41 protein-coding genes and 2 tRNA genes (1 of these 43 only partly in view) are annotated in these 57671 nt (G+C 60.1%); 6 read left to right on the top strand and 37 right to left on the bottom strand.

Annotated features, from left to right (window positions below):
- Positions 1–78: 78 nt before the first annotated feature.
- The 9 genes from PVT67_RS05050 to PVT67_RS05010 all read right to left on the bottom strand — a co-directional run bounded on the left by PVT67_RS05050 (position 79) and on the right by PVT67_RS05010 (position 15728).
- Positions 79–477: a hypothetical protein gene (locus tag PVT67_RS05050; protein WP_301498503.1), complete on the bottom strand. Its 399-nt coding sequence runs from the start codon at positions 475–477 to the stop codon at positions 79–81.
- Positions 465–3113: an RHS repeat-associated core domain-containing protein gene (locus tag PVT67_RS05045; RefSeq protein WP_301498501.1), complete on the bottom strand. Its 2649-nt coding sequence runs from the start codon at positions 3111–3113 to the stop codon at positions 465–467. The genes PVT67_RS05050 and PVT67_RS05045 overlap by 13 nt, the downstream gene beginning before the upstream one ends.
- Complete coding sequence (locus PVT67_RS05040) at positions 3097–4755, bottom strand: right-handed parallel beta-helix repeat-containing protein (protein ID WP_301498499.1); 1659 nt, start codon at positions 4753–4755, stop codon at positions 3097–3099. Before PVT67_RS05040 ends, PVT67_RS05045 begins: the two co-directional genes overlap by 17 nt.
- Entirely contained in the window at positions 4752–8792 is a 4041-nt protein-coding gene (locus tag PVT67_RS05035) for a DUF6531 domain-containing protein (protein ID WP_301498497.1), read from the bottom strand. Before PVT67_RS05035 ends, PVT67_RS05040 begins: the two co-directional genes overlap by 4 nt.
- Before the next feature lie 41 nt (positions 8793–8833).
- A complete protein-coding gene (locus PVT67_RS05030; RefSeq protein ID WP_301494219.1) occupies positions 8834–9748 on the bottom strand; it encodes an IS5 family transposase in 915 nt (304 codons plus the stop codon).
- 283 nt (positions 9749–10031) lie between these two features.
- Entirely contained in the window at positions 10032–13079 is a 3048-nt protein-coding gene (locus PVT67_RS05025; RefSeq protein ID WP_336407807.1) for an efflux RND transporter permease subunit, read from the bottom strand.
- Entirely contained in the window at positions 13076–14104 is a 1029-nt protein-coding gene (locus tag PVT67_RS05020; protein WP_301498495.1) for an efflux RND transporter periplasmic adaptor subunit, read from the bottom strand. The genes PVT67_RS05025 and PVT67_RS05020 overlap by 4 nt, the downstream gene beginning before the upstream one ends.
- Positions 14104–15459 (bottom strand): TolC family protein, encoded by a 1356-nt coding sequence (locus PVT67_RS05015; protein WP_301498492.1) that lies wholly within the window; start codon positions 15457–15459, stop codon positions 14104–14106. The genes PVT67_RS05020 and PVT67_RS05015 overlap by 1 nt, the downstream gene beginning before the upstream one ends.
- A 146-nt stretch (positions 15460–15605) precedes the next feature.
- A complete protein-coding gene (locus tag PVT67_RS05010) occupies positions 15606–15728 on the bottom strand; it encodes a hypothetical protein (RefSeq protein WP_301498491.1) in 123 nt (40 codons plus the stop codon).
- Positions 15729–15992: 264 nt separating this feature from the next.
- On the opposite strand from PVT67_RS05010, the gene PVT67_RS05005 reads away from it, so the two are divergent.
- The gene (locus PVT67_RS05005) at positions 15993–17246 is read left to right on the top strand and encodes a hypothetical protein (RefSeq protein WP_301498489.1); all 1254 of its coding nucleotides are present in this window, start codon (positions 15993–15995) and stop codon (positions 17244–17246) included.
- A gap of 3 nt (positions 17247–17249) precedes the next feature.
- Entirely contained in the window at positions 17250–18113 is an 864-nt protein-coding gene (locus tag PVT67_RS05000) for a hypothetical protein (RefSeq protein WP_301498487.1), read from the top strand.
- Positions 18114–18138: 25 nt separating this feature from the next.
- Here the strand turns inward: PVT67_RS05000 and PVT67_RS04995 are convergent, their stop codons facing one another.
- Together PVT67_RS04995 and PVT67_RS04990 are read right to left on the bottom strand one after the other, a co-directional pair.
- Positions 18139–18642: a hypothetical protein gene (locus PVT67_RS04995; RefSeq protein WP_301498461.1), complete on the bottom strand. Its 504-nt coding sequence runs from the start codon at positions 18640–18642 to the stop codon at positions 18139–18141.
- 133 nt (positions 18643–18775) lie between these two features.
- On the bottom strand, positions 18776–22027 hold the full coding sequence (locus tag PVT67_RS04990; RefSeq protein WP_301498460.1) for a S41 family peptidase: 3252 nt from the start codon (positions 22025–22027) through the stop codon (positions 18776–18778).
- Positions 22028–22235: 208 nt separating this feature from the next.
- Between PVT67_RS04990 and PVT67_RS04985 the strand changes: the two genes are divergently transcribed.
- The gene (locus PVT67_RS04985; RefSeq protein ID WP_301498459.1) at positions 22236–24224 is read left to right on the top strand and encodes a putative bifunctional diguanylate cyclase/phosphodiesterase; all 1989 of its coding nucleotides are present in this window, start codon (positions 22236–22238) and stop codon (positions 24222–24224) included.
- On the opposite strand, the gene nlpI is transcribed toward PVT67_RS04985, so the two are convergent.
- From nlpI to rlmE, 15 genes are all read right to left on the bottom strand, one after another.
- Positions 24154–25035, bottom strand: a complete 882-nt coding sequence (nlpI, locus tag PVT67_RS04980; RefSeq protein WP_301498458.1) for a lipoprotein NlpI — start codon at positions 25033–25035, stop codon at positions 24154–24156. The genes PVT67_RS04985 and nlpI overlap by 71 nt on opposite strands.
- Before the next feature lie 166 nt (positions 25036–25201).
- Positions 25202–27361, bottom strand: coding sequence for a polyribonucleotide nucleotidyltransferase (gene pnp / locus PVT67_RS04975; RefSeq protein WP_301498456.1), 2160 nt, complete (start codon positions 27359–27361; stop codon positions 25202–25204).
- Between the two features lie 162 nt (positions 27362–27523).
- Positions 27524–27793, bottom strand: coding sequence for a 30S ribosomal protein S15 (gene rpsO / locus PVT67_RS04970; RefSeq protein WP_301498454.1), 270 nt, complete (start codon positions 27791–27793; stop codon positions 27524–27526).
- A 93-nt stretch (positions 27794–27886) separates the two neighbouring features.
- Positions 27887–28816 carry a tRNA pseudouridine(55) synthase TruB gene (truB, locus tag PVT67_RS04965; RefSeq protein ID WP_301498453.1) on the bottom strand — a complete coding sequence of 310 codons (930 nt, stop codon included), beginning with the start codon at positions 28814–28816 and terminating at the stop codon, positions 27887–27889.
- Positions 28813–29214 carry a 30S ribosome-binding factor RbfA gene (rbfA, locus tag PVT67_RS04960; protein WP_301498451.1) on the bottom strand — a complete coding sequence of 134 codons (402 nt, stop codon included), beginning with the start codon at positions 29212–29214 and terminating at the stop codon, positions 28813–28815. Before rbfA ends, truB begins: the two co-directional genes overlap by 4 nt.
- A 64-nt stretch (positions 29215–29278) precedes the next feature.
- Positions 29279–31936 (bottom strand): translation initiation factor IF-2, encoded by a 2658-nt coding sequence (gene infB / locus PVT67_RS04955; protein WP_301498449.1) that lies wholly within the window; start codon positions 31934–31936, stop codon positions 29279–29281.
- 28 nt (positions 31937–31964) lie between these two features.
- A complete protein-coding gene (gene nusA, locus PVT67_RS04950; protein ID WP_301498447.1) occupies positions 31965–33476 on the bottom strand; it encodes a transcription termination factor NusA in 1512 nt (503 codons plus the stop codon).
- 30 nt (positions 33477–33506) lie between these two features.
- On the bottom strand, positions 33507–33962 hold the full coding sequence (gene rimP / locus PVT67_RS04945; protein ID WP_301498445.1) for a ribosome maturation factor RimP: 456 nt from the start codon (positions 33960–33962) through the stop codon (positions 33507–33509).
- Between the two features lie 235 nt (positions 33963–34197).
- Positions 34198–34274: transfer RNA gene (locus tag PVT67_RS04940), tRNA-Met, on the bottom strand.
- A gap of 60 nt (positions 34275–34334) precedes the next feature.
- A tRNA-Leu gene (locus PVT67_RS04935) sits at positions 34335–34421 on the bottom strand.
- Between the two features lie 13 nt (positions 34422–34434).
- Complete coding sequence (secG, locus tag PVT67_RS04930; RefSeq protein ID WP_301498442.1) at positions 34435–34761, bottom strand: preprotein translocase subunit SecG; 327 nt, start codon at positions 34759–34761, stop codon at positions 34435–34437.
- A 195-nt stretch (positions 34762–34956) separates the two neighbouring features.
- Complete coding sequence (gene glmM, locus PVT67_RS04925; protein ID WP_301498440.1) at positions 34957–36297, bottom strand: phosphoglucosamine mutase; 1341 nt, start codon at positions 36295–36297, stop codon at positions 34957–34959.
- Positions 36294–37094 carry a dihydropteroate synthase gene (gene folP / locus PVT67_RS04920; RefSeq protein ID WP_301498438.1) on the bottom strand — a complete coding sequence of 267 codons (801 nt, stop codon included), beginning with the start codon at positions 37092–37094 and terminating at the stop codon, positions 36294–36296. The genes glmM and folP overlap by 4 nt, the downstream gene beginning before the upstream one ends.
- A gap of 49 nt (positions 37095–37143) precedes the next feature.
- The gene (gene ftsH / locus PVT67_RS04915; RefSeq protein WP_301498436.1) at positions 37144–39057 is read right to left on the bottom strand and encodes an ATP-dependent zinc metalloprotease FtsH; all 1914 of its coding nucleotides are present in this window, start codon (positions 39055–39057) and stop codon (positions 37144–37146) included.
- A 45-nt stretch (positions 39058–39102) separates the two neighbouring features.
- Complete coding sequence (gene rlmE / locus PVT67_RS04910) at positions 39103–39732, bottom strand: 23S rRNA (uridine(2552)-2'-O)-methyltransferase RlmE (RefSeq protein WP_301498434.1); 630 nt, start codon at positions 39730–39732, stop codon at positions 39103–39105.
- 75 nt (positions 39733–39807) lie between these two features.
- Here rlmE and yhbY point away from each other — a divergent pair, with 75 nt between their 5' ends.
- Positions 39808–40101, top strand: coding sequence for a ribosome assembly RNA-binding protein YhbY (gene yhbY, locus PVT67_RS04905; RefSeq protein WP_301498431.1), 294 nt, complete (start codon positions 39808–39810; stop codon positions 40099–40101).
- Positions 40102–40146: 45 nt separating this feature from the next.
- On the opposite strand, the gene greA is transcribed toward yhbY, so the two are convergent.
- Complete coding sequence (gene greA / locus PVT67_RS04900) at positions 40147–40623, bottom strand: transcription elongation factor GreA (RefSeq protein ID WP_301498429.1); 477 nt, start codon at positions 40621–40623, stop codon at positions 40147–40149.
- Between the two features lie 248 nt (positions 40624–40871).
- Between greA and PVT67_RS04895 the strand changes: the two genes are divergently transcribed.
- Both PVT67_RS04895 and PVT67_RS04890 read left to right on the top strand, forming a co-directional pair.
- Positions 40872–41051 (top strand): hypothetical protein, encoded by a 180-nt coding sequence (locus tag PVT67_RS04895; RefSeq protein WP_301498427.1) that lies wholly within the window; start codon positions 40872–40874, stop codon positions 41049–41051.
- Positions 41052–41134: 83 nt separating this feature from the next.
- On the top strand, positions 41135–41803 hold the full coding sequence (locus PVT67_RS04890) for a YiaD family glycine zipper/OmpA-like lipoprotein (protein ID WP_301498425.1): 669 nt from the start codon (positions 41135–41137) through the stop codon (positions 41801–41803).
- Between the two features lie 26 nt (positions 41804–41829).
- On the opposite strand, the gene PVT67_RS04885 is transcribed toward PVT67_RS04890, so the two are convergent.
- The 10 genes from PVT67_RS04885 to PVT67_RS04840 all read right to left on the bottom strand — a co-directional run.
- On the bottom strand, positions 41830–43356 hold the full coding sequence (locus PVT67_RS04885) for a PHA/PHB synthase family protein (RefSeq protein ID WP_301498423.1): 1527 nt from the start codon (positions 43354–43356) through the stop codon (positions 41830–41832).
- A 49-nt stretch (positions 43357–43405) separates the two neighbouring features.
- The gene (locus PVT67_RS04880; protein ID WP_301498421.1) at positions 43406–43753 is read right to left on the bottom strand and encodes a phasin family protein; all 348 of its coding nucleotides are present in this window, start codon (positions 43751–43753) and stop codon (positions 43406–43408) included.
- Between the two features lie 14 nt (positions 43754–43767).
- Complete coding sequence (gene phbB / locus PVT67_RS04875) at positions 43768–44508, bottom strand: acetoacetyl-CoA reductase (RefSeq protein WP_301498419.1); 741 nt, start codon at positions 44506–44508, stop codon at positions 43768–43770.
- A 231-nt stretch (positions 44509–44739) separates the two neighbouring features.
- The gene (gene carB / locus PVT67_RS04870) at positions 44740–47955 is read right to left on the bottom strand and encodes a carbamoyl-phosphate synthase large subunit (RefSeq protein WP_301498416.1); all 3216 of its coding nucleotides are present in this window, start codon (positions 47953–47955) and stop codon (positions 44740–44742) included.
- Between the two features lie 3 nt (positions 47956–47958).
- On the bottom strand, positions 47959–49089 hold the full coding sequence (carA, locus tag PVT67_RS04865; protein ID WP_301498414.1) for a glutamine-hydrolyzing carbamoyl-phosphate synthase small subunit: 1131 nt from the start codon (positions 49087–49089) through the stop codon (positions 47959–47961).
- A 308-nt stretch (positions 49090–49397) separates the two neighbouring features.
- Positions 49398–51221: an alpha-amylase family protein gene (locus PVT67_RS04860; protein ID WP_301498413.1), complete on the bottom strand. Its 1824-nt coding sequence runs from the start codon at positions 51219–51221 to the stop codon at positions 49398–49400.
- Positions 51222–51230: 9 nt separating this feature from the next.
- Complete coding sequence (locus PVT67_RS04855) at positions 51231–53609, bottom strand: glycoside hydrolase family 31 protein (protein ID WP_301498410.1); 2379 nt, start codon at positions 53607–53609, stop codon at positions 51231–51233.
- Positions 53609–55447 (bottom strand): glycoside hydrolase family 13 protein, encoded by a 1839-nt coding sequence (locus PVT67_RS04850; protein WP_301498408.1) that lies wholly within the window; start codon positions 55445–55447, stop codon positions 53609–53611. Before PVT67_RS04850 ends, PVT67_RS04855 begins: the two co-directional genes overlap by 1 nt.
- Before the next feature lie 152 nt (positions 55448–55599).
- On the bottom strand, positions 55600–57108 hold the full coding sequence (locus PVT67_RS04845) for a tryptophan halogenase family protein (protein ID WP_301498406.1): 1509 nt from the start codon (positions 57106–57108) through the stop codon (positions 55600–55602).
- 68 nt (positions 57109–57176) lie between these two features.
- A protein-coding gene (locus tag PVT67_RS04840) for a TonB-dependent receptor (protein ID WP_336407806.1) crosses the window boundary here: on the bottom strand, positions 57177–57671 show its final stretch. 2274 nt of this gene lie beyond the right edge of the window; only the last 495 of its 2769 coding nucleotides appear in the window; the start codon falls outside the window, past its right edge — the gene reads right to left on this strand; its stop codon occupies positions 57177–57179.

Raw genomic sequence — 57671 nt, 5'->3', positions numbered from 1 at the left:
AGCCTTGTTTCAGAATGACAATAGCAAGCAACTTCTTTTTGTTAGCAGCCTCTATCCAATTATCAACCATTTTTAGATCTATATTAGCTTACGATCCGACTTACCGGTTTGACTTCTCTTGCCTGAAATCTTCCCATCACAAACAACTCTATGTGCAATGTATCTAATATAAAATAATAAAATCAAAGGTATCAGATCTACAAGCCACAACAATGCTATGTCCGTTTTCCTCCCTGAATTAGGCATGTCCAGCGATACCCAAATAAGAAAGAATACAAAAATCAAAACAATAATAGAAGGCACTCTTATCTTTTTAGTTTTTTTAGATAAAGCCACCCAGAGCAATACTACAAATTGCAAAATAGCTGATAGTGTTACTGAACCCGTAACAACCATATCACCATGCGCACTAGCGACCTCTGTGTGTAGCAATGCAATACCTGCAAGTAAAATTACATCATTTTTCATTGCTGACATCCACAGTCATTAGAAGGAAAAAAACCTCCCCTTGGTAATCCACCATGCTCATACCAATTCCAAGCATCCTTAGTAATTTTATTAAGGGCGTCCATTTGACTAGGAGTATAAAAAGCAGATTCGCGAGCCACATGCCACCATACGGCCAGCCTCCCTGGATTATCAGACCATTCTTGGAACCCTGAGTGTGATGGTGAAGTGCTATCTTGCAACGTGTGCAGCCCTATAGAAAATTCAAACAATGAATCTTTAATTTTACCATCCGTTCTCAACCTCCATGCCTTACGATACTGTTCTTTAATAAATTCATTTGCTGCCGCCATTGCTTCACATTTTGACTGTCCCTTATTTCTCATACCATGTCTATATGAGTTGGCCCCAGTTTGAAATGGATCACTATCAGCATATTCTTGGCCTTTAACCAATACTTCTTGTAATTCTCTAGGTATAGGTATATTTCTGTAGATTGCTCCTTGATGATAAATAAACCATCTCGACGGCCACAATCCTAACGAATCCACATAGCCAATCGGGTTTCCACCAACATACCCATAAGTATTGACCCCACCATTTAGCCCTATCGGGTCACTCTCGATATAACGCCCAAGATCCGGGTCATAGTCCCTAAAGTAGTTGTAATGGAGGCCGGACTCCTGATCGTAGTACTGGCCGGGGAACCTCAGGTTGTTGGTGACGGTTTCAACTGCGATGTTTGCCTCACCAAAGGGGGTGTAGCTCGCCTGCCAGACGACGGCCGCCTTGTCATCTGTCATCACCTGTGGCGTGCCCAGGTGATCGTTGTGATAGTAGTAGGTGCCTGCGGCAGACAGCCTGGCTTTAACAGCCACGACCAGATCCCGTTTAACTGTATAGTGACCGTCGCTGACCGTCAGCGTGAAGCGGTAAACGCTATCCTCGGTTTTCTCTGGCGCTGTGAAAGTTAGTGTATCCGTATCGGTTGAGCCCAGGCTGACCGGCTCACCGCCCGTTTGTTGCCAGGAGTAGGTTAAGGGATCATTATCAGCATCGCTGGCCGGCAATGTTGCCGACACCGCATCATTTGCTGAGACCAGCACCCCCTTGGACTCAGCAACCACAGGCGCCGTGTTGTACTCGGAAAAGGGTTTAACCACCACATTCATCTTGTCCGAGGCGGAGATGCCATTTTCATCGGTAACGGTAAAGATAAAGGAATAAAGCTTTTCGTTTTGAACGTCTGCCGTTGTGAAACTCGCCTGCGCTGTATCTGAGTTGACCAGCGTCAATGGCTCTCCGAGATACTGCTGCCAGTCGTATCCCGTGATGGCAGCATTACTGCTTCCACTACCCGGCAGCAGCGTTTCGACGGTACCAAAGCCAACCTTATCTGGGCCCGCATCAGCGACGACATCGGTTTTCTCGCTTGACCTGGCATGGCCGGAATCAACTATGGGCAAAGAAGAGGAATCGCTATTATCATAGATGGATGTTGCGATTGCGGCGCTATCCGATGTCCCCCAGTAATTACCCTTGGCATTGAATGTACGGCTGCTTCCGCCGCTGAAAGACTGAGTGTAGTAATTGTATTTGTTATTCCCTGCGATCACGTCGTTGGTAACGACTGGAACGGGATGATCATCATAAGCAGCGTTGCCGCCATCGACAAAGACACCATAATTATTGTTTTCAATTTTACTGTTTGTAATTGTTGCCTTTGCCTTCTTACCGACAAGATACACCCCTTTATCGGCATACTCGATGGTGGCATTGCTGATGGTGACAGCCCCATTTTCGGCATTGACCAGGATCCCTTTCCAATCCCCGGCAGTCGGGGTTTGTTGATCGGAGGTCAGCACCACAGGATTGCCTTCTTCACCAACAATGCTCAGTCGTGCATTCTTATCGACAACGAGCTGAGCCCCTTTGGCAAATTTGACTCTGGTACCTGACTCGATGATGAGATGTGCACCACTTAATACTTTAGTAGCTGCCAACACCAATACATCATCTGCCTGCCATCGAGTTTCACTAGCGATATCACCCAGTATCTGAACACCAGGAACAATATCACCATTTTCTGACTGCAGCATTTGCCTGTAGTCCACAAGGGGACTGTTTGCATCATCCACCATGTCATAAATCTTGCCGGTGATAACCGCTAGGTCCGTTGTCCCCCACCAGTTCCCCGTCGCATCCAACACCGTCTTATTGGTGTCACGATAGAAAACCACCCTGTAGTTATAGGCACTGTTGTCATAAATGCTGTTGCCCGTGATAACCGGCTTCGGATGGTCAGCTAGATAATTGTAACCACCATAGATATAGACCCCACTCTGGTTGTTATAGAGCTGAGAACTATGCACCGTGCCACCTGTACGGGCTCCATAGTAATACAAGCCAACATTATTATTTCTAATAACACTGTGGGTAATGTCGGCCTTGGCACCTTGACTAAAATAAACGCCGTAATTTGCATACTCTATGGTGGCATAGGAAATTTGAATATCGCCGCCATCGCTACGCTCGCCATTGACTGTTATCCCTTGCCAACTGCCCGGCGATGCGGTACTCGAAGTGAATAGGACAGGGGCTTGCTCTGTGCCTTGAATAATCAACTTGCCACCCGCTTCGACGCTGAGGTTACTGTTCCCCTGCATTAAATCGGGTCCCTGCGGCTATTGTCAGCGTGGAACCACTCATGACCTTTATCGGCTGAGCAATAATACCGTCCGTAGCAGACCAGATGGTGTCGACAACAATCGCTTTGGTTAGCACAGTACCAGCAACAGGCGCTCCATTTTCTGAAGCTAGCAAACCTGAAAAATCCACTGAGGGGCTGTTTGCGTCATCCACCATGTCATAAATCTTGCCGGTGATAACCGCTAGGTCCGTTGTCCCCCACCAGTTCCCCGTCGCATCCAACACCGTCTTATTGGTGTCACGATAGAAAACCACCCTGTAGTTATAGGCACTGTTGTCATAAATGCTGTTGCCCGTGATAACCGGCTTCGGATGGTCAGCTAGATAATTGTAACCACCATAGATATAGACCCCACTCTGGTTGTTATAGAGCTGAGAACTATGCACCGTGCCACCTGTACGGGCTCCATAGTAATACAAGCCAACATTATTATTTCTAATAACACTGTGGGTAATGTCGGCCTTGGCACCTTGACTAAAATAAACGCCGTAATTTGCATACTCTATGGTGGCATAGGAAATTTGAATATCGCCGCCATCGCTACGCTCGCCATTGACTGTTATCCCTTGCCAACTGCCCGGCGATGCGGTACTCGAAGTGAATAGGACAGGGGCTTGCTCTGTGCCTTGAATAATCAACTTGCCACCCGCTTCGACGCTGAGGTTACTGTTCCCCTCTGCATTAAATCGGGTCCCTGCGGCTATTGTCAGCGTGGAACCACTCATGACCTTTATCGGCTGAGCAATAATACCGTCCGTAGCAGACCAGATGGTGTCGACAACAATCGCTTTGGTTAGCACAGTACCAGCAACAGGCGCTCCATTTTCTGAAGCTAGCAAACCTGAAAAATCCACTGAGGGGCTGTTTGCGTCATCCACCATGTCATAAATCTTGCCGGTGATAACCGCTAGGTCCGTTGTCCCCCACCAGTTCCCCGTCGCATCCAACACCGTCTTATTGGTGTCACGATAGAAAACCACCCTGTAGTTATAGGCACTGTTGTCATAAATGCTGTTGCCCGTGATAACCGGCTTCGGATGGTCAGCTAGATAATTGTAACCACCATAGATATAGACCCCACTCTGGTTGTTATAGAGCTGAGAACTATGCACCGTGCCACCTGTACGGGCTCCATAGTAATACAAGCCAACATTATTATTTCTAATAACACTGTGGGTAATGTCGGCCTTGGCACCTTGACTAAAATAAACGCCGTAATTTGCATACTCTATGGTGGCATAGGAAATTTGAATATCGCCGCCATCGCTACGCTCGCCATTGACTGTTATCCCTTGCCAACTGCCCGGCGATGCGGTACTCGAAGTGAATAGGACAGGGGCTTGCTCTGTGCCTTGAATAATTAGATAACCACCAGCATCAATCTGTAGCTTCCTACCACTGTCAAAGCGGAGGATAGCGCCAGACTCGATAGTCAAGGTAATACCGGATGGAACAATCAGATCATCTGTGTAGCTGTGTTCACCAGCAGCTATCGTCGTATTCGAAGTGAACGTCTCAGCCGATACCTCGATGTTTATCAAGCACAGCAGAAAACCCAGGGTTAAATATCCAATATATTTTTTTACTCGTTCCATCATTGTTCACCCACCAGCATAGCTAACGGCTGCCCTTCAAAATACACGTACTCTTTAACCACTTGACCTTCGCTGTTTGCTTCTGCAATTAGCGATCCCTGTTCGTCATAGATAAAGTAAAGATCGCCAAACAGGTTACTTTTCTTCACCCTTTGGCCCAAACCGTTGTACAAGTAGGTGGTCTTAAGACCATTCTCATCATTGACCACTTCTAATAGCCGGTTATGCGCACCATAGCTATAGCTGCGTTTATTATCCTGTGTCCGATTCCCGTTACTATCGTGTAGATAAGGGCCAGTCAACTGATTGCTTTCAGTCTTGTAGATTAATGACTGGGTCGACTGATTGGCTGTTTTAGAGAGACGGTTGCCCGCACCGTCGTAACTGTAGTCAATGGTGCCATAGTCACCAGTGCCTTGGGTTAACCTGTCCAATTCATCGAAGCTGAAGCTTTGATTGGTTGCCGGCCTTATAGCATCACTTATCGCCGCAATATTGCTGTCGGCGTCGTAGACCAGGCTGCTTTGATATATCCCGGGCACATTGATAGCCGTTACCTGTCCGTTAAGGTCATAAGCCTTGCTTGTTATTTTCCCATCACCTTCGGTAAAGGCTTTGGCCCTACCAAAGGGTACATAGCTGGCACCAGTCAATAAATTCTGGCTGGCACCGTCTTTAGTTTCACTGATGCCAGCGATTTGGCCATGGTTGTCACGGCTAAAGCTGACCATTCGGCCGCTGGGGTAAGTGATGCCAATCAATTGGCCAGCACCATTGTACTGGTAACTTAGCGTGAAGCTTTTACCTGCAATGATCGAGGTCTTACTGCTTACCTGGCCAGTTATGTTATAGCCGTAGGTCGTTGAGCCGCTGCCATCGCTGACACTACTTAAATGCCCCTTCCCGTTGGTACCGGCGTCATAGCTTAAGGTCACATCCAAGCTGTCATCCGGATAGTCGATCTTGCTCAAACGGTTAAGCGCATCATAGCTGTAACCAACGGTGACATTGTTGGCATCGGTTTTACTGACCTGATTACCGGCTTCATCATAGGTGAAAGCGGTTATGCCAGCATCAGGACTGCTCTGGCTCAGCAAATCGCCCAAACCGTCATAGCCGTATTTTGTCGTAGCCCCATTAGGGGCCTTAACCTGGGTCAGGTTGTTCGCGGCATCATAGCCATAGGCCGTTTTGCCTTGTTTGGCATCTGTGGTTTCACTCAGACGATTTAGGGCATCGTAAACCTGCTTGGTCTCTCTAAGCAGGGGGGTCTTGATACTGGTCCTGTTACCCACCGCATCATAACCAAAGGCAGTAGTCTGGTTCAGGCCATCTGTTACAGACACCAAGCGATTCAAGCCGTCGAAGAGTTGCCGCTGTGTGGCATAGAGCATTCCCTCAGGATCTTTTACATCCATCTGGGTCAGATTCCCCATCACATCGTGGCTGTATTCGATGCGATTGCCTTGGCCATCGGCAATGGCCGTCAACAGCCTGGCGCCGTTGTACTCATATCGTGTCACTGCCCCTGAGGGTAAAGTTACCTGTATTAGCTGCCCGATATTGTCGTAAGCAAAGTTGGTAACATAGCCGCCGACAGTCTGACTTGTGATACGGCCCCTGGTATCATAAGTCAGCGTAGTGGTGACATTATTCGCATCAACAATGGTCGTTGGGCGACCATTGTCATCTCTGGCAGTAATTTGGGTGGCATTACCAGCTGCATCGGTAATGGACTTCACGTCATATTTAGCATCATAACTGAACGTCGTGATATCAGTGACATCCGTACGCGGACCATCAATACCGGAAAGCAAACCGGCTTCATTGTAGGAATAGGTAGTCACACGCTTTGGCGTTTCGGGGAAAAGCAGATCAGTCTCGGTGACCGATTCAATGCGTCCCCGAGCACCATAGGCATAATCTATTTGCTTAGTCGGCGTAGTAATTCTTACCGGCAAAGCAAGGTCACTGTGCCACTCGGTCGTGGTTACTCGCGCAAGCGCTGTACCATAAGCTTCAGTGCGCTTGGTCTGTAAGCCTCGGCTGTTGTATTCATAGCGGGTTTCGACGCCGTTAAAATCCGTTTCACTGACTTTTTGGTTCTTGCTGTCATAAGTGAAACTGGCCACATCGCTGCTGCTACACTGGCCACAGTTGCCGCCAGTTATCGAGGATAAACGCCCTTTATCATCAAACGTCAGCGTACGCTGATGTCCGTTTGCTTCAGTAACAACAGCATTACCATTGGCATAGCTTACAGTACCTTCACGATGCCCCCCGAAATTACGGCTCCCCGTTGCACGCCCTGATGCATCAAAGGTCCAAGTAGCATATTCATCACCATTCGCATCCTCCTGCCGCGTCAAAGCATAAGGGTGGTCAGCATCGCTATAGCCATAGGTGGTTTTTGGGTTATCCGTATTGTCCCCAGCCGTATTATCTGGGTAAACAACCCGGGTCAAATTACCATGTTCTCCATATTCATAGGTGATGACCTCTCCACCGGGAGCTGTCACCGTCGATAAACGCGACTCTGTATCATAGGCAAGGACAAGCTGACGGCCGCCAGGGTCGGTTACCGTACTGAGTTGCCCTTCAGCGTTATATGCAAGGGCTTGAGTCAAGCCTTGCTGATTGGTTATCGACATCAAGCGACCGTTTTCATCATAAACTTCGCTGATGCCATTACTGGTCGTATAGGTCCACTGATTATCGTTTTTAACAACCCTGTCACCCGTTAGGTTATCCGGGAGATAGGTCACGCCATCCGCTTGCAGACTAAAATAATGCCTATCGCCGTTGGCACGTGCCAGCATCACCTTGCTGGCATCAGGATAAGCAATCAGCCTGCTCTGGTAATTATTCTGCCACTGCTTATAGCCGAGAGGTGGCACAGTGCCATTCCGTTCCTGTGGCACCCAGTAAGGAATACTGGTGCCCGTGTAACCAGCAGGCTGAACATAACGGACCCGTTTGTCTTCCTCATCAGGAGGTGGCGGATACTGGCTTGGCCTTTTGACGTACGGCAGACGGAAGCTTCGGTAATTGCGGGTAAAAGACAGTGGGAAACTCCCTCCACCAACAAAATCCGGCCGTTGTGGCTGAACACTCTCACCAGTATCCGCATCTATCGGGTCTAACACTTTGGCAGGGCATGCCTTGGGTTGAGCCTCTCCAGGATGTTGCTTACACACCCCTAGCGCCAAGTCCAGTTCTGGAGCATTTGGCGGACAATACGAAACGCAATCGAGAGAGGACTCTTCCCATTCAAAAGGGGATTTGCACTGCTTCACATAGGCTATTTCGTTTCCGCCGACTCGACAGGTGGGAGTACCTGTTTCAGTTGAAGGCGCCTCAAAAAAAATGGCCTCAATCTTAGAGACAGGGCATTTATAAGCTTCGTACCTATGTACATCCCGGCTGATTGTTCGTTGATTCAACTGGCAGTCGTACTGATTAAAACTAAGCGGAATTTCTTTGTAATACTTTTGCACGGCATTATAATTATTAATGGAGTGCTTAGCGTGTTTAGTACCAATATACCAGTCTGCACTTATTGTAACCCAACCGCTAAAACTCCAACCGTCATTTGAAACGGAAGTAACAGTTGCTCCTGGGCAAATCCCGTCGCTTGGAGATGTATTTTTATTTATCCATTCAGCTACGGCGTCTTGTTCAGTAGCACAGGCTCCATTATTTTCACTGCAGGGGGTAAAGACAATAAAAGGCTCATCTTCCTCAACATTATAAAAAGCTTGATATTCGAGTTTAGAGTTAGATGTATCGACTAGCCGTAGTTGTTCAGGTAGTCGGCTACCAAAACCAATACGATTAGCGGTTTCAACTTTTACCGCCTGCTCAAGCTCCCCTAAAGAGTGGTAGCTTTTGTTTTGATAAAGGTAAACTGTCTCATCAGCAAAAAGCTGAAAAGAAAAAAAGGAAAAGAGAAGAAGAATACCAATACGCACTTGCTCTGCCATTTTTTCATCCATGATGAGGCTGCATCCACTTGGGCACAAATGGGCGTTGTTGATCAAATCAGAGCCTGGAAAGCCTGCTCCTAAAGGGCTTGCTGCCCTTAACTGACCTGGCGAACAGGCATGCCGAGGCCCAGCATTTTGTTCATCACCTTCACCCCAGCCAAAGCCTCTGCCACTTGGCCGTTGTAGTCGCGCAGACTCAGCTTCGGGCTGATGAGCTGCTTGTATCGCGACATAGCCGTTTCCGCTTTTGAGCGTTGGTGATAGCCGCTTTCCCTTTTCCACTCGGCCAGTTGCCCGGCTTTCAGCGCCGCCACTGCCTCGTTCCTTGGGTGACCTTGCTCCCAGTACCCCGCTGTCTTGCGAGGCGGGATGCTGGCTTTGGCGCCTTTTCTTTGCAGTAGCCGGTGGCAGGCTCTGCTGTCGTAAGCCCCGTCGGCGCTGACTTGGTCGATACGGCGGCGCAGAGGATTGAGCAGGCCGGGCAGTACCTCGCTATCACCGACGTTTTCCAGGCTGACTTCGGCGGCGATAGCCTCATGGGTCTGCGCATCGACGGCCAGGTGTAGCTTGCGCCAGACACGGCGCTTCTCCTTGCCGTACTTGCGTTGCTTCCACTCGCCTTCGCCATAGACCTTGAGCCCGGTGGCGTCGATAACCAGGTGGGCAACTGGGCCCTTGCTGGGCAGGCGGTAGCGGATGTTGACCGTCTTGGCGCGCTTGCTGATGCAGCTGTAACTGGGCGAGGTCAACGGCAGTTCCATCAACTGGAATAGCGAGTTGATAAAGCCTTCCAAGGCACGCAGCGGCAGGTCGAACAGGCCCTTGAGCATCAGCGCTGTCTCGATGGCGGTGTCGCTGTATTCGAAACCACGACCCCGACCGCCGTGATGCTGTTGGCAATGCCAATGGCGGGTAGCCGCTTCATCCATCCAGAAGGTTAATGAGCCTCGGTTAACCAAGGCGCGGTTGTAGTCTGCCCAATTGGTGATAGTGCGTTTAGCCTGACCCATCTGCTGTTCCCCATCGATACGTCGGGGATCGGATCACAGTCAGGCGGATTGGTTCACCGGATTTGGGAAACAACGCCGCACAAATGTATAACAATATTCAGTTAGGTTCAATTTGAATGCCAGGCGGTCATTTATCCGTCAAGCAAGGTTTAGTGTTGACGCCGCCTGCGGCCCCCTGGTGCGCTCCAGCTACCACGCCGACAAGCAAGCGGCCGGCGAAGAAGTGAAATAAGCTTTTTCTCTGAACATAAAAAAGGCGCCCCAGGGCGCCTTTTTTGTTGCCTCAGAGTGCTTCCCGCTGCCAGGTCAGCAGCCGGTAGAGGACCGGCATCACCAACAGCACCAGCGGCACCTGGGCCAGGAGCCCGGCGATGATGGCGATGGCCAGGGGCTGCTGCATGGCCGAGCCCTGGCCCAGGGCCAGCGCCAGGGGCAGCAAGGCCAGTATGGCGGCGATGGAGGTCATCAGTATGGGGCGCAGCCGGTTGGCCCCGGCCAGGACCAGGGCCGGGGTGCCGGTCATGCCCTGGCTGCGCAGCTCGTGGTACTCGGAGAAGTAGAACACCGAGACCTCGGTGACGATGCCGACGATCATGGTCATGCCCATCATGGCGGTGATGTTGAGCTCGGTATCGGTGAGCCAGAGCCCGATGAAGACGGCGGCCATGGCCAGCAGCGGCGACAGCAAAATGGCGAAGGCGGCGGCGAAGCTCTCGTACAGGTAAAGGAGCAGCAGGAACACCAAGGCCAGGGCGCCGGCGAAGACGGCCAGCAACCCTTGGAAGGCGATCTGCTGCTGCTTGTAGAGGCCGCCCAGCTCCACGTAGACATCCCCAGGGATAAGGCCGGGCTGGCGAAGCACCGCCTTGACGTCGGCTATGGTCGAGCCGAGATCCCGGCCGCTGATCCGCCCTGTCACGGCCACCATGCGCTTGAGATTGTCGCGGGTGATCTGGGGTTGGCCCGTTTCCACCTGGAGGCGGGCGATGCGCCCGAGCGGCACCAAGTGCCCGTCCGGAGCCCGCAGCCGCAAGGTCTTGAGGGCAGCGATGCGGTCCCGGTCGGCTGGCGGGACCCAGAGCCGGACGTCGATCAGCTTGAGGTTGCCCTGCACCTGTGTGGTCACCAGGCCTTCCATCCAGGCCTGGAGCTGCTGGGTGACCTGGTCGGGATCGATACCCTCCAGGGCGGCCTTATCCCTGTCCACCACCACCTTGACGGCGTCGCCGGCCAGCACTATGCCGTCGTTGACGTCCACCACCCCGTCGATGGCGCCGATCCGCTCTGCCACCTTGGGCGCCAGCTGCTGGAGTGTCTCTATGTCGTCGCTGTAGAGCTTGATCTCTATGGGCTGGGGCACGGCGGTGAGATCGCCGATAAGGTCCTCCATCAGCAGCGCCATCTCGATATCCAGGCCAGGCACCTGGCTTTCTATCTGCTGGCGAAGGCGGTCCATCACCTCGTCGATGGGCGCCCTCGGCAGCGGCTTGAGGCGGACGAAGAGATCCCCCTCGTTGGCCTCGGTCAGGCCGCCCCCCAGCTGGGCGCCGGTGCGGCGGGAATAGGTCTGCACTGCCGGATCGGCCTGCAGCAGCGACTCCAACTGGCGCAGCAGGCGGTCGGTCTCGGCCAGGGAGGTCCCGGCCGGGGCCCTGTAGTCGAGGATAAAGCCCCCCTCGTCCATGTGCGGCATGAAGCCGGTGCCCAGCTGCCGGTACGCCAGGGTGCCGGCCAGCAGCAACGGCGCTATCCCCAGCAGCAGCAGCCAGGGCTTGGCGAAGGCCCCTTCCAACGACTTGGTGTAGAAGCCCCGGAAGCGCCCGAAGTAAGGACCTTCGTCCTCCTTTTGCGCGTCCCCGTGGCTCAGCAGGTGCTCCGCCAGCAGCGGTACCGCCAGCCAGGCCATCAGGAAGGAGATGAAGAGGCTACTGGCCATGGTCAGGGACAGGGCCTTGAAGAAGGCCCCGGTGACGCCGCCGAGGAAAGCCAGGGGCGCGAAGATGACGATGGTCGCCATGGACGAGCCCATCAGCGGCGGCGTGAACTCGATGGCCGCCTCGCGGATGGTCAGGGCCAGGTCCTTGGGCCTCTGGCGCAGGCGGCGGATGATGTGCTCTATCATGACGATGGCGTCGTCGACGATAAGGCCGACGGCGGCGGCCATGCCGCCCAGGGTCATGATGTTGAAGCTCATGTGCAGCACCTTGAGCAGCAGCACCGTGCTGGCCAGCACGGCAGGCACTATCAGCACGGCCACCAGGGTGATCTTGAGGCTGCGCAGGAAGGCCAGCAGCACCAGGCCGGCCAGCACCACCCCTATGGCGATGGCGTCCATGACGCTGCCGGCCGAGGCGGTGATCAGCTGGCTTTGATCGTACCAGTTGGCGATCTTCACCCCCGCCGGCAGCTTCTGGCGGTAGGCGGCCAGGCGCTGGGCGACGTCCTTGACGATCTGCACCGTATTGCCGTCCGGCTGCTGGTAGATCTGCACCAGCACGGCGTCGTGGCCGTCGGCGCTGACCTTGAGCCACTGGGGCACCGTCGCCGGCTTGACGGTGGCGATGTCTTCCAGCCTGACGAAGCCGTCCTTGCCGCTGCGCAGCACCGTCTCCCCTATGGCCTTAAGGGACTGGATGCGGGTGTCGGACAAGAGCAGGTAGAGCTTGTAGTGCTGCTGCAGCCGCCCGACCGCCTGCAGCACGTTGCTGGCGGAAAGCGCCGTGGCAACATCGCTGAAACTCAGGCCATAGGCCGCCAGCTTCTGGGGGTCCACTTCCACCCGGTACTCGGACTGCTCGCCGCCCATCACCTTGACGTTGGCCACCCCGTCCACAGAGGACAGCAGCGGCACCAACTGGTACTGGGCCAAGTCGTGGAGGCTGACCAGGGAGCTGCTGTCCGAGGTCAGACTATAGGCGGCCACCGGGAAGACGGTGGGGTCCATGCGCCGCACCGAGAAGCGGGTACCCTGGGGCAGGCCCGGCAGCACCTGGTTGACGGCGGATTCCACCTGCAGCATGGCCGAGATCATGTCGTCGCCCCAGCGGAAGTTGACCGAGAGCTCGGCGCTGCCCCTGCTGGTGGATGAGCGCATGCCGGCAACCCCGGGTACCCCCCTGACGGCCTGCTCTACAGGCCGGGTGACCTCCAGGGCCATCTGGTCGGCCGGCCTGTCGCCGGCGTCCAATGACACCACCACCCGCGGGAAATCCACATGGGGGAAGAGCGCCACCGGCAGCTTCCAGGCCAGGGCCGCCCCGGCCGCGGCCAGCATCAGCACCAGGAAGAGGATGGAGCGGCGGTGGGCCGCCGCCCAATGGGACAACTTCACGGCTTGGCCTCCCTGATGGCCATGCCGTCACTCAGCTCGTAATTGCCGCTGACGACTATGGGCTGTCCCGCCGCCAGGTCGCCGGCCACTTCCACATAGTCGCGGCTCTCAAGGCCGGTGGTCACCGCCACCCGCTTGGCCTTGCCCCCTTCCACCCGGAACAGGTAGCTGCCCTTGTCGTCTTTGAGGACGGCAGAGGGGGGAACCGCCAGGGCATCATGCTCGGCCAGGGTCAGGGTGGCCACCACCCGGGTGCCCAGCGCCAGGGGATGGCGCTCGGGGTCGGGAATGGCCACCAGCACCTCCACCAAGTGGGTGGTGGGGTCGACCATGGCGTGCACGTCCCGCACCTTGGAGCTGATGGCCAACTGCGGCGCGAAGACCGGTTTGACCAGCACCGGCATGCCGGCCTGGATGCTGGCCACGTCCTCCGGCTCTATCCCCAGCCGCGCTATCACCTTGTCCTGGGCGGCCAGCAGCAGGGCGTTGGTCTCGGCCGCCACCCGCTGGCCCTGGGAGACGTTCATCGCCGTCACTATGCCGTCCATGGGGGCGCGCAGTATTTCCCTGGCCAGGCCCTGGCCCCGGTTCTTCATGGCGTCGAAGGATGCCTTGGCGTCGGCCAGGTCGCGCCTGGCCGCGTCCAGCTGCGCCTGGGTGGCCAACTGCTCCGAGAACAGCTGTTGCTGCCGCTTGAACTCCCGGCGGGCGAAATCCACGGCGCTCTTGGCCTGCAGGTACTGCATCCGCGCCTGGGGCGCCGTGGCGATGGACACCAGGGGATCGCCGCTGGCCACCTTCTGGCCGAGGCGCACCTGCACCCGCTCGATAAGGCCGGCATGGGGCAAGGAGAGGCTGATCACCTGGTCAGGATCGGCCTCCAAGACCCCGTAGGCCGTCAGGCTGTGGGCCAGGGAATGGGTCGCCAGGGGCACCGTCTGCACGGCGACGCTCTGCGCTTCTTCGGCCAGGGCGGCAAAGGGCAGCCAGCACAGCAAGACGCCGCCCAGGAGAAACTTGATCATCATCGACTTGCCTTTTGTTGTTCGGTGCTTCGCAGGCCATAGGGCATGGCCAGCAAGGTGCGCAGGGCGAGATCCGCCTGCCAGCGGCTCTGCAGGACCCCCAGGGCCTCCAGCTCCTTGGCGGTGTAGGTCGACTCCATGTTCAGGTAGGAAAGGGCGTCGATGTCGCCGCGCTTGAAGGCCTTGGCCCCCCTGTTGACCAGGGCCGCCAGCTTGGGCAGGTAGCTTTCCAGGGCCTGCTGCTGCTCGCCGAGCAGCCCCTGCTGCGCCTCCAGTTGGCTGATGGCGTTGTCGGTCTGGGTGAGCCTGGCCTGGTATTCGTGCCACAGCTGCTCGCGGCTGGCCCGCTCCACGGCGATGGCGCCGCGGTTGCCGTCAAAGAGCGGCAGGTCCAGGCCGATGGAGAGCCCGGCCGTCGCCAGGCCGCCGGTGTCCCTGGCCCTGTTGATGCCAAGGGAGAGCCCCGGGAATTGGTTGAGTACGGCCGCCCTCACCGCCGCCTCCTGGCTGGCATAGCCGGCCTGCAACGCCTGCAGATCGGGCCTTAGGTGGGTCAGCTCGCCGCGCCTTTTCGCCACCGCTTGGGCACCGAGGGGCGCCAGGGCAGGCAGCGGCGCCAGGGGTATGGCCACAGAGGGGGACAGGCCCAGCAGCAATGCCAGGCGGTGTCGCGATTGGCTGAGCTGCTGTTGCAGTTGGCTGCGCTGGGAGAGCACATCGAGGAGCGCCGTCAGGTCGGTACCGGTCGTGGTCAAGGTGACGTTGCCCAAGGCCAACGCTTTGCTGGAGCCTTGATAACGCTGCCGGTATTGGCCAAGGACCTGCTCCAGGAGATCCAGTTGGCGCTGCTGCAGGGCTATGCCCACGGCCAGGGACTGGACTTCGCTTATCAGCTGCCATTCACGCCAGAGCAGGTCCAAGCGGACGCTGTCCAGATGGCTGCCGGCGGCGTCTTCCCTGGCGCCCCTGGTCAGGAGGGCGGACAGGCTGTAGCCCAGACCCAGGCTGTAGGCCTTGACGACGCCGTCGGCGCCGTGGAGGGGATTGTCGAGGCTGAGGCTCAACTGGGGGTCGGGCAGCAGGCCGGCGGCAAAGGCCTGGGCCTTGGCGACACCCAGGCTGCTGCGGGTGGCCGCCAGGTCCGGGTTGTTCAGTACCGCCAGGGAAGCCAGCTCCCTAAGATCCAGGCCGTCTTTGAGGTCGATGGGGGCCTTGCCGCCCGTCGGGGTGGCGGCGACCACCAGCGCATCCAGGCTGTCGGCCGCAGCCGGCGCCGTGGCGAGTGGCAAGGGTTTGTAGCTGGTGCAGCCGCTGACGAGGGTCACCAGCAGTGCCCCGCCCAAGACAAATTTCAAACCATCTTCCCTGGTTGCATTCTTTGCCATTCACTTTAGACGCAACAGCTTAAATAGGCATTAACTCCTTGCTTTATAAGGCAGGCTCTCTCGGTAAAGGGGCTTTGGGTCCTAGATGCAAAAAGGCGCCTTGCGGCGCCTTTGCTTTACTTGGCAATCACGTCCGTCGCCCTGGCCTTACCCGCCAGGGGTTCGCCCTTGAGGGGTTTGACCGGCGCCTTCTCCATTTCCTGCTTGAGGTAATGGAGAAGGCGGCCACTCAGCGCCAAGCACCGGGAGCCATCTACGACGCAACAGAAGCTTTGCTGATAGAGCAAACCGGACGCAATGCTACGCCAACAGAAGGCAGGTTAAGGTACAGCAAGTGATTAGGTCCCCCATTCAAGTATCCATTCCGGGCCATTCCCGAGCTTGCCTCTCTGCACCCTCCCTCGCGTATCGCTATATGCGTAAGTCCGATATGCCATGGCTCCCTCTAGCCAACTTGACTGAGAATTCGTCGCCACACGGATGAATAGTCTCAAGGAAGAGCCATGTCGCGTCAGATCCTCCCCGCGCAAACGCGCAGTTTAGCTGCCCATACCCTGGTCAGCTGGAGTGAAGCAGCACAATACCCAGAACTGTCGAAGCTGTTCGACAATGACAAGGAAAGGCCCCTTGGCGTCAAGAAGTTGCCGGCCAAGCTGTCCACCTGGCTAGGCGGCAGGCTCAAGCTAAAGCACCAGGCCTTCCAAATGCTGTGCAGCCTCAACGACTTTGACCGCGTCAAGGTGATCGAAGAGATCATCGCCATCTGCAGGAACCCCAGCGCCCCCGACGTGTCCGTCCAGCGTAGGAACGCCTTCCAGCGGCTGCGCCGCTCCAGGTATCCTTTCGGGGGCTACCACTACTTGGTGAAATTCGCGGTCGCCTCGCCTGTGATCATCGTCGACGATATCTATTTCGATGAGCAGTTGCTGGGCGTCAAGGAAGGGGCCAGTCATATGGAGCGCAACGCCCTATACCGGGTCAAGCGCAATGGCCACGCCACTTTCGACAGCAGCAACACCGACAGGGAAATCGTCAACAAGCTGATAGACAACTGGGATAACGCCACCCCCCAGCCGGTGCACAGGGTTGAAACCCGCCACGCCGCCGTCAACGGCATGCTCAACGAGCTGTCCAAGGCCACCTGGCTAATGGGGACCCACCTGGACACCGCCTACAAGGGCCAGTCTTTCGACGACTACACCCTGTTCCACAATCCCAGCGACGGCGCCGGCGAGGATCTGCTCGAGTGCGGCTACGACAAACGCGCCACAGGCCGCATCCATGGCTACAGCCACAATGTGCACCATTTGGCTGCCGTCCTCAACGAAGCCCAGCAACGAGGCCAGCGGACCCATTGGGTGGCCCACAGCCAAGGGGCCATCATCTTCGCCAGGGCGGTCAGGGTCCACCTCAGGGCCATCGGCACCCCCTTGAACCACCACAAGGTCAGTCTGCACGGCGTGGGCTGCAATATGGGGGATGCACGGCTTGTCTGCCAGCAGGCGATGATCCAAGTGGTATCCAGCCGCAACAACCCCTTCGACATGGTGCCCAACTTGGCCGGCGGCAACGATCTCAGCGCCTCTGGGCTGTGGCGCTCCCTCAAATTCATGGGCCTGGTGGCGGGCGACGACAGCCTGGCCAGCCCCCACACCCTTCCCTACCTAGGGATAGACAGCTATCATCGGCAGCTGCTGATGACCGGCAACCACGACAGGGCGAGAACTGTCGCCAGGTACATGGCCAAAGGAGGCTAGGTCTTGCTCGGCGCACTGAAGAACCACCTGATCCGCAGGGGCACCCACGGGGGCCCCGATTTCGAGCATTGCGAGCATTTTCAAACGCGGGCGGGCCCCTATCTCATAGACGTCTTGCAGCCCAGCAGCATCATGGAGGGCACGCCCGGTAAATACCCCGCCCGGGTCGACCTGACGCATTTCGACAACAACGCCCCGGAGACCGCCAGGGAATGGCGCACAGGCCACCGCTTCGTCGACCTGGAGGTGGCGCTCTGGCGATACCGCCAGCCCAGATGGTATCCCTACCAGCTCGAGCCCTTCGCCTTCGTCACCGCCAGTTGGAAGATAGAGGAGCTCAAGGCGCCGCTGGCAGCCCCCGACAGCCGGGCACTGATCGACTACCTGAGGTGGGACTACTTCCGTTATGTGGACGACGTGGGCGGCCACAACTGGCACCGGCGGCAAAAAGCCATCGCCTTCTTCGCCACCCGCGAGCACCTCTCAGCCCAGGACAAGGTGGACGCCTACTACCAAAGCCTCCTCGACGGCACCGTCGACAGTGACCACCTGGCCCTGGTGATGGAGGATTACGGCGACGATATCGAGATAAAGACCAACGCACAAAAGATGCACGTCCCCAAGGACTACGACGTCGTACGCCACAACGGCCTGGACTGGGTGCGCTTCTGGTGGTCCCATCACGGGGTAATTCCTCAGTACATCTATTACTGCACGCCTTTAGGGACGCAATATCAGCTGGTTATCCAATTTAGTCTAAATCGCATGCTGCCCGACTGCGACCAGTATTGGCTGGACAGGGCCAAGTCAGATTTCGAGAAGGTGATCACCGGCACCCGGGTCAAGACCCTGGCCTTACCCCGCTAACAAAAGGCGCCCTAAGGCGCCTTTTTCATACCGTGAAGTGCTGAAAGCTGGGGCTGACCCCCTGTGACGGTACGGCGCCGTGTTCCTGGGTGTAGAAGTCGATGTCCGGATACTGGTCGATGAAGGGTTGGATAGTGTTGTTCAGGCAACTGCCGCAGCAGTCGATCTCGGTGACGATCAGGGCCTTGCGGATATTCTCCAGGTGCCCAGGCCGGCAGAAGACATAGTTCACCAAGCGCGGCTCCGTATGGTATTGGCCCATGCCGCCGCAGGCCCAGAACTTGAGATGGTCGGTGACGTCCGGCACCAGTTCATAGCCCATGGCCACCAACTTCGACTGGCGCAAAGACGAGACCTTGCTCATGTTGGAGAAGGAGTAATAGACAAGCTCGTTGCCGTTTCGCATCTCCAGGTTGATGAAGCAGATGTTGTGGGCGTCGGGGTTGAAGCGCTTGGTCTTGGTGACCACGCCGTTGATGGCCATCCGCATGTTCAGCAGTACCTGCTCGGCTTGCTGCTCCGTCAGCATAAATCCTCCTCAGTGAATTTCAGCCTGTTCAGGATGGGCCGCCGGTAAAGGGAACTACAGGGGCTAGTGTATTCAAGGCGCTCCTTATAAGCCCAAGACGCATATGAAAAAGGCGCCTTGCGGCGCCTTTCCTTTATTTGGCAATCACGTCCGTCGCCCTGGCCTTACCCGCCAGGGACTCGCCCTTGAGGGGTTTGACCGGCGCCTTGTCCATTTCCTCCTTGAGGTAATGAAGGGCGGCGGCCAGCTGGGCGTCTTTGCCTTCAAAGGTGGCGTGAGGCAGGTTTTCCACCTGGATGTCGGGCTCGACACCGTGGCCTTCCACTATCCAGTGGCCGTCGACGGCGAACTGCGGGTATTCGGCCACCCTGGCCATGCCGCCGTCGGAGAGGGCGTTGCGGCCGCTCAGCCAGACGCCGGCACCGGCGGTACGCATGCCGATCAGCGGCGCTATGTGGTTGGCCTTGATGCCGGCGGAGAAGGTCTCGCCGTCGGAATAGGTCATCTCGTCGGTCAACACCACCAGGTGGCCACGGAAGCTCTGCTGCATGTTGGTGTCCATGGCGCCGTGGGTCGGCTGCCAGAACATCCAGGCCCGGCGCAGCAGTTTCTCGATGATCCAGGAGTCGATGTTGCCGCCGCGGTTACGGCGCACGTCTATGATGAGGCCGTCCTTGTCCAGGTTGGCGTAGAAGTCCCGGGCAAAGCTCTCAACGTCGCCGCTGCCCATGGCGTAGAGGTGCAGGTAGCCGACCTTGCCCCCCGAGGCCTTGGCCACCTTCTGGCTGTTGTGGTTGACCCAGTCCTGGTAGCGCAGCTGGCTGTTGGTGCGCAGATCCACAGGGTAGGCGATGGTCTGATGGCTCTTGCCGCCCCGCTTGAGGCTCAGCAGCACCTGCTTGCCGGCCTGGTTGCGCAGCAGTTCGGTGACGTCCGCCAGGCTCGCCACCTGGCGGCCGTTGATGGCCTGGATGAGGTCGCCCTCCTGGGCGTCCACGCCGGGCCTGGCCAGGGGCGCGGCATCGGCTGGCAGTTCAGGATCGGTGTCGTAGATGTGCTCTATGACCACGCCGTCCTTGCCCTGGCGGAGCTTGGCCCCCAGCACGGCAGCGCTGGCCGCCTCTTGGTCTTTCGGCATGTCACCGCCCCTGACCTGGGAGTGAAGGGCATCGAGGCCGCTGATCATCTGGCCCAACATGTCCTCGAGGTCGTGGCGCTCGGCCAGGCGCGGCAGCAGCGGTTCGAAACGCTGCTTCACCGCCTTCCAGTCCAGGCCGTGCATCTTGGGATCGTAGAAGGAGTCGCGGTGCATCAGCCAGGCGTCATGGAACATCTGCTGCCATTCCTGCACCGGGTTGATGGCCAGTTGCCACTGGCCGGCCTGGACCTGCTGGTGGCTGAGATCCTTGGGCATCTCGGCACCGGCCGGCACTATCAGTATCTCCTCTGGCTTGCTGGCCTTGCGGACCAACAGCTTCTGGTTGTCGCCGGACAGGGCGTAGTCGGCCACGTCGCCGGCAAAGGTGGTCACCTTGGGCGAGAGCCGCTCCATCTTCACCGTCTTGAGGCTGCTGTCGCCGTCGTTGTTGCTGTCCAGCAGGTAGAGCCTGTCCTTGGTGACGCTGAGCTGCTGGTAGTTGCCGGCGGGCACCGGCACCTGCCAGAGGCGCCGGCCCAGGCCCTGCCAATCGATCTGCACCTTGGCCGCCTTGTCATCCTTGGCGCTGTCCTTGCTGTCTTTGAGCAGCTCATTGGGGGCCTGGAAGGGGAAACAGGCCTTGCCGTCCAGGCTGAGGGCGAAGATCTGGGTACGCTTGTCGAACATGGGACCCATGTTGCGATCCCCCCAGGGGGCGCCTGGGGTGGCATTGAAGTGGCGGTTGGACAGGAAATAGAGCCAATGGCCATCGGGGCTGAAGGCCGGCGAGAAGGACTCGTACTTGTCGCTGGTCAGCAGCTGGTGCTTGCCGGAGTCGATGTCCAGCAGCTGGATCTGCGGCCTTTGCTTGCCGACGGGGGCGGCGCCTACAGCCAGGAAGCGGCTGTCGGGGGACCAGGCCAGATCGCCGAAGGCGCCGAGGCCGTTGCCGTTGTCCAGCAGCAGGCGGTTCTTGCCTTTTTGCAGGTCCAGCAGCCACAGCTTGCCGTCGTTATCGCTGTGGGCGATGTAGCGGCCGTCAGGGGACAGGCGCAGATCCCAACGCAGAGTATGGCCGTCATGGGTCAGGGCCTTGGCACCGGCGCTGCCGTCGGCGGGGAACTGCCAGATCTCCTGCTCGCCGCTGGCATCGCTGATAGCATAGACGAAGTGGCCGTCCTTGCTGAGGATGGCGTCACGCAGGCGGCTGTGATCGGGGGCCGCCACTTCCACCAGCCGCGAACCGTCGGTGCCGGCCAGGGCAACATGGCCGCGGGCGGTGATCACCGCCTTGTCGCCCTGGGGTGCCAGGTGGGCGGTGCGGGCGTACTTGAGTGGATCTTTCAGCCAGCGTTGCTGGCGATAGGGGAAGTCGGACTGGAGCTGGATATCCAGGGTCTGGGTCTTGCCGCTGTCGAGGCTCAGCATCACCAGGTCGGCCCCCAGCTGGAAGACGATACGGCCTTCGTTGAGCACGGGGGACCGCACCGGCCAGTCGCTGTAATGGGTCAGCTGGCGGCGGTCAGTACCGTCGCCGGCCATGGACCAGAGGTTGGGGCTGCCGTCGGCGTCGGAGACGTAATAGACACGGCCCTGGTAGGCCATGGGCTCGCTGGCCGAACCCGGCTCTGCCAGTTGGACGGCTTCATGGTTGCTGCCGATGTCGTAGCGCCACAGCTGGCCCTGGGCGCCGCCGCGGTAGACCTTGGCGTGGTCCCCTGTGACCTGCAGGCCGAAGCGGGTGAAGAAGAGGGTCTTGCCGTCGGCGCTGAGGCTGCCTTCGGAGGCGTCGGCCACCGGCAGATCCTGGCTCTGCAGCGTCTTGGGATCCAGTTCCCTGAGCACGAAGTAGCTGGAGGGGCCGACGGCGTTGTCGGTGGCGTAGAGCAGCTTGCCGTCCGCCGTCCAGCCCTGCAGCCGCACCTGGCTGTTCTCGAAGGTCAGCCGCTTGGGCTGACCGCCCTTGACCGGCATCAGATAAAGCTCGTTGGCCCCCTCGTAGTCGGCCACGAAGGCTACCTGGCTGCCATCGGGGGACAAGGCCGCGTCTCTTTCCTCGGCCGGCTGGGACGTCAGGCGGCGGGCCTCCTTGTCGCCCAGTTGCTGGGCCCAAAGGTCCCCTTCGGCGGTGAAGACGAGGGTGTTGCCTTCCAGGGCTGGGGCCCGGTAGTAACCTTGCTGGGGGGAGGCCATACCCAGGGCCGAAAACGCCAGCAGGCAGCAGGCAGCGCTATACTTGAGCTTCATCTTGGTGTCTCTTTATTGTTATTCCTTGAACACCAAGGTAACCACTGGGCGTCAAGGATTAAAGCCGCGTGGGCCAAAGCGTCGAAAATCAAGGACTAACCCGGGCAGGATATTAGGCATTTTCTGTTTCAGCTTAACAAGATATTGACGATTCCCGGGACAGGCATCAGTGTAGGAATAACAGCATCTCATTATTAGCCGGTCAGTCATGTCCTATCAGCAACAAGCCAAGTTAAGTCGCCGCCTGATGGTCCACACCCTGGGGCTGAGCTTTGCCATGATGCTGCTGCTGATCCCCACCCAGTACCTGATGGACAAGCGCGACGCCGAAGCCAGGGTCAGGGATGCCCTGGCCCAGGTAGAGCAGGGTTATATGCCCTCCCTGGCGGCCGCCATCTGGAACTTCGACGAAGAGCGGGTCAGGCTCAACCTGCAGAACCTGATCCAGTTGCCCTTCGCCAGCTATGCCAAGGTCGCGGGGGACATCCAATTGGCCCAAGGCACCATGCCGGCAGATCCCGACACCCACCTCTACCCCGTGCATGACAAGGAAGGCAAACCGCTGGGCAAGCTGGAGCTGGTGTTCGACAGGGGCGCTGTGCGTGACTATGCCTGGGACAGGGTGCGCAGCGCCTTCTGGACCCTGAGCCTCTATATCCTGATCCTCTCCGGCCTGCTGCTGTGGCTGGTACAGCGCACCGTCACCCGGCGCCTGCTGCGGTTATCCAAGTTCGCCCAGGGGCTGCGCCTGGACAACCTCGAGCAGACCCCTACCCTCTACCTCAAGCAGAGCCAGGACGAACTGGACCAGCTCACCAAGAACCTGCTGGAGATGCGCAACCAGTTGGTCACAGACCGCAACGAGCTGAAGCGCTTCGAAACGGAGCTGGCCCGCCGCGCCCATGAAGATCAACTCACCGGCCTGCCCAACCGCTTCAGCTGCCTCGAGGCACTCTACCCTTGCCTGGAGCGCCAGCAGCCCTTTGCCCTGATGTTCCTGGATCTGGACGGCTTCAAGAAGGTCAACGACGGCCTTGGCCACAGCATAGGGGATGAACTGCTGAAGAAGGCGGCCCAGCGCCTCAAGGAGCTGTCCGCCGACTGCGCCCTGCTGGCCCGCTACGGCGGTGACGAATTCGTGATACTGGTCAAGCAGGCCGGCCAGGACAACCTGCGCACCATCGCCGACCGCATTACCAGGGGCTTCTCCCGCCCCTTCCAGATCAAGGGCAACGTCCTTTACCTGTCCATCAGCGTCGGCATAGCCCGTTATCCCGACGACGCCGGTAACGGCGAGGATCTGATCAAACACGCCGACGTGGCCATGTACCAGGCCAAGACCCTGGGCCGCTCCCATTACCGCTTCTTCGACCGTGGCCTTTACGAGAAGATGCTGGGCAAGCTCGCCATGGAGGACAAGCTGCGCCATGGCCTGGAGACGGGGGAGTTCAGCCTGGTCTACCAGCCCATCTACGACAGCCAGAGCGGCCGCGTCGTTTCCCTGGAAGCCCTGCTGCGCTGGCCCCACAGCAATCCCGACACCTTCATTCCCCTGGCCGAGGAAACCGGCCTGATCCTGCCCCTGGGGCTCTGGGTCTTGGAGCAGGCTCTGGCCCAGGGCAAGGCCTGGCAGCTGGCGGGCCTGCCCGTGGTGGTGTCGGTCAACGTTTCCCACACCCAGCTGCACCAGGCGGGCTTCGCGTCACAGGTCAAGGAACGCATCGAGGCCAGCGGCCTGCCGGCATCGCTGCTGCAACTGGAGATCACCGAGACGGCGCTGCTGGAGGATTGGCAGGTCAGCTCAGACAACATCTCTGTGCTGAGGGAGCTGGGGGTGCGCATCGCCTTGGACGACTTCGGCACCGGCTATTCGTCCCTGTCACACCTGCAGCGGATGCCCTTGGATTGCCTCAAGATAGACAAGAGCTTCATCTTGCGGATCCACGAAGCGAAGCGGGACAGGGCCCTGGTAGAGGCCCTGGTCGAACTGGCCAAGGCCCTGGGATTGAAGGTGGTAGCGGAAGGGATAGAACTGAAGGAGCATGTGGACATCGTCAAGGCCCTGGGGGTGGACTGCCTGCAAGGCTTCTACCTGTCTCGCCCCCAACAGGCCGAGGTCCTGGACCTCAACCAGCCTTGTGAGACAGCTCCCGGCGCATCCTGTTCAGCTCAAGGCGCGCATAGCGGAACTCGATAAAGTCCTGCACGTTGGTGGTGAGGGACAACTTGAAGAAGTTGATGGCCTCACCGACATCCCCCTTGGCCTGGTGCAGCTTGCCCAGGTAGAAATACGCCTCGCAGAGCCGCTCGGCCAGGGCACGGTTGGAATCCACGCCCTTCTTGAGCCCTTCCACGAAATCCTCCTCGCTTTCCTTGCCCTGGTAGAGGGCGACCAGCTGGTTGGCCCAGAGATCCCCCTGTAAGCGGGTGGCGTTGTAGGCCAGGCGGGCCTTGGCCGCCGCAGGATCCGCCTTCTGCTCGGCCAGGTACAGCCAGAGGATGCGGTAGGGATCGCTGGGCTGCATGCTCAGGAAGGTCTCCAGATCCTTGACCGCCAGTTCCGGCCTGTCGCCGTAGTAGAGGGCGATACCGCGATTGAGGTAGGCGTATTCGTGCTTGGGATCCAGCTCTATGGCCGCGTCCAGGGCCTCGTAAGCCTGCTCGAACTCCTCGGCGGAGATGGCCTGGATGCCGATGAAGTTGTAGGCATCGGCCATGTCCGGCTTGAGCTGGACGGCCCTGTTGAAATCGCGCCTGGCCAGGGCCTTGAGGCCCACCGAGTCATAGACGACGCCGCGGCGGTAGAACACCTGGGCCCGCTGGTCGTTGTTGAGGTCGGCCCGGCTCAGGATCTCCTCCAGCCGCGCCAGTTCCACCTCGGACTGGAAAGGAACAGCCAAAGGTTCGGCCAGGATCAAGCTGTTGCTTGGCTCTTCTTGCTTGTGAGCCAGGGTACTGCAGCCACACAGGGATGCCAGGGAGAAAATCAGTATCAGGGCCTTTTGCATAAATTCCATTCCCTGTGAGTCGTTGGGTACATCCTGCCAGATTGCCGATGACAAGGCTAACCGTTGCCGGCCTTTGCCTTTAACTTTTTATCGGGCAGGCGCTTTTTGAACAAAGGGATAGCAACAAAAAAGGGAGCCGAGGCTCCCTTTTCATCAATACCCGGACTTATTCGTCCTTGGGCTCGGCGGCTTCGGCCACGTCAGCCTCGGCGGGCGCCTCGGCAGGGGCGGCCTCTTCAACCGGCTTAGGCATGGCTTCCTTGATGGACAGGCGCACGCGGCCCTGACGGTCCACTTCCAGGCACTTGACCTTCACTTCCTGGCCTACCTGCAGGTAGTCGGCGACGTTTTCGATGCGCTGCTCGGCGATCTGGCTGATGTGTACCAGGCCTTCCTTACCGGGCAGTATGGCAACGAAGGCGCCGAAATCGACGATCTTGGTCACGCGGCCGTCGTAGATGCGGCCCACTTCCACTTCGGCGGTCAGGGCTTCGATACGGCGGATGGCATCGGCGGCCTGGTCGCCGCTGACGGCGGCGATCTTGATGGTGCCGTCGTCTTCGATCTCGATGGTGGTGCCGGTTTCTTCGGTCAGGGCGCGGATCACGCTGCCACCTTTACCGATCACATCACGGATCTTCTCGGGGTTGATCTTCATGGTGTGGATACGGGGGGCGTAGGCGGAGATGTCTTCGCGGGGCGCACCGATGGCCTGGTCCATGACACCCAGGATGTGGATACGGGCATCGTGGGCCTGCTTCAGGGCCACCTGCATGATTTCCTTGGTGATGCCTTCGATCTTGATGTCCATCTGCAGGGCGGTGACGCCCTCGCGGGAACCGGCCACCTTGAAGTCCATGTCGCCCAGGTGGTCTTCGTCACCCAGGATGTCGGACAGCACCACGAAGTTATCTTCTTCCTTGACCAGGCCCATGGCGATACCGGCCACGGAGGACTTGATCGGCACGCCAGCGTCCATCAGCGCCAGGGAGGAACCACAGACGGAAGCCATGGAGGAGGAACCGTTGGATTCGGTGATCTCGGAAACCACACGCACTGTGTAGGGGAATTCATCGGCAGAGGGCATTACGGCCAGGACGCCGCGCTTGGCCAGGCGGCCGTGGCCTATTTCGCGGCGCTTGGGGCTGCCCATCATGCCGGTCTCGCCTACGCAGTAAGGAGGGAAGTTGTAGTGGAACAGGAAGTGGTCGGTGCGCTCACCGGTCAGCTCGTCCAGGATCTGGGCGTCACGCTGGGTACCCAGGGTGGCAACCACCAGGGCCTGGGTCTCACCACGGGTGAAGATGGCGGAGCCGTGGGTGCGGGGCAGCACGCCTGTGGCCACGTCCAGGGCACGGATCATCTGGGGGTCACGACCGTCGATACGGGGCTCGCCGGCCAGTACGCGGCCACGAACCAGGGTCTTCTCGACCTTGGAGAAGAGCTCGCCCGCTTCCTTGGTGTTGAGTTCGGCGTCGTCGGCCAGCAGGCTTTCCATCAGTTCGGACTTGATGGCACCGATGGCGGCGTAGCGCTCCATCTTGTCCTGGATGCGGTAGGCGTCGCCCAGCTTGTCCCAGACAATGGCCTTGATCTTGTCTTTGAGCTCGGTGTTCTCTTCCGGAGCGCTCCAATCCCATTGGGGGTTGCCCACTTCGGCGGCCAGCTCGTTGATAGCGGTGATGACGGTCTGCATCTGCTGGTGGCCGAACATGACGGCGTCCAGCATCACTTCTTCAGCCAGCAGCTCGGCTTCGGATTCCACCATCAGCACGGCGCCTTCGGTACCGGCAACCACCAGATCCAGCTTGGAGGACTTCAGCTCTTCGGTGGTGGGGTTCAGCACCAGGTTGTCGTTGATGTAACCGACGCGGGCGGCACCGATGGGGCCAGCGAAAGGAATGCCGGAGATGGCCAGGGCGGCGGAGGTGCCGATCATGGCGACGATATCAGGGCTGACCTGGGGGTTGACGGAGACAACAGTGGCCACCACCTGGACTTCGTTCTTGAAGCCATTGGGGAAGAGCGGACGGATCGGACGGTCGATCAGGCGGGCGGTCAGGGTCTCGCCTTCGGAAGGACGACCTTCGCGCTTGAAGAAGCCGCCGGGGATCTTACCGGCAGCGTAGGTACGCTCCTGGTAGTTGACGGTCAGGGGGAAGAAGTCCTTGGACTGGTCCGCTTCTTTCTTGCCTACAACGGAGACCAGCACGACGGTGTCGTCCATGCTGGCGATAACGGCAGCGGTAGCCTGGCGCGCAACGGCACCGGTTTCCAGGGTGACGGTGTGCTGACCGTACTGGAAGCTCTTGATGATGGGTTTCACTGATTGTCCTTAGGATCAACCGATCCTTGTCATTTTTGGGTCGTTTAGCTTGCGGGCCAAGTATATAGCAGCTCTTTACCAAGAGGTAGCCTGTGGCCGGGGGATAGGCTCAAGACGCAAAAAAGGGGGCCTAAGCCCCCTTCTTGCCAATCCGTTTCGCTCTTAGCGACGCAGACCCAGCTTGCCGATCAGAGCAGCGTAGCGCTGAACGTCTTTCTTCTTCAGGTAGTCCAGCAGCTTACGGCGCTGGGATACCATACGCAGCAGACCACGACGGCTGTGGTGATCTTTCTTGTGCTGGGAGAAGTGACCTTGCAGATGGTTGATCTGGGCAGTCAGCAGGGCAACCTGAACTTCCGGGGAACCGGTGTCGTTCTGGCCGCGAGCGTGTTCGGCCACGATTTGGGCTTTGGTTTCAACGCTTAGTGACATGATGTACTCCTGGTTGATAAAGCATGGCCGATCACTAATTCAGCCATGCGGAAGGCGCGCAGTTTACCCCATGGGGGCTGCGCTGCCAAGTGCTCAGCGCACCACCATGCGCTTGGGGGCTACCTTGCCGTCGTCGTCGATGTCGCCGACGCCGATGAAGGTGCCCTCTTCGAGGATCCGCACCAGGCCCTGGGCCGGTGCCTTGGGCACCTGCACCGCCTGGCCCTGCTTGAGGTAGAAGGCGGTGGCGGCCTGGACGTCCACGGCGGGCAGATCCTGGACGGCGCTGTCCAGCGGCAGCAGCAGGGCGTCGAGAAACTGCCCTGGCGGCACATCATCCGCCCTCGCCTTTTCCAGCATGGCCTCGAGGCGCTCCAGGGTCACCATCCGCTCCAGGGGGTAACCCGAGACCTTGGTGCGGCGCAGCATGATGACATGGGCACCGCAGCCCAGCACTTCGCCGAGGTCATCCACTATGGTGCGGATATAGGTGCCCTTGGAGCACTCCACGTCCAGCTCCACCTCGTCGCCTTCGAAGCGGACCAGGGTTAGCTTGTAGACGGTGATGGGGCGGGCCTCACGGGGCACTTCTATGCCTTCACGGGCGTACTTGTAGAGGGGCTTGCCCTGGTACTTGAGGGCCGAGTACATGCTGGGCACCTGCATGATGGGGCCACGGAACTTGTCCAGGGCTTCCAGCAGGTCGCCGGGTGCGACATTCACCGGCCGGGTGGACACCACTTCACCGTCGGCGTCGGAGGTGTCGGTACGGACCCCCAGCTTGGCGATGACGCGGTAACCCTTGTCCGAGTCCAGCAGGTACTGGGAGAACTTGGTGGCCTCACCAAAGCAGATGGGCAGCATGCCGGTGGCCAGCGGATCCAGGGCACCGGTGTGTCCCGCCTTCTGGGCGAAGTAGATGCGCTTGACCTTCTGTAGGGCGTCGTTGGAGGACAGGCCCTGGGGCTTGTCGAGCAGCAGTATGCCGTCGACAGGGCGCCCCTTGCCGCGGCGCTTGCTCATTCCTTGTCCTCATCCTCGCGGCCGCTGGCGGCCTTCTTGGCCTCGTCATTGGCGATGGCCTGGCTGACGGCATTGGAGATGCGCATGCCCTCGATGAGGGAGGTGTCGTGGACGAACTTGAGTTCGGGTACGATGCGCAGGCGCAGGCGGGAACCCACCAGGCTGCGGATATAAGGCTTGGCCTCGGCCAGGCCCTTGATGGTTTCCTTGACCTTCTCCTCGTCCTGTTCGAACAGGGTGATGAAGACCTTGGCGTGGGACAGGTCGCGGCTCACCTCGACGGCGGACACGGTCACCATGCCGATGCGGGGATCCTTGACTTCACGCTGCAGGATCTGGGCGATCTCCTTCTGCAGCTCCTGGCCGACCCGGCGGGTACGGCTGACTTCTCTTGCCATAATATTTTGCCTATCTGAATACAAGGACGGGGGCCAGCGGCCCCCGTCCTTAGCGCCCCAAACCTTAGAGGGTCCGGGTTACCTGAACGGTTTCAAAGACTTCGATCTGGTCGCCGACACGAACATCATTGTAGTTCTTGACGCCGATACCACATTCGTAGCCATTCTTGACCTCGGCCACGTCATCCTTGAAGCGACGCAGGGATTCCAGCTCGCCTTCGTAGATGACCACGTTGTCACGCAGCACGCGGATGGGAGCGGAACGCTTGACCACACCCTCGGTGACCATACAGCCGGCAACGGCACCGAACTTGGGCGAACGGAAGACGTCGCGCACTTCGGCCAGGCCGATGATCTCCTGCTTGAACTCGGGAGCCAGCATGCCGGTCATGGCCTGCTTCACTTCTTCCAGCAGTTCGTAGATCACGCTGTAGTAGCGCAGATCCAGGTTCTCGGCTTCCACCACCTTGCGTGCAGAAGCGTCGGCACGGACGTTGAAGCCCAGCAGGATGGCGTTGGAGGCGGCAGCCAGGGTGGCGTCGGTCTCGGTGATGCCACCGACACCGGAGCCGACGATCTTGACCTTGACCTCGTCGGTGGACAGCTTCATCAGCGAGTCGCAGATGGCTTCCACGGAGCCCTGCACGTCGGCTTTCAGCACCAGGTTCAGCTCGGACACTTCACCCTCGGCCATGCTGGCGAACATGTTCTCCAGCTTGGCTTTCTGCTGGCGGGCCAGCTTGACGTCGCGGAACTTGCCCTGGCGGTAGAGGGCCACTTCACGGGCCTTCTTCTCGTCACGAACAACAGTGGCTTCGTCACCGGCGGCAGGAACGCCACTGAGGCCCAGGATCTCCACCGGAATGGAGGGACCGGCTTCCTTGATCTCGGTACCGAACTCGTCACGCATGGCGCGGACCCGGCCGTATTCGAGGCCGCAGAGGACGATGTCGCCCTGCTTGAGGGTGCCTGACTGTACCAGCACTGTCGCGACGGGGCCGCGGCCCTTGTCGAGGCGGGATTCCACCACCACGCCGGAGGCCATGCCTTCCTTGACGGCGGTCAGCTCCAACACCTCGGATTGCAGCAGTATGGCGTCCAGCAGGTTGTCCACGCCTTCGCCGGTCTTGGCGGAAACGGGGACGAACTGGACGTCGCCGCCCCAGTCTTCGGTGAGGACGTCGTTCTGGGCCAGCTCGCTCTTGACGCGGTCAGGATCGGCTTCCGGCTTGTCCATCTTGTTGACGGCGACGATCAGGGGCACACCGGCCGCCTTGGCGTGCTGGATGGCTTCCTTGGTCTGGGGCATGACGCCGTCGTCGGCAGCCACCACCAGCACCACTATGTCGGTAGCCTTGGCACCACGGGCACGCATGGCCGTAAAGGCGGCGTGGCCAGGGGTGTCGAGGAAGGTGATCATGCCTTTCTCGTGCTCGACGTGGTAGGCGCCGATGTGCTGGGTAATGCCACCGGCCTCGCCTGCGGCGATCTTGGCCTTGCGGATGTAATCCAGCAGGGAGGTTTTACCGTGGTCGACGTGGCCCATGATGGTGACCACGGGGGCACGGGACTCGGCCTGGGCTTCGGTGTCACGGTCCAGCAGTACCGCCTCTTCCAGCTCGTTCTCCTTGCGCAGCACCACCTTGTGGCCCATCTCCTCGGCGACCAGCTGAGCGGTCTCCTGGTCGATGACCTGATTGATGGTGACCATGGCGCCCATCTTCATCATCGCCTTGATGACTTCGGTGGCCTTGACCGCCATCTTGTTGGCCAGTTCGCCAACGGTGATGGTCTCGCCGATCACCACGTCGCGGCTGACCGGCTGGGCCGGCTTGTTGAAACCGTGCTGCATGGAGCTCGGGGTGCGGCCCTTGCCTTTCTTGGGCAGGCGGGCACTGCGGCGGTCGGCGTCACGCTCGCGCTTGTCGCTGTTGCGCTTGCTTTGGGGCTTGGCGGCTGCCTTGCTGTTGCGGCCGCGGCCTTCGGACTCGCGCTCGGCCTGCACTTCGGCTTCCTTGACGTAGGTCGACTTGTCTTCGTCTTCCTCTTTGGGCTTGTTCTTGGCTTCCTCGGCCAGGCGCTTCTCGCTTTCCTCGGCCAGGCGGCGGGCTTCCTCTTCCAGGCGCAGGGCTTCGGACTCGGCCTTCTTGAGGGCTTCCTCCTCCTGCTTGCGCTTGAGGTCCTCGGCTGCGGCCTTCAGGCGCTGGGCCTCGGCGTCGTCCTTCTTGGCCGGCTTGGCGGCGGCAGCAGGCGCAGCTTTGGCAGCAGCGGCCTTGGCTTCCTGGCGAGCCTTTTCTTCGGCCTCGCGGGCAGCCTTGGCTTCGGCGGCAGCCTTGGCTTCGGCTTCCTTACGGGCCTTTTCCTCGGCTTCCAGACGGGCCTTCTCGGCCGCCTCGGCTTCCAGGCGAGCCTGTTCTTCGGCCGGGTCGCGCTTCACGAAGGTGCGCTTCTTACGCACTTCGACTTGCACTTCCTTGGTACGGCCACCAGTGCCACCGACAGAGAGGGTGCTCTTGGTCTTGCGCGTCAGGGTCAGGCGGCTGGGGGCGCCATCGCCACCACCGTGCTGCTCTTTCAGGTGGGCAAGCAGGGCCTGCTTCTCGTCTTCGCTGACCGCGTCCGCGGCGGACTTGCTCAAGCCCACTTCGGCAAACTGTTGGATCAGGCGATCAACCGGCGTACCTACATCACTGGCAAGTTTTTCAACTGTAACTTCTGCCATTTAATTCTTTCCTCCGTTGATCCCGTTCTTAGGCCTCGGCGTCATCGCCAAACCAGCAGATGTTGCGGGCGGCCATGATCAGCTCGCCAGCCTTGGTTTCATCCAGCTCGTCGATGTCGGCCAAATCGTCAACGCCTTGTTCGGCCAGGTCTTCAAGGGTACGGACGCCGCGGCTGGCCAGTCTATAGGCCAGGTGCTTGTCCATCCCTTCCAGATTCAGTAAGTCCTCGGCCGGCTCGGCACCTTCGAGGCTCTCCTCGGAGGCCAGGGCCGCCGTGGTCAGGGCAGCCTTGGCACGGCCGCGCAGTTCTTCCACCAGGTCCTCGTCCAGGCCCTCGATCTCCAGGAACTCGGAGGTGGGGACGTAGGCGATTTCTTCGAGGGTGGAGAAACCTTCTTCCACCAGCAGGGCAGCGAAGTCCTCGTCGATCTCCAGTTTATCCATGAAGTTCTTGAGGACCTTGTCGCTTTCTGCCTGGTGCTTGGTCTTGAGATCGGCCACCGTCATCACGTTCAGTTCCCAGCCGGTCAGCTGGCTGGCCAGGCGCACGTTCTGGCCACCACGGCCGATGGCCTGGGCCAGGTTGCTCTCTTCCACGGCGATATCCATGGCGTGGGCATCTTCGTCCACGACGATGGAGGCCACGTCGGCCGGGGCCATGGCGTTGATCACGAACTGGGCCGGGTTGTCGTCCCACAGCACTATGTCGACGCGCTCGCCTTCCAGTTCACCGGAAACGGCCTGGACGCGGGCGCCACGCATACCGACGCAGGCACCGATGGGGTCGATGCGACGGTCATTGGTCTTAACGGCGATCTTGGCGCGGCTGCCGGGATCGCGGGCGGCGCCCTTGATCTCGATGAGTTCTTCGCCGATCTCCGGCACCTCGATGCGGAACAGTTCGATCAGCATCTGCGGCTTGGCGCGGCTCAGGAACAGCTGGGCGCCTCTAGCCTCGGGCTTGACGGCGAACAGCAGGGCGCGAGCCCGGTCGCCGGGGCGGAAGGATTCGCGGGGCAGCATCTCGTCACGGTAGAGCACGGCCTCGGCGTTGTTGCCGAGATCCAGGATAACCATGTCACGGGTGGCCTTCTTGACCACGCCGGTAACCAGCTCGCCCACGTTGTCGGCAAACTGTTCTACCACCTGGGCACGCTCAGCTTCGCGCACCTTCTGCAGTATGACCTGCTTGGCGGTTTGGGTGGTGATACGGTCGAAGGTGATGGAATCGATCTGCTCTTCGATGTATTCACCGACCTGCAGTTCATCGTTCTCTTCCATGGCACGGGCGGCGGCCAGGGTCACCTCTTTCAGGGGGTGCTCCAGGACCTCGCCGTTGTCGTCGACGATCTCCCAGCGGCGGAAGGTGTCAAAGTCGCCAGTCTTGCGGTCAATGGCGACCCGGACTTCGATTTCCTTGTCGTGCTTTTTCTTGGTGGCGGTGGCCAGTGCTGCCTCCAGCGCTTGGAATATCTTCTCGCGCGGTACGGCCTTTTCGTTGGAGACAGCGTCGACAACCAGCAGGATCTCTTTATTCATCAGGATGCCTCGTTACACCTTTGCCGTTATTCAAAACTGAGGAACCAGGTTGGCTTTATCGATATTGCTGAAGGCGAAGCGGTCTTCCTTGCCTTCATATGCCAACAGGATCATGTCGCCTTCAATGGCAACCAATTTGCCTTTAAAACGGCGGCGCCCGGCAACGGGCACAACCAATTTGACTTCGATGTCGGAGCCCACCACCTTCTCGAAATGCGCGGGCACGAACAGCGGCCTGTCCAGGCCGGGAGAGGACACTTCCAGGAAATACTCGCTCTGGATGGGATCCTCGACGTCGAGAACGGCGCTGACCTGGTGGCTGACCTCGGCACAGTTGTCCACCGTCACCCCTTCGGGGCCGTCGATGTAAAGACGCAGTGTGGTGGTACGGCCGGCGCGGGCCATTTGAATGCCAAGCAGTTCAAAGCCCAGGGCTTCTACCGCCGGGGCCAACATGTCGGTCAGTTGCTGTTCCAGTCTTGCCAAGGGTTTACCCCCTCTCCACAAACAAAAAAAGGGCTAAGCGCCCAGTCATATGCCCGACCACGCGCAAAAGCATAGTCGATACCCCTTGCAAAATCGCCTCTACGTCAGAGCTGGCGTTTTTGCAGACTCCAGATAGCAAAAAGCCCCGAACATGCGGGGCTTTTCTCAACCTGACGTTGACTGACCCCGCACGGGGTCTGGCTGACGAAGTGACTGGCATTCACTTCATCTTGTTTGGTTGCGGGGGCCGGATTTGAACCGACGACCTTCGGGTTATGAGCCCGACGAGCTACCAGGCTGCTCCACCCCGCGTCAAACAGGTCGGCATCTTAATAAACTTGAAGAATTTCTTCAAGCTAAGCTGCCAGGTTTTGGTGCCGAGAGCGGGACTTGAACCCGCACGCCAATTAAGGCACTACCCCCTCAAGATAGCGTGTCTACCAATTCCACCATCTCGGCTAAATTTCTTTTATCAGTTAGTCGGAACGTCCGGCTTCTCTGATGTCGGCTTCTGAGTTTGCTCAGTTGCCGGTTTTTGTAGGTTCTGCCATTTCTCGTCCGGCTTCACCCTGTTTGCTGTCATGCTGCCCAGAATCAGACTCAGGACAAAGAACAGCGTTCCCGCTATGGCGGTAGCCCGGGTCAGGAAGTTACCTGAACCACTGGCCCCGAAAACGGTATTCGAGGCACCTGCTCCAAAAGACGCACCCATATCGGCACCTTTACCTTGCTGGATCATTACCAGACCGATAAGGGCCAGCGCCACGAGCAGGTACACTACTAACAGAACTTCGTACATATCAGCAGCTTCCTGTCTCTGGCAGGGAGTGGTCCCCGCCGCGCCGTGATTGTCGCAAATTGGCAATCACTGTCAAGCGACCTCGAGCATCAGCAATGGCTTTTGGCCAACCTTCTCCTCGAAAGCGGGGCAGATATTAACGAAGCCACCGCCCCCCCGCAAGGTGATTTTGCAAAAAGCCGTTCAAGTGCTTGTTTATTGGGCAGCGCTGGTTACAGCGTCGGCGATATGCTTGGCGAGCTGCTCCACCTGGGCCTTCTGTACTCCTTCGACCATCACCCTTACCACGGGTTCGGTGCCGGATTTACGCAGCAGCACCCTGCCCTTGTCACCGAGCGCGGCTTCCACTTCTGCCACGGCCGTTTCGACCTGCACAGACGCCAAGGGGTCCTGACCCTTCTGGTAGCGGACGTTGATCAGCTTCTGGGGGTACTTGGGCATCTCGCTTGCCAATTCCGCCAGGCTCCTGCCTGTGGCACGCAGGGCGTGCAGTACCTGCAGGCCGGCGACGATACCGTCACCTGTGCTGGTGTGCTTGAGGCTGATGATGTGGCCTGAGGATTCGCCGCCCAGGGTCCAACCACGGCTTTTCAGCATTTCCAGCACGTAGCGGTCACCCACTTTGGCGCGGTCGAAGGCGATGCCTTTTTCCTTCAGCGCCACTTCCATGCCGAGGTTTGACATCAGGGTACCCACCACGCCTCCTTCCAGCAGGCCCTGGCTCTGCCAGAAGCTGGCGATGATGAACAGCAGCTGGTCACCGTCGATGAGCTGTCCCTTGCCGTCCACCATCATCACCCTGTCGCCGTCGCCATCCAAGGCCAGGCCCAGGTCGGCCCGCACTTCCACCACCTTGGCCGCCAGGGCCTTGGTGTCGGTGGCGCCACAGCCGGCGTTGATGTTGAAGCCGTCAGGGCTGGTGCCGATGCTGATCACCTCGGCCCCCAGCTCGCTGAACACGGCCGGGGCTATGTGGTAGGTGGCACCGTGGGCGCAGTCCACCACCATGCGCATCCCCTTAAGGGACAGCTGACTCGGGAAGTTGGACTTGCAGAACTCGATATAGCGGCCGGCGGCATCGTCCAGGCGCCGGGCCTTGCCCAGCTTCTCTGAGTTGATGCCGTTCATGGGCTTGTCCAGTTCGGCTTCGATGGCCAGCTCTACCTCGTCAGGCAGCTTTTCCCCATCGGCAGAGAAGAACTTGATGCCGTTGTCGTGATAGGGATTGTGGGAGGCGGAGATGACGATGCCGGCTTCGGCCCTGAAGGTACGGGTCAGGTAGGCCACGGCAGGCGTCGGCATGGGCCCCATCAGTTCGATGTTGATGCCGGCCGCAGATAACCCGGCTTCCAGGGCCGACTCCAGCATGTAACCGGAGATGCGGGTGTCCTTGCCGATCAGCACCTTGTTGGTGCCGCGGCTGGCCAGCACCTTGCCGGCGGCGTAGCCCAGTTTGAGGGCGAACTCGGGGGTAATGGGATATTCACCAACGAGACCGCGGACCCCGTCGGTGCCGAAATACTTACGCTCGCTCACGCTTTACACTCCGTGGTAATGGCTTGCCAGACCTTGAGCACATCTTGGGTGGCCTGGACGTCATGGACGCGAATGATATCAGCCCCGCGCTGAACGGCAACCAGGGCACAGGCCAGGGAGCCGGCCAGGCGCTCATCGACAGGCCTGTCCAGCAATTGCCCCACCATGGATTTTCGCGACATGCCCACCAAGAGCGGCAGGCCCAAGGCTTGGAATTCTTCAAGGCGGTTCAGCATCACGTAGTTATCTTCCAGGGACTTGCCGAAACCGAAGCCCGGATCCAACCAGATGCGTTCCCGTTTGATGCCGGCCCCTTCGCAGGCGGCAACCCTGTCCATAAGGAAGGCGCTCACCTCCCCCATCAGATCCTGGTACTGGGGAGCTGCCTGCATGGTGCGGGGCTGGCCCTGCATGTGCATCAGGCAGACCAGTACATCGCTGGCGGCCACCGCCGCCAGGGCGCCGGGTTCCCTAAGGGCCCTGACGTCATTGATCATGTCAGCCCCTGCCGCTATGGCCCCTTTCATCACGGCGGCTTTGGAGGTATCCACCGACACCTTGACGTCGAACCTGGCCTTGATCGCCTCCACTACCGGCACCACCCGCTCGACCTCTTCGGCTTCCGGCACCTCGGCCGCCCCGGGGCGGGTGGACTCTCCGCCGATGTCGAGCCAGTGAGCGCCTTCGGCAATCAAGCGTTCGGCATGGCGCAAGGCCGCTTCCAAGCCCTGGTAGCGGCCGCCATCGGAAAAGGAATCCGGGGTCACGTTGAGGATCCCCATGATCTGAGCTGTCATGCGCTTGTCCTTCGATAAAGAAAACCCCGAGCAAGCTCGGGGTTTGACATCAATTGGCGGGAGCCTCACCGCCGGTCGGCCTCAGTGGCGAGCCGGCCTTGGGAGTGGGGCTGTCGTCCGATTTGGGCGGTTGCCAGTCGGCAGGGGCCCTGACCTCGCGGCGCTCCATCAGATCGTCTATCTGCTTGGCGTCTATGGTCTCGTACTTCATCAGCGCATCCTTCATGGCATGGAGAATGTCCATGTTGTCTTCCAGGATCTTCTTGGAGCGCTGGTAGTTGCGGTCGATGAGATGCTTGATCTCTTCGTCGATGGCGCGGGCGGTGTCATCGGACATGTGCTTGCTCTTGGCAGCACTGCGGCCCAGGAAGACTTCACCTTCATCGTCGGCGTAGAGCATGGGCCCCATCTTCTCGGACAGGCCCCATTGGGTCACCATCTTGCGGGCAATGTCGGTGGCCCGCTCGATGTCGTTGGAGGCACCAGTGGTCACCATCTCGGGACCATAGATGATCTCCTCGGCCAGGCGGCCGCCGAACAGGCTGGAGATCATGCTCTCCAACTGCTGCTTGGAGTGGCTGACCCTGTCGCGCTCGGGCAGGTACATGGTCACGCCCAGGGCGCGGCCACGGGGAATGATGGAGACCTTGTAGACGGGGTCGTGCTCAGGTACCAGGCGACCGACGATGGCATGGCCGGCCTCGTGGTAGGCGGTCATTTCCTTTTCCTTCTCGGTCATGACCAGGGAGCGGCGCTCGGCGCCCATCATGATCTTGTCCTTGGCCTTCTCGAACTCATCCATGCTCACCAGCCGCTTGTTGGTGCGGGCGGCGAAGAGGGCGGCCTCGTTGACCAGGTTGGCCAGGTCGGCGCCAGAGAAGCCTGGGGTGCCTCGGGCGATGACGGCCGGCTCGACGTCGTCGGCCACCGGCACCTTGCGCATGTGGACTTTGAGGATCTGCTCGCGGCCACGGACGTCAGGCAGGCCTACCACGACCTGGCGGTCGAAACGGCCGGGGCGCAGCAGGGCCGGGTCAAGGACGTCGGGCCTGTTGGTGGCGGCGATGACGATGATGCCTTCGTTACCTTCGAAGCCGTCCATCTCCACCAGCATCTGGTTGAGGGTTTGCTCACGCTCGTCATGACCACCGCCGAGGCCGGCGCCACGCTGACGGCCCACGGCGTCGATTTCATCGATGAAGATGATGCAGGGGGCGGCCTTCTTGGCCTGGTCGAACATGTCGCGGACACGGGAAGCGCCGACGCCCACGAACATTTCCACGAAGTCGGAACCGGAGATGGTGAAGAAAGGCACCTTGGCTTCGCCGGCGATGGCCTTGGCCAGCAGGGTCTTACCTGTACCGGGGGGGCCCACCATCAGCACCCCTTTAGGGATCTTGCCGCCCAGTTTCTGGAACTTGGAAGGGTCACGCAGGTAGTCAACCAGCTCGGAGACTTCTTCCTTGGCCTCGTCGACACCGGCGACGTCGGCGAAGGTGGTCTTGACCTGATCTTCAGAGAGCAGCCGCGCCTTTGACTTGCCGAAGGACATGGCCCCCTTGCCGCCACCGCCCTGCATCTGGCGCATGAAGAAGACCCAGACGCCGATCAGCAGCAGCATGGGGAACCAGGAGATAAGGATGCTGGTCAGCAGGCTCTGGCCTTCCGGCTTGATACCGGTGGCGTCGACGTTATGGGCCTTGGAGTCGTTGATCAGATCCTTGTCGTAGCCGCCAGGGATCACCGTCTCGAAACGCTGGCCATCTTTGAGCTGGCCTTTGACCACACCGGTCTTGTTGTCGACACGGATCTCCTTGACCTGGCCCTTGTCGTTCCAGTCGAGGTATTGGGTATAGCTGACACCGGTATTGGCGGACTCGGTACCGTTGAAGCTCTGGAAAACCGCCATCAGCACGACGGCGATGACCAACCAGAGGATGAGATTTTTAGCCATGTCGCTCAACTTAAGCACCTCTTGAGGCTGTGGGGCGCGCTAATCGGCAGGGTACTATAACTTGTACCCTGTCGCCACAATGTAGACTTCCGATGACCTTGATCGGGATGAATCGGGTTTACGGGTCTTGACGACGGTAAAAGCGGCCCTGACCGCCTTCATGTATTCCTCGAAGCCTTCACCCATGAAGACTTTGACCGCGAAACTGCCGCCCGGTGCCAACACCTGGTGACACATGTCCAGGGCCAGCTCCACCAAGTACATGGCGCGCGGCTGGTCGACACCCTTGGTACCGCTCATGTTGGGGGCCATGTCGGAGAGCACCACGTCCACCTGGCGGCCGCCGATGCGCTCAAGGAGAGCCCCCAACACCGCCTCATCACGGAAGTCCCCTTGCAGGAAAGCGACGCCGGGCAGAGGGTCCATGGGCAGGATGTCGCAGGCGATCACTTCGCCCTGGTCCCCCACCAGCTCACTGGCCAGCTGCGACCAACCGCCGGGGGCGGCGCCCAGGTCCACCACCGTCATGCCAGGGCGGAGCAGCCTGTCTTTGCTCTGGATCTCCTCGAGCTTGAAAACGGCCCTGGAACGCAGCCCGCGTTTCTGGGCTTCCAGAACATAGGGGTCGTCAAAGTGCTCTTTGAGCCACCGCGAGGAACTGGCGGAACGCTTCTTCTTAGGCATGGATCTCTCTTGACGTTTCTCTTGAACTATAAATGGCGATAAAATTGCGGTTTTCAACCCACAAGGGTCATCTCAATGGAACTCACGCCGAAACAACGGCAACATCTCAAAGCCCTGGCGCATCCTCTCAAGCCGGTCGTCATGCTGGGCAACAACGGTTTGACCGAAGGTGTCCTGGCGGAAATCGACCAGGCCCTGGAGCATCACGAGCTCATCAAGGTCAAGGCCCCCATCAAGGACCGCGAACTCAAAGAAGCGGTCTTTGAGACCATAGCCCAGCAAACAGGGGCAACCAAGGTCCAGCAGATCGGCCATGTTCTGGTCTTCTACCGCCCGGCCAAGGAGCCGGTGATCCGCCTGCCCCGCTAAGGACAGGACCTCATGAAAAAGGCCGCCGTTGGCGGCCTTTTTTATTTAGAGGTACTGGACCTCGATGATCTCGAATTCCTTGCCGCCTGAAGGGGTATCCACCACAGCCACATCGTCCAGGGCTTTGCCTATCAAGGCCCGGGCCATTGGGGAGCTGACGGAGATCAGGTTCTGTTTGATGTCGGCCTCGTCGTCACCCACGATGCGGTAGGTCACCTCGTCGTCGGTATCCAGGTTCAGCAGGGTCACGGTAGCGCCGAAGATCACCTTGCCGTTGTTGGTGAGCTTGGTGACATCGATGATCTGCACATTGCTGAGCTTGCCTTCGATCTCCTGAATACGGCCTTCACAGAAGCTCTGTTGTTCACGGGCGGCGTGATACTCAGCATTCTCCTTAAGATCGCCCAGCTCTCTGGCGGTGGCGATGGCTTCGATGATCTGCGGCCGACGCACACTTTTGAGGTGCTTGAGTTCTTCTCGCAGTTTATCCGCACCCACCTGGGTCATCGGGATCGGCTTCATGGCTTCTCCATCTAATACTTGCCGAAAACAGACAACAGCAACCCGGCAAAACCCTGAGGATTATGCTGGGTGCGTCATACTTTTGCGGCATTCTAGCGAAAAGTCGCCCGTCAGCACCAGAACAACCGAAGCCGGGAGTCTACACTCATTAGGTTCATCTAATAGGGGAGCCATCAACAATGACGCCTTCCATTCCCCCATCAGAGCGCAGACTGACAGCCAGGGATCTACGGCAGAACTTTGAAGTATTGGACGAGCTACAGCTGGACGCCGTCTACGCCTTGATGAAAGTCGGGGCCAGGTTGCTTTTTGTTCGCGGCATAGTCCACAGCCCGCTGGCCGTGCTGGAACACAGTGGCCACTACATCACCGTCGATGCCGACGGCCGTATCGACCTCCATCCCGCCTTGCACATCCGCAATCACTGAAGTCAATCTGAACGGCACCGAGGTCCCTTGCTTGCAGCCAGAATGGCTTTGATAAGATTCTGAAAAACCTTGGAGATATCCATATGTTCCAGACCAAGCATCTCGGCGTTTTTGCCCTGGCCGCCACCCTTGCCATGGCCGGCTGTACCACAGTCGACCCTCAGACCGGTGAGCAACGCACCAACAAGACGGCCACAGGCGCCACCATAGGCGCCATTGCGGGCGCCATATTGGGCAAGGCCACCGGCAGCCATCACCGTGATCGCGCCCTGGTCGGCGCCGCCGTCGGTGCCCTGGCCGGCGCTGCCGTCGGTAACTACATGGACAAGCAGGAAGCCGAGATCCGCCAGCAGACCGCAGGAACCGGCATCGACGTGCAGCGCAACGGCGACAACCTGCTACTGACCATCCCCAACGGCATCACCTTCGACGTCAACCGTGCCGACGTCAAACCCGAGTTCCAATCGGTGCTGGGGGATCTGGCCACCACCCTCAACAAGTACCCCAAGACCATGGTGGAGATCTCCGGCCACACCGACAGCACAGGGGCCGCCGCCTACAACCAGACCCTGTCCGAGAACCGCGCCAGCTCCGTCAAGAGCTACCTGGTTCGCCGCGGCGTGATGCCGGAGCGCCTGGAAACGGTAGGCTACGGCCAGACCAAGCCCATCGCCAGCAACGCCACAGCCGAAGGCCGGGCCAAGAACCGCCGGGTCGAGATAGAGCTCATTCCCATAGTGGAAAACCAGTAACAAAAAACGCCCCTAGGGGCGTTTTTTCATACTCGGGCTTTGACGTAATCCCCGGGGGCGGGAGCCAGGCCTCCCTGGATCTCACGGGCCGGCACCCGTTCCGGGGCCAGATCAGAGAGCCAGCGGTACCAGTCCAACCACCAGGAACCGGTATGCTCGCCCTCTTCCCCCTCGACGCGATAGCCGTACTTGCCTTTGGCGGGCGGATTGACCACTCCGGCCACATGGCCGGCGCCTGAGGTCACCAGCCGCTTCTTGTTACCCCCCATGAGGGCGGCCGAAGCGAAAGCGCTCTGGGGCGGCACTATATGGTCCTTTTCTGCCGCCATCACATAGAGAGGCACCTTGACTCGGCGCAGGTCCATCTTGTAGCCGCCGAGCTTCCAGCTACCGGGCTCGGCCAGGCGGTTCTCAAGGTAGGTGTTCTCGATGTATTCGCGGTAGAAACGGGCCGGCAGGTGAGTCACGTCCGAGTTCCACACCAGTATGTCGTAACCCGGCGGCTTCTGGCCCAGGAGGTAACGGTTGACGAAGGCCGGCCAGTAAAGCTCCTGTTCGCGCAGCAGCGAAAAGCCGGTCGCCATCAAACGGCCATCCATGTAGCCCATCTGGTCCACCACATTCATCAAGGCGTCCAGCAGGGAAGGCACCAGCAGCAGACCGGGCTCGCCGGGCTCACTGAAATCCAGCAGGGTGGTCAGCAAGGTCAGGCTGGCGAAGCGCTTGGCACCGCGGGCCGCCAGCCAGGCGGCGGCCAACGACAGCAAGGTGCCGCCCACGCAGTAACCCAGGGCATGAAGTTGGCTCTCTTCGGTGATGTCCTTGACCTTGTTGGTTGCCTCCACCACGGCCTGGAGGTAGTCCTCCACCCCCAGTTCCCAGTCTTGGGCAGTGGGATTGCGCCAGGACATCAGCAGCACAGTGAAGCCTTGGTCCACCAGGTGGCGGATGAAAGAGTTCTCGGGCTTGAGATCCAGCACGTAGTACTTGTTGATGCAGGGCGGCACTATCAGTACCGGCACCTTGTGCACCTCCGGGGTGCTGGGGGCGTACTGGATCAGTTCGAAAAGGTGCTCGCGGTGCACCACCTGGCCTGGGGTCAGGGCCAGGTCCTTGCCCAGTTCGTAGAGTTCGGTGTTGCCCAGCGGCACATTGAGGCCGAAAGGGCTGTTGTCCATGTCCTTGATCAGGGCCTCGAGGCCACGGACCAGGTTGTCCCCTCCTTCGGCCACTGTCTTAGCCAGCACCTTGGGGTTGGTCAACAGGTAGTTGGCGGGATCGTTGAGCTGCATGGACTGGCGGGTCCAGAAGGCCAGCTGCTTGCGCTCCTTGGCCGGCAAGCCATCGAGGTTGTCGATGCTTTCCTGCCAGTAGTCGCTGATCAGCCGGTGGCTCTGCTGGAAGTACTGCCACAGATCTTCCGGCTTGCCGTCCTCCATCATCTGCTCGACGCTGTTTTGCCACAGGTGGGTCTGGGCCTGCCACCAGTTGGCCCCGGCTTTCCAGAAAGCCTGGGGTTGACTGGCCGCCGCCGACGCCAGTTGATCACCCATGGCCAATATGGGAGGCCAGCAGGCCTCCCAGGGATTGTCATGGGGCATATCAGGCTTTGACCTCTTCCTTGGCCATGTCAGCAAAGACCTGGTTGAAGTCTTTGCGGAAGGACTCGGAGAGCTCCAGCAGCGTCTTGCAATCCTGCATGAAGCGCTTGTTGAGCTCGGCCATCTGGCTCATCTGCACCTGGCCGACCATGGCAGTGTCGCCCTTGGCGTTGGCGTCGTTGAGCTTCTTGGCGAAGTCGATCTGGCTCTGGGTATAGCTGCCCATGGTGTCCAGCTGGTACTTGCTGAGCTTGGCCATGTTGTCCAGCAACACAGTGTTGATCTGGGACAGGGGCTTGAGCAGGTCTTGTTGCTGGCTGTTGGCTTGACGGATCCAGTCTTGAAACATGGTGGCTCTCCTTTTCAGTGCATGTGTTGTCCGCCATTGGCGGAGATGTTGGAACCTGTGATGAAGCCGGCCTCTGGGGACGCCAGGAAGGCGACGATGCGGGCGATCTCTTCCGGCTTGCCCAGCCTGCCCACGGGGATCTGGCTGATGATGGCGTTGCGGATCTCCTCCGGTACCGCCATCACCATCTCGGTGGCGATGTAGCCGGGGGAAATGGTGTTGACGGTGATGCCCTTGCTGGCCACTTCCTGGGCCAGGGACATGGTCAGGCCATGCAGCCCCGCCTTGGCGGCGGCATAGTTGGTCTGCCCCAGCTGGCCCTTCTCGCCATTGATGGAACTGATGTTGATGATACGGCCGTACTGGCGCTCCAACATGGGGGCCACCACGGCGCGGCACAGGTGGTAGGCGCCGGTGAGGTTGGTCTGGATCACGTCCAGCCAGTCCTCTTCCTGCATGCGCTTGAGGGTCTTGTCGCGGGTGATACCGGCATTGTTGACCACCAGATCGATGGGGCCCATCTCGGCTTCCACTACCGCTACGGCACTGAAAATGGCGTCCTGATCCTTGATATCGGCAATGACCAGGCGGGGGGAATAACCCAGGGCCTTCTCCTGTTCCAGCCAGGGCTCGGCGCGCTGGGGACAGCGGCACAGTGCCGCCACTTGATAACCTTCCTTGGCCAGAGCCCGGCAGATGGCTGTACCTATGCCACCGTTGGCTCCTGTTACGACTGCGACATTCCTTTTTTCCATCAAAGTGTCCCCTTGCAGATTGACGATTTTTTAACGCTAGTTCAGATCTAGAGCTCCAGCTCTAAATTTTTATGACATTTTTGTGCAAATCCAGTTAAAGCATGATCGCGATCAACTCTGCCCCCGCTTCGTGAAAGCGGGATGACGGTTGTTTGAAAAACGTGCAACAGAAAGACGACAGGTAAAAAAAAGCCCGCCGGATGGCGGGCTTTTTCATGGCTGGGCCTTAGCTCAGCACTGCTGGTGCATCTCCTGCACCGAAATCACCGACTCGCGGTCAGACACTGTCTGGCCCATGCAGGTGGCGAAGGCGGCGTTCAGGGTAGTGGTATAGCTCACCTTGTTCATCAGGGCGCCGCGGCGCATCACCTTGGAGTCCTCGATGGCCTGGCGGCCTTCGGTGGTGTTGATGATGTAGCTGTACTCACCGTTCTTGATGCGGTCCAGGATATGTGGACGGCCTTCGTGCACCTTGTTGACCAGGCGCGGGTTGATGCCCGCTTCGCCCAGCACGACGGCGGTGCCGTGGGTGGCGTCCAGCTCGAAACCCAGCTCCAGCAGCTTGCGGGCCAGTTCGACGGCGCGGGGCTTGTCGGTGTCACGGACCGAGATCAGCGCCCTGCCCCCTTTGGGGGTGACGGTGCCGGCACCCAGCTGGGACTTGGCGTAAGCTTCGGCGAAGCTCTGGCCCACCCCCATGACTTCGCCTGTGGAGCGCATCTCAGGGCCGAGGATGGGGTCCACGCCGGGGAACTTGGCGAAGGGCAGCACCGCTTCCTTGACGCAGTAGTAAGGCGGAATCACCTCTGTGGTCACGCCCTGCTCGGCCAGGGACTGGCCGGCCATGACCCTGGCGGCAATTTTGGCCAGCGGCAGGCCAGTGGCCTTGGAGACGAAGGGCACGGTACGGGAGGCGCGGGGGTTGACCTCGATGAGGTAGATCTCGTTGTCCTTGACCGCGAACTGGATGTTCATCAGGCCGATGACGTTCAGTTCGAAGGCCAGCTTACGCACCTGCTCGCGCATCCTGTCCTGGACGTCCTTGGACAGGGTGTAGGGCGGCAGTGAGCAGCCGGAGTCGCCGGAGTGGACGCCTGCCTGCTCGATGTGCTCCATGATGCCGCCGATCAGCACGTCCTTGCCGTCGCAGATGGCGTCGATGTCCACTTCCACGGCGTCGTCCAGGAAGCGGTCCAGCAGCACTGGGCTGTCGTTGGAGACCTTGACGGCGTCGGTCATGTAGCGGCGCAGATCCACTTCGTCATAGACGATTTCCATGGCGCGGCCGCCCAGCACGTAGGAGGGGCGCACCACCAGCGGGAAGCCGATGTCGTGGGAGCGGACTATGGCCTGCTCCAGGTTGGTGACGGTGGCGTTCTCGGGCTGCTTGAGGCCGAGGCGCTCAACGGCCTGCTGGAAACGCTCGCGGTCTTCACTGCGGTCGATGGCGTCGGGGCTGGTGCCGATGATGGGCACCCCGGCCGCTTCCAGGGCACGGGCCAGCTTCAGCGGTGTCTGGCCGCCGTACTGGACTATGACGCCCTTGGGCTGTTCGACCCGGACTATCTCCAGCACGTCTTCGAAGGTTACCGGCTCGAAGTAGAGGCGGTCCGAGGTGTCGTAGTCGGTGGAAACGGTCTCTGGGTTGCAGTTGACCATGATGGTCTCGTAACCGTCTTCACGCATGGCAAGGGCGGCGTGGACGCAGCAATAGTCGAACTCGATACCCTGGCCGATACGGTTGGGGCCGCCGCCGATAACCATGATCTTCTTGCGGTCGCTGGGGTTGGCCTCGCACTCTTCGTCGTAGCTGGAGTACATGTAGGCGGTGGAGGTGGCGAACTCGGCCGCACAGGTATCCACCCGCTTGTAGACGGGGAAGATGCCGTTGTTGTGGCGGATTTTGCGCACTTCGCTTTCGGCTACGCCGAGGATGGCGGCCAGGCGGGCGTCACCGAAGCCCTTGCGTTTGAGCTTGCGCAGGAAGTCGGCGTCGAGGCCAGCCAGGCCCTTGTCGGCCACCTGCTGCTCCAGCTTCACCAGCTCTTCAATCTGCACCAGGAACCAGGGGTCGATGTTGGTCAGCTTGAAGACGCCGTCGACGCTCATGCCGGCCCTGAAGGCATCGGCGATGTACCAGATACGCTCGGCACCGGCTTCCTTGAGCTCGCGGCGCAGTATGGCCAGGGCCTCGGGGTCGTCCAGGTCCAGGACGGGATCGAAACCGGTGGCGCCCACTTCCAGGCCGCGCAGGGCTTTTTGCAGGGACTCCTGCTGGTTACGGCCAATGGCCATCACCTCGCCCACGGACTTCATCTGGGTGGTCAGGCGGTCGTTGGCACCGGCGAACTTCTCGAAGTTGAAGCGCGGTATCTTGGTGACCACGTAGTCGATGGACGGCTCGAAGGACGCCGGGGTCTTGCCGCCGGTGATGTCGTTCATCAGCTCGTCCAACGTGTAACCCACGGCCAGCTTGGCCGCCACCTTGGCGATGGGGAAGCCGGTGGCCTTGGAGGCCAGGGCGGAAGAACGAGACACCCGCGGGTTCATCTCGATGACCACCATGCGGCCGTTCTTGGGGTTGACCCCGAACTGCACGTTGGAGCCGCCGGTCTCGACACCAATCTCACGCAGTACCGCCAGGGAGGCGTTACGCATGATCTGGTATTCCTTGTCGGTCAGGGTCTGGGCCGGGGCGACTGTGATGGAGTCGCCGGTGTGGATGCCCATGGGGTCGAAGTTCTCGATGGAACAGACGATGATGGCGTTGTCGTTCTTGTCACGAACCACCTCCATCTCGTATTCCTTCCAGCCGATCAGGCTCTCGTCGATGAGCAGTTCGCTGGTGGGGCTGAGATCCAGGCCGCGACGGCAGATCTCTTCGTACTCTTCCTTGTTGTAGGCGATACCGCCGCCGGTGCCGCCCATGGTGAAGCTGGGGCGGATGATGCAGGGCAGGCCTATGTCACCGATGATGTCTTCGCAGTCTTCCCAGCTGTGGGCGATGCGGGCACGGGGCACATCCAGGTTGATGTTGGCCATGGCCTCGACGAAGCGCTCACGGTCTTCGGCCTTGTCGATGGCGTCGGCGGTGGCGCCGATCATCTGCACGCCGAACTTGGCCAGCACACCGTGCTTGTCCAGATCCAGGGCGCAGTTGAGCGCCGTCTGGCCGCCCATGGTGGGCAGTATGGCGTCGGGGCGCTCTTTCTCGATGATCTTGGCCACCACTTCCCAGTGCACCGGCTCGATGTAGGTGGCATCGGCCATGTTGGGGTCGGTCATGATGGTGGCGGGGTTGGAGTTCACCAGTATGACCCGGTAACCCTCTTCTTTCAGGGCCTTACAGGCCTGGGTACCGGAGTAGTCGAACTCGCAGGCCTGGCCGATAACGATGGGGCCGGCGCCGAGGATCAGGATGCTTTGGATGTCTGTACGTTTCGGCATGATTTACCCCCTGGCCGCCATCAGTTCGATAAAGTGGTCGAAGAGCGGGGCCGCGTCGTGCGGGCCCGGGCTCGCCTCAGGGTGGCCCTGGAAGGAGAAGGCCGCCTTGTCGGTACGGTGAATGCCCTGCAGGGTGCCGTCGAAGAGGGACACATGGGTGGCACGCAGGTTGGCCGGCAGGCTGTCGCCGTCTACGGCAAAGCCATGGTTCTGGGCGGTGATCATCACCACATCGCGGTCCAGGTCCTTGACCGGGTGGTTACCGCCGTGGTGGCCGTGGCCCATCTTGATGGTCTTGGCGCCAGAGGCCAGGGCCAGCAGCTGGTGACCGAGGCAGATACCGAACACCGGGATCTCGGTTTCCAGGAAGGCCTTGATGGCGTCGATGGCGTAGGTGCAGGGCTCAGGGTCACCGGGGCCGTTGGAGAGGAAGATGCCATCGGGGTTCAGGGCCAGCACTGCGGAGGCCGGGGTCTCGGCCGGCACTACAGTCAGCTTGCAGCCGCGGTCGGCCAGCATGCGCAAAATGTTCTGTTTGACGCCGAAGTCGTAAGCCACAACGTGGTACTTGAAGTGGTCGTCGCCGAACTGCTTGAAGCCTTCACCCAGGGTCCAGCTGCCTTCTGTCCAGCCGTAGTTTTCCTTGGTGCAGACCACCTTGGCCAAGTCCATGCCCTTGAGGCCAGGGAAATCCTTGGCGGCCGCCAGGGCCTCGGCTTCATCGACGTTGCCAGCGATGATGCAGCCGTTCTGGGCGCCCTTCTCGCGCAGTATGCGGGTCAGCTTGCGGGTGTCGATGTCGGCGATGGCAACGATGTTGCGGGCCTTGAGGTAGTCGGAGAGGGAGGCCTGGTTACGGAAGTTGGAGGCAACCAGGGGAAGGTCGCGGATCACCAGGCCGGTGGCCCAAATGGTGGGGGACTCTTCGTCTTCGGCGTTGGTGCCGGTATTGCCTATATGGGGGTAGGTCAGAGTGACAATTTGTTGGGAATAAGAGGGATCGGTGAGAATTTCCTGGTAACCCGTCATGGAAGTATTAAAAACCACTTCCCCGACCGCTTTTCCAGTGGCCCCAATGGCCGTGCCCCGGAAGACGGTCCCGTCTTCAAGGACCAAGAGCGCGAGCTGACTCAAGACAACCTCCATAGAGTTAGTAACTGAGAGAAATCAGTAACTTACCATCGGAGCTGAGCATCAAAACGATGCGTTTTACCGAGCTGTTGGCAAATTGGCGGTATGATATAGATGTCAGGCAACCTTGTCCAGATAAGTTTTCGCAAAGGTTTTCGTGGGCAAAAATGCCTCCAAGCTGCGATTTCTGTCACTTTACCTTAACGTCAGCAGTTCGGCCTGCGCGCATGAAAATCCCACATAGATGAATTTTAATTCTCCATTACCAAATAAAAAACCGGCCAGAGCCGGTTTTTCAATTCCTGGTGCCCTTAGAGCTTGAGCACGGCCGAGCCCAGGGGCGGCAACGCCAGCCGCAGGCTGCCCTGCCCTTTTGCCACCACCAGCTCGGCGCCGAGAGAGCCCAGCAGATCCTTGAGCGGATAGCGGCCGTCCGCCAACTGCCAGTCGGCCAGCAGGGCCTTGGGCAGCTCAAGAGCCAGTGTCCTGGGCTCGGCGGCGAAGTTGGCCGCCACCAGCACCCTGTCTTTGCCCTGCCAGCGGGCGAAGCTGAAGAGCTTGCCATCGGCCTGGGCCAGGGGCTGGCCGGCGCCGCGGAAGGCGGGCTCGCTGTGGCTGAGGTTCAAGAGCTGCTGGTAGAAGGCGCGCAGGCGCTTTTCCTTCGCAGACAGCTTGCCGCCGTCGAAGGCGCCGCCGTTCATCCAGCGCTGGACGCTGGGCACGGACCAGTAGTCGAAGATGCTGGTGCGGCTGGCCTTGCCGAAGCCGGCGTCCTGGCTTGCCGCCTCGCCCAGGGCTTGGCCGAAGTAAACCATGGTGGCGCCTCTGTCCATCAGGGCTGAGACCACCATGGCCGGCTCGGCTTTGACCGGGTCGCCGGCAAAGTCGGGGCTGGCGATGCGCTGCTCGTCATGGTTTTCCAAAAAGTGCAGCTGGTGGGCGCTGATGTCGGCATATTTGCCCATGATGCCCGCCAACACGGCAGTGCCTTCCTTGCCCTGGATGATGGCCCTCAGGCTGTCGTAGGTGTCCACCTTGTCGTAGAGGTAGTCCATCTTGCCGAGGCGGATATAGTCCCGGTACTGCTTGGGGTTGTAGACCTCGGCCATCAGCAGGGCCTGGGGGTTCTTCATCTTGATGGCACTGTTCATGTAGCTCCAGAAGGCCACAGGCACCATCTCGGCGACGTCGTAGCGGAAGCCATCCACGCCCTTGTCCAGCCAATAAAGGGCGATGTCGCGGTACTTGACCCAGCTGTCCGGCACCTTCTTGCCCTGCCAGAAGGCGTAATGGGCTTGGTAGTCTTTCTTGTCGAAACCGGCCGGCAGGCTGGGGAAATCATCGCTGCCGTCGGGCTTGACCCCGTAGTTGATCTTGACCGTTTCAAACCAGTCGTTGACATCGGGTTGGGGGCTGCGGGAGCCGTTGCCGGTCCACTTGGCCGGGTTCTCGTCGAACTTGCCGTCCGCCAGCGGATGTTTCTGGCCGTCCAGGGGCACGTCACCCTTGGGCACTTCGAAGGCCTTGCCGGGCACGTAATAGAAGTTGTTGTCCCGTTTGTAGACGACGCTGCGGTCGTCATGCAGGCCAAAATCCCGCTCGGGGTGGACTGTAGAGTGGTAACGGCGCGCCACATGGTTGGGCACTATGTCCATGATCACCTTCATGCCGTGGGCATGGGTGCGCTTTATGAGGGCCTCGAACTCCTGGACGCGCTTGGCGGGATCTGTGGCCAGGTCCGGGTCGACGCTGTAGTAGTCCTTGACGGCGTAAGGGGAGCCGGCGCGGCCCTTGACCACGTCCGGGTCGTCAGCCGCTATGCCAAAGGCGCTGTAGTCGGTGACCTGGGCATGCTCGGGCACCCCCGTGTACCAGATGTAGGTGGCACCCAAGGCCTTGATGGACGCCAGGGCGGCGTCGTTGATGTCGGCGAACTTGCCGACGCCGTTCTGCTCTATGGTGCCCCAGGGGGTGCGGTTCTCGTTCTTGTTACCGAAGAGGCGGGTGAACATCTGGTAGATCACCGGCTTGCCGGCCAGGGGCGCGGCGGCCTGTCGGGCCGCCAGCTCCTGGGTCTGGGCCTGGGCACAGGCTGCCAGGGACAGGCAGAGGGCGATGGAGGAGAGTTTTTTCATGGTGATCCCTTATTGGATGGTCACGACGGCCTGACTGCCGTCCCAGGAAAAATGGGTGGTCAAGAGATCGCCGTCGACCCTGAAGCTGAGCGGCTGACCACCGAGGCTCACCGCTTTGACGGCGCCGACGTGGTGCACCTTCAGGGTGAGCTCACGCACCTTGGGCATGCCGGGGTAGCCCTGGCCCGCACTGGAGAGCTGCAGCTTGAGCGCCTTGTCTTGCGAAGCTTGGAACTGCAGCAACTGGTACTGGCCCTTGGCAAAGGCGCCGAAGGTCTTGCCGTCATCCTCGTACATCTGGCCCTTGGCCGCTGGGACGCTGGCGTCGGCCCAGTAATGGAGGGTCAGATCCTTGCTGGAGTAGCTGTCGGTGCTCTGTACGGGGTCGACCATGGGCACGAAGCTGCCGGCCTTGACCAGCACCGGCAGGTTTTCCACCTGGGTAGGCCTGGTGTAGCTGCGGCCGCCTTCAACGCGCTTACCGCTCCAGAAATCGAACCAGGCGCCCTTGGGCAGCTGGGTGGTGACAGTCCTGGCGCCCTGCTCGGTGACGGGGGTTACCAGGAAGGCGTCGCCCCAGAAGTAGCTGTGGCTGTTGTCGAAATCCTTCACATCGTCGCTTTCCAGCATCAGGGAGCGCATCAGCGGCAGCCCACTCTGGCTGTTCTCGAAGGCCAGCGTGTAGTTGTAGGGCAGCAGGCTGTAGCGCAGCTTGACGTAGTCCCCCACCAGCTTCTGGATCTGGGCGTCGTGGAAGACGGGCTCTGGGGCAATTTCTTCCTGGGCATGAGGCCTGAACACCGGCTGGAAGACGCCATATTGCAGCCAGCGCAGGTAAAGCTCGGGGTCGAACTTGTCGCCACCGGCAAAGCCACCGAGGTCGGAGTGGATGTAGCCGAGGCCCTGGGCCCCCATCTGCAACGCCAGCTCCACCTGGGGCTTGAAGCCGCCCCAGCTGCGGCTGACATCCCCGGTCCAGGGCATCATGCCGAAGCGCTGGGAGCCGGCGTAGCCGCTGCGCATCAGGATAAAGGGCCTGTTCTGGGGCTGGGCCTTGCGGCTGCGCTCGAACACCATCTGGGCCCAGCGGTGGCCGTAGGCGTTGTGCAGCTCATCGGCGCTGCCTTCGGCATGAACCAGGTTGGCAGGGTGGACTTCGGGCTCGCCGAGGTCGCCCCAGAAGCCAGCCACGCCCTGGTCCAGCAGCTGTTGGTACTTGCCCCAGAACCAGTCGCGGCCTTTTTGTGAGAAGACATCCACCAGGCCGGTATGGCCGAAGTAGAAATCGTAGGTGGCGGGCTTGCCGGTGGCGTCCGGGGTGATGGCGCCGGCCTTGACGGCTTCATCCCAGCACTTGGAGGTGGTGAGGATGAAGGGCTCGGTGATCAGCACCGTCTTGACGCCCTCTTTCTTGAAATCGGCAATCATCTTCTCGGGGGTCGGGAAGGCCGCCTTGTCCCAGTCCAGGTTGCCCATGTGGCCCTTGACGTCCTTACCGAACCAGTAGAGATCCAGCACTATGGCGTCCAGGGGGATGCCGGCGGCCTTGAAACGGGCCACCACATCGCGGGCCTCGGCCTCGCTGTGGTAGCCGAAGCGGGAAGCGAAGTTGCCGAGCGCCCAACGCGGCGGCAGCGGCTGGTGGCCGGTGAGGCTGGTGTAGTCCTCGGTGAGGTCCTTGAAGTGCTCCCCCGCCACCAGCACATAGGAACGGCGCCCGCCGACGGCGGAAAATTGCATCTGGTCCTTCTGGCCGGCACCGAGATCCATCTCGCCTGAAGCCGTGTTGTCGAACAGCAGCAGGTACTTGTTGGATGAGATCACCATGGGCAGGCTGTAATACATCTGCGCCGCTTCCGTGGTGTAGCCGTAGCTGGCCTTATTGTAGAGGGGCAGCTTGTGGCCGCGCCTGTCCATGCCCAGCACCCGCTCGCCGCCGCCCATCAGCTTCTCACCGTCCTGCAGCTTGAAGCCAAGCTCCACGCCCTTGGCGTCCTTCAAGGGTGCCCCTGCGGGCGCCAGGAAACCCGTGCTCTCCGAGAGCAGCAGGCGCTTACCCTTGTAGTAGCTGATGTGCAGGCTCTGCTTGTCTATTTCGGCGCGCAGGGCCGGCAGCTGGTAAACCCAGTGGTCGCCCTGGTCTTCGAAGTGGGCCTTGACGGCGCCGTGGGGCAACAGGGCGCGGGAGGCCGGCTGGGGCAGGCCCTTTTCCCGATACTCCACCTGCAGGCTGTCGTCACTCAAAGGGGTGAGTACCAGCTCACCGCCTTTGGCCTGCAATGCCAGGTGGTCAGGAGACAGTTGATAAGGCTCACTGGCGCAGCCGGCCAGCAGCAGTAGGGCCAGGGGGGCCGCCAGGGGCGCCAGTTTGAAGGGGGTCTTTGTCATTATTTGAGTTCCAGTACCAAAGCGGTCTTGGCGGGCAGTGCTAGGCTGCCGCCGAGGTCATAGATCTTGCCGGTGAGCACGTCCAAAGCCTGCTGATGGCCCTTGAGGTCGTCCTTGAAGCGGCCCATGTCCAGGGTCATGCCCTTGTCGTTCTTGTTCATCACCACCATCACCCGCTGGCTCGGCGCCTCGCGGAAGTAACAATAGACGCCGTTTTGCGGCACGTACTGCACCAGGCTGCCGGTGGTGAGGGCGGCGGAATCCTTGCGCCAGTTCAGCAGCTTGCGGACAAAGCCTTGGGCCTCCAGCTGCTTGGGCGACAGGCCCTTGCCGGTGAAGGCATCCACCTTGTCGCCGGCCCAGCCGCCGGGGAAGTCGGCGCGCACCTTGCCGTCGTCTCGCTGCTGTGGGCTGCTCATGGCCAGCTCGGTGCCATAGAAGATCTCGGGGATGCCCCTGGTGGTGAGGATAAAGGTCAGGGCCATCTTCCAGAGCCGCCCGTCGCCATGGAGCTGGGCGGCGATACGGCTCATGTCGTGGTTGTCGGCGAAGACAACGAGGTTGCCGGGGTCGCTGTAGAGGAAGTCATCCGCCAGCACCTGGTAAAGGCCGGTGATGCCGCTGTTCCAGCTCTCGGGCTCGGCCAGGCCCTTGACCAGGGCCGATTGCAGGGGGAAATCCATCAGCGACGGCAAGTTGCTGACATAGCCGTCCTTGGGCTGGTTGCCCTTCTGCCAATAGGCGACCATGGCCGGATCCGTGGCCCACTCCTCCGCCACCATGTTCAGATGGGGGTATTCCGCCAGCAGGGCGGCGCTCCATTTGGCCAGGAAGTCCCTATCGGAATAGGACCAGGTGTCGATGCGAATGCCGGAGAGGCCGGCGTATTCCACCCACCAGATGCTGTTCTGGATGAGGTAACGGGCCAGCAGCGGGTTGCGCTGGTTGAGATCCGGCATGGAGGGCACGAACCAGCCGTCGTTGAACTGTTGCTGGTCGGCCTCGGCCACGTGGGGGTCATGGAGCGTCTCGCGCCTGTGGTTGGTGGGCGCGAACTTGTCGCCGTGGATCCAGTCCCGGGTGGGCCTGTCCTTCACCCAGGGGTGCTGATCGCCGATGTGGTTGAGCACCACGTCGATGATGAGGCCCAGGCCCTTGGCCTTGGCTTCCTTGGCCAGCTCCCGGTACTGGGCGTTGCTGCCGAAGCGCGGATCCACCTTGTAGAAGTCGGTGGCCGAATAGCCGTGGTAGCTGTAGCTCGGCATGGCGTTTTCCACCACGGGCGTCAGCCACAGTTGGGTGACCCCCAGCCGCTGCAGGTAGTCCAGGTGGTTCATGATGCCCTTGAGATCGCCACCGTGGCGGCCGTCCTTGTTGGCACGATCAGCCTTGTCCAGGTAGCCAGACACATTGTCGTTGCCGGGGTCGCCGTCGCTGAAGCGGTCCGGAGTGATGAGGTAGATGACGTCCTTGGCCGAGAAGCCCTGGCGCTGGGCAGATCCAGGCTGGCGCTGCCAAAGCGGGTAGGCCCTATGGATGATGGCGCCGCCCTCGTCGAAGCGCAGATCCAGCTTGCCGGCCTTGGCCTGGGGGCCAACGTCCAACGTCAGAAAGAGGTAGTTGGGGCTCTCGACGGGCTGCACCTTGGCAAGCCTTACCCCGGCATAGGGGGCCAGGCTGACCTTGGCCTTGCCTATGTCCTCGCCGTAGACCATCAGCTGCACTTCGGGGTCATGCATACCCACCCACCAGTTACCGGGCTCGATATGGTCCAGCTTGGCCGCCTGGGCCGAGGTGCAGGCAAGGGCCAGCAGCAGGGGTAGATAGAGGGCGCGCATCGGCTTTCTCCTTGGGGGCGGTCTTGGCCGCAGCCGTCATGGTCAAAGAGGGACGCCGCCCGTGGCGGCTTTACGCTTACGCTAACGGCCGGGCCCCACCACAACAAGGCATTGCAAACGTATTCAACCCTTTGTCGCCAAGGGCTTGCCGTTCATCCCCTGCCCTTGGCCAATTGTTGGGCGCGGCGCAGGAAGTCCCCATGCCTTGGCAGGCGATCGCAGGTTCCCCGGATGACGTTGCGCAGCTTGTCGAGGAAATCCTTGAGTTGGGGGCCACCCAGGGCGTCGGCCAAGGGGTCGCGGTCCACCGGCATCAGGTTCTGGCCCAGCAGCACTTGATACCAGGCCACCTCGCTGAACAGCTCGTCCTGCTCCCGGAACACCCGGCCTGAGGCGGCAAAGAGCGCCAGGCGCCGCTTCAAGGTGTCAGGCACCGCCATCTCCCGCCTGTCTCGCCAGAAAGGTTCTACGCGCTGGTTGAGGTGGTAGTGGAGGATGATGAAATCGCGGATGTATTCGAAATCCAGCATGGATTGGCGGTTGAATTCGGCCACTTCGGCGTCATGGATGGCTGCGCGTGGGAAGTGCTTGATAAGGCGGATGATGCCGCTTTGCACCATGTGCAGGCTGGTGGACTCCAAGGGTTCGAGAAAGCCGCTTGAAAGGCCCAGGCTGACGCAGTTCTTGACCCACTGCTGCCGGCGCCGGCCTATCTGGAAACGGATAAGGCGGGGTTCTGCCAGGGGCTCACCGTCGAGCCCCGCCAGCAGTATGGCAGCCGCCTCGTCGTCGCCCAGGTACTGGCTGCAATAGACAAGGCCGTTGCCGGTGCGGTGCTGCAGCGGGATCTGCCACTGCCAGCCCGCCTTGTGGGCGATGCTGCGGGTGTAGGGCCTGGGGTCGCCGTCGTTGCGGCTGGGCACCGCCAGGGCTCGGTCACAGGGCAGCCAGTGGCTCCAAGCCTCGAAGCCCGCCTTCAGCGCTCCTTCGATCAAGAGCGCCCTGAAGCCGCTGCAATCGATAAAGAGATCCGCCTCGACACGCTTACCGTCCTCCAGCACCAGGGCGGCAATGCTGCCATCTGCCTCAAGGGGAACGGCCTTGACCTTACCTTCGATGCGCTTGACGCCCTTGCCTTCACTGAAGCGGCGCAGCATCTGGGCATAGAGGCCAGCGTCGAAATGGTAGGCGTGGACCAGGCCCTTGAGGGAGGAGTCGGGGATCCGCTCCAAGGGGATGAAGCGGCCGGCCTTGGCGGCCTGGTAGTTGAGGGAATAGTCCCAGAAATCGCTCTGGTCCCCCTCGCTCCTGGCCTTGAGCCAGAACTGGTGGAAGGGAGTCAGGCCCAGGGCCTGGCCTATGTCACCGAAGGCATGCATATAGCTGTCTTCGGGCTTGCCCCAGCCTTCGAACTGGATGCCGAGCTTGATGGAGCCCAGGGTCTGGGTGAGAAAGTCAGCCTCGTCCAGGCCCAGCAAGCCGTTGAAGAGCTGTATGGGCGGTATTGTGGCCTCTCCTACCCCGACGGTACCGATATCCTCGGATTCGACCAGGCAGATCTCAAGCAGTGGCCCCATCACCTTGGCCAACATGGCCGCGGCCATCCAGCCCGAGCTGCCGCCCCCCAATATGGCCACCTTGCGCACCCTGTTTTCTTGCATAGCGCTTCCCCTAAAAAAATGCCCCTGGAACCTAAGGTTACAGGGGCAAATAGGTCAGTACAGAGAGATTAGAACTTGTAGTTCAGGCCCAACAGGAAGTTGCGGCCGTAAACCTGGTAGTCACGCACCAGGCGCTTGTCTTCAGCATCGGTGGTAACGAAAGGTTCGTTGCTCAGGTTCTGGCCCTGCAGGCTGACGGTCAGGCCCTTGAGGGCTTCGATGCCGGACTCGGAGAAGTCATAGCTGACCTGGGCATCCCACACGGCGGACCCTTTCACGTTCACAGGAGTGTGGGTGAAGGAGATGCCGTAGACCTCACCCAGGAAGTCGCTGCGCTTACGCATGCTGGTCCTGAACTGGAAGCCATTCTTCTCATAGAAGACAGTGGCGTTGTAGATGCGGCGGGACAGACCGGGCACCTGGATGTTGGTGGTGCCGTAGGTCACACTGTCGTCCGCGTTGATGGCGGTCGGGTGCGTGAAGGATACGGAGCTGGTGTTGTAGGTGGCACTCAGGATGGCACCGAAGCCTTCCAGGGCATCACTCAAGAGCTCACCCGGCAG

This window comes from Gallaecimonas kandeliae (genome assembly GCF_030450055.1).
Taxonomy (GTDB): Bacteria; Pseudomonadota; Gammaproteobacteria; order Enterobacterales; family Gallaecimonadaceae; genus Gallaecimonas; species Gallaecimonas kandeliae.
Note: the sequence above shows the minus strand (reverse complement) of the source record. Positions and strands in the feature narration are given on the sequence as shown.

Coding starts and splice junctions, on each gene's coding strand:
- rbfA (WP_301498451.1), bottom strand. CDS start 29,214: ATGGCAAGAGAAGTCAGCCGTACCCGCCGGGTCGGCCAGGAGCTGCAG.
- folP (WP_301498438.1), bottom strand. CDS start 37,094: ATGACAGCTCAGATCATGGGGATCCTCAACGTGACCCCGGATTCCTTT.
- rpsO (WP_301498454.1), bottom strand. CDS start 27,793: ATGTCACTAAGCGTTGAAACCAAAGCCCAAATCGTGGCCGAACACGCT.
- PVT67_RS05045 (WP_301498501.1), bottom strand. CDS start 3,113: ATGCAGGGGAACAGTAACCTCAGCGTCGAAGCGGGTGGCAAGTTGATT.
- PVT67_RS04995 (WP_301498461.1), bottom strand. CDS start 18,642: ATGCTGACGGAGCAGCAAGCCGAGCAGGTACTGCTGAACATGCGGATG.
- rlmE (WP_301498434.1), bottom strand. CDS start 39,732: ATGCCTAAGAAGAAGCGTTCCGCCAGTTCCTCGCGGTGGCTCAAAGAG.
- nusA (WP_301498447.1), bottom strand. CDS start 33,476: ATGAATAAAGAGATCCTGCTGGTTGTCGACGCTGTCTCCAACGAAAAG.
- truB (WP_301498453.1), bottom strand. CDS start 28,816: ATGAGCAAGCGCCGCGGCAAGGGGCGCCCTGTCGACGGCATACTGCTG.
- PVT67_RS04890 (WP_301498425.1), top strand. CDS start 41,135: ATGTTCCAGACCAAGCATCTCGGCGTTTTTGCCCTGGCCGCCACCCTT.
- PVT67_RS05030 (WP_301494219.1), bottom strand. CDS start 9,748: ATGGGTCAGGCTAAACGCACTATCACCAATTGGGCAGACTACAACCGC.
- PVT67_RS04990 (WP_301498460.1), bottom strand. CDS start 22,027: ATGAAGCTCAAGTATAGCGCTGCCTGCTGCCTGCTGGCGTTTTCGGCC.
- PVT67_RS05020 (WP_301498495.1), bottom strand. CDS start 14,104: ATGATCAAGTTTCTCCTGGGCGGCGTCTTGCTGTGCTGGCTGCCCTTT.
- PVT67_RS05050 (WP_301498503.1), bottom strand. CDS start 477: ATGTCAGCAATGAAAAATGATGTAATTTTACTTGCAGGTATTGCATTG.
- phbB (WP_301498419.1), bottom strand. CDS start 44,508: ATGGAAAAAAGGAATGTCGCAGTCGTAACAGGAGCCAACGGTGGCATA.
- secG (WP_301498442.1), bottom strand. CDS start 34,761: ATGTACGAAGTTCTGTTAGTAGTGTACCTGCTCGTGGCGCTGGCCCTT.
- PVT67_RS04880 (WP_301498421.1), bottom strand. CDS start 43,753: ATGTTTCAAGACTGGATCCGTCAAGCCAACAGCCAGCAACAAGACCTG.
- PVT67_RS04855 (WP_301498410.1), bottom strand. CDS start 53,609: ATGACAAAGACCCCCTTCAAACTGGCGCCCCTGGCGGCCCCCCTGGCC.
- PVT67_RS04850 (WP_301498408.1), bottom strand. CDS start 55,447: ATGCGCGCCCTCTATCTACCCCTGCTGCTGGCCCTTGCCTGCACCTCG.
- PVT67_RS04860 (WP_301498413.1), bottom strand. CDS start 51,221: ATGAAAAAACTCTCCTCCATCGCCCTCTGCCTGTCCCTGGCAGCCTGT.
- carB (WP_301498416.1), bottom strand. CDS start 47,955: ATGCCGAAACGTACAGACATCCAAAGCATCCTGATCCTCGGCGCCGGC.
- PVT67_RS05040 (WP_301498499.1), bottom strand. CDS start 4,755: ATGATGGAACGAGTAAAAAAATATATTGGATATTTAACCCTGGGTTTT.
- nlpI (WP_301498458.1), bottom strand. CDS start 25,035: ATGCAAAAGGCCCTGATACTGATTTTCTCCCTGGCATCCCTGTGTGGC.
- infB (WP_301498449.1), bottom strand. CDS start 31,936: ATGGCAGAAGTTACAGTTGAAAAACTTGCCAGTGATGTAGGTACGCCG.
- greA (WP_301498429.1), bottom strand. CDS start 40,623: ATGAAGCCGATCCCGATGACCCAGGTGGGTGCGGATAAACTGCGAGAA.
- yhbY (WP_301498431.1), top strand. CDS start 39,808: ATGGAACTCACGCCGAAACAACGGCAACATCTCAAAGCCCTGGCGCAT.
- PVT67_RS04985 (WP_301498459.1), top strand. CDS start 22,236: ATGTCCTATCAGCAACAAGCCAAGTTAAGTCGCCGCCTGATGGTCCAC.
- PVT67_RS04885 (WP_301498423.1), bottom strand. CDS start 43,356: ATGGGTGATCAACTGGCGTCGGCGGCGGCCAGTCAACCCCAGGCTTTC.
- PVT67_RS04845 (WP_301498406.1), bottom strand. CDS start 57,108: ATGCAAGAAAACAGGGTGCGCAAGGTGGCCATATTGGGGGGCGGCAGC.
- PVT67_RS05005 (WP_301498489.1), top strand. CDS start 15,993: ATGTCGCGTCAGATCCTCCCCGCGCAAACGCGCAGTTTAGCTGCCCAT.